45 protein-coding genes and 1 tRNA gene (1 of these 46 cut by a window edge) are annotated in these 52,477 nt (G+C 66.6%); 13 read left to right on the top strand and 33 right to left on the bottom strand.

Annotation, left to right across the window (positions count from 1 at the left end; all coding sequences use genetic code 11):
• Positions 1-85: 85 nt before the first annotated feature.
• Positions 86-919 carry a LysR substrate-binding domain-containing protein gene (locus ACX80M_RS01910; RefSeq protein WP_459308527.1) on the bottom strand — a complete coding sequence of 278 codons (834 nt, stop codon included), beginning with the start codon at positions 917-919 and terminating at the stop codon, positions 86-88.
• 91 nt (positions 920-1,010) lie between these two features.
• Here ACX80M_RS01910 and ACX80M_RS01905 point away from each other — a divergent pair, with 91 nt between their 5' ends.
• Both ACX80M_RS01905 and ACX80M_RS01900 read left to right on the top strand, forming a co-directional pair.
• Positions 1,011-2,297, top strand: coding sequence for an MFS transporter (locus ACX80M_RS01905; RefSeq protein WP_252598327.1), 1,287 nt, complete (start codon positions 1,011-1,013; stop codon positions 2,295-2,297).
• A 121-nt stretch (positions 2,298-2,418) separates the two neighbouring features.
• Positions 2,419-2,922, top strand: coding sequence for an Lrp/AsnC family transcriptional regulator (locus ACX80M_RS01900; RefSeq protein ID WP_252598328.1), 504 nt, complete (start codon positions 2,419-2,421; stop codon positions 2,920-2,922).
• Here the strand turns inward: ACX80M_RS01900 and ACX80M_RS01895 are convergent.
• Positions 2,919-4,160 (bottom strand): MFS transporter, encoded by a 1,242-nt coding sequence (locus tag ACX80M_RS01895; protein ID WP_459308524.1) that lies wholly within the window; start codon positions 4,158-4,160, stop codon positions 2,919-2,921. The two genes, ACX80M_RS01900 and ACX80M_RS01895, sit on opposite strands and share 4 nt — an antisense overlap.
• Positions 4,161-4,328: 168 nt before the next feature.
• On the opposite strand from ACX80M_RS01895, the gene ACX80M_RS01890 reads away from it, so the two are divergent.
• The 3 genes from ACX80M_RS01890 to corA are packed head-to-tail and all read left to right on the top strand — an operon-like array spanning position 4,329 to position 6,297.
• Positions 4,329-4,865, top strand: coding sequence for an Lrp/AsnC family transcriptional regulator (locus ACX80M_RS01890; protein WP_252608971.1), 537 nt, complete (start codon positions 4,329-4,331; stop codon positions 4,863-4,865).
• A gap of 9 nt (positions 4,866-4,874) precedes the next feature.
• On the top strand, positions 4,875-5,300 hold the full coding sequence (locus ACX80M_RS01885) for a DUF1761 domain-containing protein (protein ID WP_459308521.1): 426 nt from the start codon (positions 4,875-4,877) through the stop codon (positions 5,298-5,300).
• 1 nt (position 5,301) lies between these two features.
• Complete coding sequence (gene corA / locus ACX80M_RS01880; RefSeq protein ID WP_252608967.1) at positions 5,302-6,297, top strand: magnesium/cobalt transporter CorA; 996 nt, start codon at positions 5,302-5,304, stop codon at positions 6,295-6,297.
• A 37-nt stretch (positions 6,298-6,334) separates the two neighbouring features.
• On the opposite strand, the gene ACX80M_RS01875 is transcribed toward corA, so the two are convergent.
• The 5 genes from ACX80M_RS01875 to galU form a co-directional block, all read right to left on the bottom strand.
• Positions 6,335-7,930 carry an ABC-F family ATP-binding cassette domain-containing protein gene (locus tag ACX80M_RS01875; protein ID WP_459308519.1) on the bottom strand — a complete coding sequence of 532 codons (1,596 nt, stop codon included), beginning with the start codon at positions 7,928-7,930 and terminating at the stop codon, positions 6,335-6,337.
• A 71-nt stretch (positions 7,931-8,001) separates the two neighbouring features.
• Positions 8,002-8,074 (bottom strand) — tRNA-Ala (locus ACX80M_RS01870).
• Between the two features lie 139 nt (positions 8,075-8,213).
• Positions 8,214-9,119: a hypothetical protein gene (locus ACX80M_RS01865; protein WP_252598653.1), complete on the bottom strand. Its 906-nt coding sequence runs from the start codon at positions 9,117-9,119 to the stop codon at positions 8,214-8,216.
• A gap of 148 nt (positions 9,120-9,267) precedes the next feature.
• Positions 9,268-9,885, bottom strand: a complete 618-nt coding sequence (locus ACX80M_RS01860) for a GNAT family N-acetyltransferase (RefSeq protein ID WP_252567513.1) — start codon at positions 9,883-9,885, stop codon at positions 9,268-9,270.
• 5 nt (positions 9,886-9,890) lie between these two features.
• Positions 9,891-10,796, bottom strand: coding sequence for a UTP--glucose-1-phosphate uridylyltransferase GalU (gene galU, locus ACX80M_RS01855; RefSeq protein ID WP_058931809.1), 906 nt, complete (start codon positions 10,794-10,796; stop codon positions 9,891-9,893).
• A gap of 107 nt (positions 10,797-10,903) precedes the next feature.
• Here galU and ACX80M_RS01850 point away from each other — a divergent pair, with 107 nt between their 5' ends.
• The 3 genes from ACX80M_RS01850 (at position 10,904) to cpaB (ending at position 12,748) form a co-directional block, all read left to right on the top strand.
• Positions 10,904-11,524, top strand: a complete 621-nt coding sequence (locus ACX80M_RS01850; RefSeq protein WP_252598334.1) for a 5-formyltetrahydrofolate cyclo-ligase — start codon at positions 10,904-10,906, stop codon at positions 11,522-11,524.
• 115 nt (positions 11,525-11,639) lie between these two features.
• The gene (locus ACX80M_RS01845; protein ID WP_111908424.1) at positions 11,640-11,903 is read left to right on the top strand and encodes an FmdB family zinc ribbon protein; all 264 of its coding nucleotides are present in this window, start codon (positions 11,640-11,642) and stop codon (positions 11,901-11,903) included.
• Between the two features lie 98 nt (positions 11,904-12,001).
• On the top strand, positions 12,002-12,748 hold the full coding sequence (cpaB, locus tag ACX80M_RS01840; protein WP_252598335.1) for a Flp pilus assembly protein CpaB: 747 nt from the start codon (positions 12,002-12,004) through the stop codon (positions 12,746-12,748).
• A 19-nt stretch (positions 12,749-12,767) separates the two neighbouring features.
• Here cpaB and ACX80M_RS01835 read toward each other — a convergent pair whose 3' ends face one another.
• From ACX80M_RS01835 to ACX80M_RS01805, 7 genes are all read right to left on the bottom strand, one after another.
• Positions 12,768-16,874 (bottom strand): AAA family ATPase, encoded by a 4,107-nt coding sequence (locus ACX80M_RS01835; RefSeq protein WP_459308515.1) that lies wholly within the window; start codon positions 16,872-16,874, stop codon positions 12,768-12,770.
• Positions 16,875-17,003: 129 nt separating this feature from the next.
• On the bottom strand, positions 17,004-18,593 hold the full coding sequence (gene guaA, locus ACX80M_RS01830; RefSeq protein ID WP_252598337.1) for a glutamine-hydrolyzing GMP synthase: 1,590 nt from the start codon (positions 18,591-18,593) through the stop codon (positions 17,004-17,006).
• Positions 18,594-18,693: 100 nt separating this feature from the next.
• Complete coding sequence (locus tag ACX80M_RS01825) at positions 18,694-19,194, bottom strand: DUF3817 domain-containing protein (RefSeq protein ID WP_252598338.1); 501 nt, start codon at positions 19,192-19,194, stop codon at positions 18,694-18,696.
• Positions 19,191-20,042, bottom strand: a complete 852-nt coding sequence (locus ACX80M_RS01820) for an SURF1 family protein (RefSeq protein WP_252598339.1) — start codon at positions 20,040-20,042, stop codon at positions 19,191-19,193. Before ACX80M_RS01820 ends, ACX80M_RS01825 begins: the two co-directional genes overlap by 4 nt.
• Positions 20,043-20,162: 120 nt before the next feature.
• Positions 20,163-20,651, bottom strand: coding sequence for a PTS sugar transporter subunit IIA (locus ACX80M_RS01815; protein ID WP_141141159.1), 489 nt, complete (start codon positions 20,649-20,651; stop codon positions 20,163-20,165).
• 45 nt (positions 20,652-20,696) lie between these two features.
• Complete coding sequence (locus ACX80M_RS01810) at positions 20,697-22,436, bottom strand: glycerol-3-phosphate dehydrogenase/oxidase (RefSeq protein WP_252598340.1); 1,740 nt, start codon at positions 22,434-22,436, stop codon at positions 20,697-20,699.
• Positions 22,437-22,572: 136 nt separating this feature from the next.
• Entirely contained in the window at positions 22,573-23,709 is a 1,137-nt protein-coding gene (locus ACX80M_RS01805) for a GuaB3 family IMP dehydrogenase-related protein (protein WP_252598341.1), read from the bottom strand.
• A 222-nt stretch (positions 23,710-23,931) separates the two neighbouring features.
• Here ACX80M_RS01805 and ACX80M_RS01800 point away from each other — a divergent pair, with 222 nt between their 5' ends.
• Entirely contained in the window at positions 23,932-25,851 is a 1,920-nt protein-coding gene (locus ACX80M_RS01800; protein WP_459308511.1) for a S8 family peptidase, read from the top strand.
• A gap of 94 nt (positions 25,852-25,945) precedes the next feature.
• Here ACX80M_RS01800 and ACX80M_RS01795 read toward each other — a convergent pair whose 3' ends face one another.
• From ACX80M_RS01795 to ACX80M_RS01785, 3 genes are all read right to left on the bottom strand, one after another.
• On the bottom strand, positions 25,946-27,805 hold the full coding sequence (locus ACX80M_RS01795; protein WP_459308509.1) for an ABC transporter ATP-binding protein: 1,860 nt from the start codon (positions 27,803-27,805) through the stop codon (positions 25,946-25,948).
• An 18-nt stretch (positions 27,806-27,823) separates the two neighbouring features.
• Positions 27,824-29,335 carry an IMP dehydrogenase gene (guaB, locus tag ACX80M_RS01790; RefSeq protein ID WP_104062565.1) on the bottom strand — a complete coding sequence of 504 codons (1,512 nt, stop codon included), beginning with the start codon at positions 29,333-29,335 and terminating at the stop codon, positions 27,824-27,826.
• 222 nt (positions 29,336-29,557) lie between these two features.
• Complete coding sequence (locus ACX80M_RS01785; protein WP_459308544.1) at positions 29,558-31,600, bottom strand: acyltransferase family protein; 2,043 nt, start codon at positions 31,598-31,600, stop codon at positions 29,558-29,560.
• Between the two features lie 176 nt (positions 31,601-31,776).
• Here ACX80M_RS01785 and ACX80M_RS01780 point away from each other — a divergent pair, with 176 nt between their 5' ends.
• Positions 31,777-32,745 (top strand): DUF389 domain-containing protein, encoded by a 969-nt coding sequence (locus ACX80M_RS01780; protein ID WP_459308507.1) that lies wholly within the window; start codon positions 31,777-31,779, stop codon positions 32,743-32,745.
• Here the strand turns inward: ACX80M_RS01780 and ACX80M_RS01775 are convergent.
• The 7 genes from ACX80M_RS01775 to ACX80M_RS01745 all read right to left on the bottom strand — a co-directional run bounded on the left by ACX80M_RS01775 (position 32,714) and on the right by ACX80M_RS01745 (position 40,275).
• The gene (locus ACX80M_RS01775; protein WP_459308505.1) at positions 32,714-33,820 is read right to left on the bottom strand and encodes a flavin-containing monooxygenase; all 1,107 of its coding nucleotides are present in this window, start codon (positions 33,818-33,820) and stop codon (positions 32,714-32,716) included. The two genes, ACX80M_RS01780 and ACX80M_RS01775, sit on opposite strands and share 32 nt — an antisense overlap.
• Positions 33,817-34,155, bottom strand: coding sequence for a hypothetical protein (locus ACX80M_RS01770; protein WP_252608945.1), 339 nt, complete (start codon positions 34,153-34,155; stop codon positions 33,817-33,819). Before ACX80M_RS01770 ends, ACX80M_RS01775 begins: the two co-directional genes overlap by 4 nt.
• A gap of 80 nt (positions 34,156-34,235) precedes the next feature.
• On the bottom strand, positions 34,236-35,888 hold the full coding sequence (locus tag ACX80M_RS01765) for a LuxR C-terminal-related transcriptional regulator (RefSeq protein WP_459308503.1): 1,653 nt from the start codon (positions 35,886-35,888) through the stop codon (positions 34,236-34,238).
• A gap of 101 nt (positions 35,889-35,989) precedes the next feature.
• Entirely contained in the window at positions 35,990-37,513 is a 1,524-nt protein-coding gene (locus ACX80M_RS01760) for an ATP-dependent DNA ligase (RefSeq protein WP_252614188.1), read from the bottom strand.
• Between the two features lie 184 nt (positions 37,514-37,697).
• Complete coding sequence (gene groL, locus ACX80M_RS01755) at positions 37,698-39,308, bottom strand: chaperonin GroEL (protein WP_058931792.1); 1,611 nt, start codon at positions 39,306-39,308, stop codon at positions 37,698-37,700.
• Positions 39,309-39,385: 77 nt separating this feature from the next.
• Complete coding sequence (groES, locus tag ACX80M_RS01750; protein ID WP_018773735.1) at positions 39,386-39,682, bottom strand: co-chaperone GroES; 297 nt, start codon at positions 39,680-39,682, stop codon at positions 39,386-39,388.
• 209 nt (positions 39,683-39,891) lie between these two features.
• Positions 39,892-40,275, bottom strand: coding sequence for a hypothetical protein (locus tag ACX80M_RS01745; RefSeq protein WP_459308500.1), 384 nt, complete (start codon positions 40,273-40,275; stop codon positions 39,892-39,894).
• A 55-nt stretch (positions 40,276-40,330) separates the two neighbouring features.
• Between ACX80M_RS01745 and ACX80M_RS01740 the strand changes: the two genes are divergently transcribed.
• Positions 40,331-41,572, top strand: coding sequence for a class I SAM-dependent methyltransferase (locus ACX80M_RS01740; protein WP_252614184.1), 1,242 nt, complete (start codon positions 40,331-40,333; stop codon positions 41,570-41,572).
• A 10-nt stretch (positions 41,573-41,582) separates the two neighbouring features.
• Here the strand turns inward: ACX80M_RS01740 and ACX80M_RS01735 are convergent, their stop codons facing one another.
• Entirely contained in the window at positions 41,583-42,401 is an 819-nt protein-coding gene (locus tag ACX80M_RS01735; protein ID WP_459308498.1) for a shikimate 5-dehydrogenase, read from the bottom strand.
• A gap of 101 nt (positions 42,402-42,502) precedes the next feature.
• Positions 42,503-43,954 (bottom strand): glycoside hydrolase family 3 N-terminal domain-containing protein, encoded by a 1,452-nt coding sequence (locus ACX80M_RS01730; protein ID WP_459308542.1) that lies wholly within the window; start codon positions 43,952-43,954, stop codon positions 42,503-42,505.
• A gap of 341 nt (positions 43,955-44,295) precedes the next feature.
• On the opposite strand from ACX80M_RS01730, the gene ACX80M_RS01725 reads away from it, so the two are divergent.
• Complete coding sequence (locus ACX80M_RS01725; protein WP_252614182.1) at positions 44,296-45,447, top strand: glutamate--cysteine ligase; 1,152 nt, start codon at positions 44,296-44,298, stop codon at positions 45,445-45,447.
• Positions 45,448-45,504: 57 nt separating this feature from the next.
• On the opposite strand, the gene ACX80M_RS01720 is transcribed toward ACX80M_RS01725, so the two are convergent.
• From ACX80M_RS01720 to ACX80M_RS01695, 6 genes are all read right to left on the bottom strand, one after another.
• A complete protein-coding gene (locus ACX80M_RS01720; RefSeq protein WP_252614181.1) occupies positions 45,505-46,665 on the bottom strand; it encodes a tRNA (adenosine(37)-N6)-threonylcarbamoyltransferase complex transferase subunit TsaD in 1,161 nt (386 codons plus the stop codon).
• Complete coding sequence (gene rimI / locus ACX80M_RS01715; RefSeq protein WP_252598657.1) at positions 46,662-47,198, bottom strand: ribosomal protein S18-alanine N-acetyltransferase; 537 nt, start codon at positions 47,196-47,198, stop codon at positions 46,662-46,664. Before rimI ends, ACX80M_RS01720 begins: the two co-directional genes overlap by 4 nt.
• A gap of 2 nt (positions 47,199-47,200) precedes the next feature.
• Positions 47,201-47,872: a tRNA (adenosine(37)-N6)-threonylcarbamoyltransferase complex dimerization subunit type 1 TsaB gene (gene tsaB / locus ACX80M_RS01710; RefSeq protein WP_459308495.1), complete on the bottom strand. Its 672-nt coding sequence runs from the start codon at positions 47,870-47,872 to the stop codon at positions 47,201-47,203.
• Entirely contained in the window at positions 47,872-48,450 is a 579-nt protein-coding gene (tsaE, locus tag ACX80M_RS01705; protein WP_459308540.1) for a tRNA (adenosine(37)-N6)-threonylcarbamoyltransferase complex ATPase subunit type 1 TsaE, read from the bottom strand. Before tsaE ends, tsaB begins: the two co-directional genes overlap by 1 nt.
• 17 nt (positions 48,451-48,467) lie before the next feature.
• Positions 48,468-49,748, bottom strand: a complete 1,281-nt coding sequence (gene alr, locus ACX80M_RS01700; RefSeq protein ID WP_252598353.1) for an alanine racemase — start codon at positions 49,746-49,748, stop codon at positions 48,468-48,470.
• A 78-nt stretch (positions 49,749-49,826) separates the two neighbouring features.
• On the bottom strand, positions 49,827-50,918 hold the full coding sequence (locus ACX80M_RS01695; protein WP_252608936.1) for a carbohydrate kinase family protein: 1,092 nt from the start codon (positions 50,916-50,918) through the stop codon (positions 49,827-49,829).
• A 70-nt stretch (positions 50,919-50,988) separates the two neighbouring features.
• Here ACX80M_RS01695 and ACX80M_RS01690 point away from each other — a divergent pair, with 70 nt between their 5' ends.
• Entirely contained in the window at positions 50,989-52,431 is a 1,443-nt protein-coding gene (locus tag ACX80M_RS01690) for a family 4 glycosyl hydrolase (protein ID WP_459308492.1), read from the top strand.
• On the opposite strand, the gene ACX80M_RS01685 is transcribed toward ACX80M_RS01690, so the two are convergent.
• Positions 52,428-52,477 carry the final stretch of a GNAT family N-acetyltransferase gene (locus ACX80M_RS01685; protein ID WP_459308490.1) on the bottom strand. The gene runs 475 nt beyond the window's last position, so the window shows 50 of its 525 coding nt (coding positions 476-525); the start codon falls outside the window, past its right edge; the stop codon is at positions 52,428-52,430. The two genes, ACX80M_RS01690 and ACX80M_RS01685, sit on opposite strands and share 4 nt — an antisense overlap.

Genomic DNA, 52,477 nt, shown 5'->3' with positions numbered 1-52,477 from the left:
GAACTTTCCCTGCAAAGCCGTCTCAACCTCTGCACCAATGGCCATAGCACCACCATAGAGCCAAAACGACGAAACGCTGGCTTATTTACTGACGCGTCCTAAGTTCAACCCAGCCCAGGTTGCCCGTTTCCGGACTGAGGTGGCGCCCCGGCGCACTGCCCCCGGGCGGCAGGATGCTGACGCCGAGTCCCGCGGCGACCAAACCACGGGCGGTGTGGGTGTCCTGGCTTTCGAAGGCGATCCGCGGCCGGAAGCCTGCCTCGCGGAACAAGGCATCCGTCAGTGACCGCATGCCGTACCCCGGCTCCAGCGCGATGAAGGGGTCCCTGCGGATGTCCTGCATCCTGACGGCGTCCCGTCCGGCCAGCGGGTGGCCGTGGTGAACCACCAGCCGGAGGGGCTCACGGTAGAGCGACGCCGAAGAGATGGTGCTGCTTGCCGCCGGAACAGGGGCGGTCAGTGCCAGGTCCGCCTGACCCGAGGCCAGCCCCGCCAGGCAGGTGTCCCGCGCCCCCTGGCTGAGGATGAAGCCGGCCTCCGGGTGGCGGCTGCGGAAGGCACTGATGAGCAGGGGCAAGGTGGCCTCCCCGAACGTGTGCTGAAAGGACAGCGACACCTTCCCCCGCACCACGTCCGACTCGTGCCGGACCAGGTCCAGTCCGGCCTGGAACTCGGTCAGGGCCGACTCGATGTACGGCAGCAGCGTCCGGGCGGCCGCTGTCAGGCGGATGCCCCGTCCGTCCCGGATCAGCAGTTCTGTTCCGACGACGGCGCTGGCCCGGGACAGCGCCCGGCTCACCGTTGACTGGGGTACTCCCAGGAGCTCGGCCGTTTCAGTGACGTGCTGGGTCCGGCCCAGTTCAGCCAGGATGGGGAGCAGCGGCAGGAGCTTCACCAGCTGTTTGTGGTCCGAGTGCATCGGCTCCACCTTTCAAACGTTCCACTCTGGATATGAAATGTGCCTAAAAGATGCATTGGAAGCATACATTGCCGAAGCCTACCCTTGAGCTATGCCACTGAATACCGCAGCCCCAGGAACTTTCAGTCCAGCGCAGGATCCCTGGGCGGGACATCCCAAAGGCTCCGCTGCCTACAACAAGATTCTGGCCGGCCTGGCCTTCGCGGGCGTGGCAACGTTCGCCCAGCTCTACTCCACCCAGGCGGTCTTGCCGCTCCTGGCGGCAGACCTGAAGGTGACCGCGGCAGAGGCCGCGCTGACCATTTCGCTGGCCACGGTGGGCCTGGCTATCACCGTCATTCCGTGGTCCTTCCTCGCGGACAGGATCGGCAGGGTCAAGGCCATGGCATGGGGCATCTCCGCCGCCACTATCCTGGGCTTGCTGGTACCGCTCGCCCCCACTTTCGGCGCCCTGCTTGCCTTGCGGCTGCTGGAAGGCATGGCGCTGGGCGGGATCCCGGCCATCGCCATCGCCTACCTGAACGAGGAAGTGAACAGGGCCCATGCGGCCATGGCCGCAGGCAGCTACGTTGCCGGCACAACGCTGGGCGGGCTGGCCGGCCGGCTCGTGGCAGGCCCGGTAGGTGAGCTCTGGGGCTGGCGCACTGCCGCCCTGGCTGTGTCCCTGCTGGCAACAGTGGCCGCGGTGCTCTTCCTGGGTCTGGTACCGCAGGCGAAGGGATTCACCGCCGCCAAGGCCGCCGGGCTGCGCGGTGCCATGGCGACGCTCGGCGGGCATGTGCGCAATCCCCGGCTGCTGGCGCTCTACACGCAGGCCTTCCTGATGATGGGCGGGTTTGTGGCCGTCTACAACTACCTCGGCTTCCGGCTGACCGCTGAGCCTTTCACGCTGCCTGCCACCCTGATCAGCCTGATCTTCCTTGCGTACCTTTCCGGAACGTTCTCTTCCCGCTGGGCCGGCGGGTTGACGGCCAGGTTTGGCCGCAGGAATGTACTGCTGGCTGGCATCGTCCTGATGGTGGCCGGGCTGGCGCTGACGCTTACGCAGCTGCTCGCCCTGATCCTTGCTGGCCTGGTGATCTTCACGGGCGGCTTCTTCGCGGCGCACAGCATCGGCGCAGGCTGGACCGGAAACATCGCCACCACCGGCCGCGCCCAGGCATCGTCGCTCTACAACCTGGCCTATTACCTGGGCTCGAGCGTCATCGGCTGGGCGGGCGGACTGGTGTTCCAGTCCCTGGGCTGGACGGCGCTTGCCGTGGCAATCATGGCCCTGGCATGCATCACAGCGGTGACAGTCGCCGTCGTACATCCCCGGGGGAACGACGAAACCGCACGGGCCGCCACACAAGGGCAGGCGGACGCCGCGCGGCCGTAGAACTATCCGCCATTAAATGGCATGTGTGTCTGGCGGTTGTTCGGCAGGGATGGTTGCGTTCCGGGGTGATCAACAGGAATCCGGCGTCTAGGATGAACTGACGGACATTCAAGGAGATTCCATGAGCAGCAACCCAAAAAGCATCCGGCCGGCCAGCCACGTTGAGCCGCTGGATGCCATCGATGAACGGCTTCTGGCCGCCCTGGTGGACGATGCCCGGATCTCCAACAAGCAGTTGGCAGAACTGGTGGGCATTGCACCGTCCACCGCGCTCATGCGGACCCGCGCATTGTCCGAACGTGGCATTGTCCAGGGATTTGAGGCGAAGCTCAGACTCTCGGCCATCGGCAGGTCCGTCCAGGCGCTTGTGGCCGTCCGGCTGCGGGCCCACGACAGGGACCAGATCGACCGCTTTACAGCCCGCGTTCCGCACCTGCCCGCGGTCCTCTCCACCTTCCACACGTCAGGCTCCGTGGATTACCTGCTGCACATCGCCGTTGCCAGCACCGAGGACCTACGGGACTGGGTCCTGGACAATCTCGCCACCGACCCCGTGGTGGGCCACACCGAGACCACCCTCGTCTTTGAGCACATCCAGGGGAACCACGGCCCGCTGCCGGACTAGCCTGTCCGCTGCAGCGCCGTCCGAAGCGTGACGGCGGACAGCGCCAGTGCGGCGGCGCTGCACAGCACCACGAAGCCCGCGACCGCCGTCGGCAGCCCGAACACCGCGGTTGCCCAGCCCAGCCCGATGACCGGTACGGCGCTGCCCAGGTACGTGATGACATAAACCGTGCTGATGACCTGGGCGTGCTGTGACGGTTCCACCTTGGCGGCCACATCATTGAAGACCGTCCGGAAGGCGACCCCCTGGCCCAGCCCCGCGCAGACGCTGGCAACGGCCATCAGCAGCGGACTGCTCCAGGCGGCCGCTGCAGCCAGGAGCAGCACCGAGGCTCCCAGGACCGCCAGCCCCACGGGCACTACAAAGCGGCCCCGCACGGACAGCACCTGGCTCAGGGCGGAGGCGGCCAGCGTCAACCCGGCCAAGGCGCCGATCAACGGCCGTGAATCGATCTGAATGATCGGGGCGAAATAGGCCGGTGCCAGCGAGAGGCAAAATCCAAAGACGGAGAAGCTGAGGAAGCCGACGGCGGCCGCAAGCCAGAAAGCGCCCCTCGCCTCGGTGGATACCGAAGGCCGGCGGGGAGCCAGGACCAGGACCGGCCGACGGCCGACCGGAGGCTTGATGGCCGGCCGGGCCTGAAGCAGGTACAGCGGCACCAGCATTGCCGCCAGGACGAGCGAGTGAACATAGTACGGGGCCGTGGTGGGCCCGGGCAGCAGCGACAGCAGGCCGCCGATGACCGGACCGGCCGCCACGCCTCCCGCCGTCGCCAGCAGTGTGAAACGGGTGGCCCACTCCGGCCGGGTCGGGAGCAGTTCCCGCAGTGCGGCTGCGCTGGCACCCGTGGCCAGGGCAACGGCCACACCCTGAAGGGCCCGTCCGGCAGAGAGCGCCACCAGGTTTTCGGCCTGCGAGAAGACCCAACTGCCCGCCAGTCCGGCGAGTACAGCCAGGATGAGCGCCGCCCGCCGGCCGATGTGGTCCGACCAGTGCCCGGCCAGCATCAGCGTTGCCACCAGGGCCAGGACATAGCTGGCAAAGGCCGCCGTGACGCCGAGTGCCGAGAGGCCAAGGTTTGCCTGGAGCAGCGGATACAGGGGCGTGGCCAGGTTCGCACCGACCAGCAAGGTGAAGATGACGGCGCAGGCCATCGCCAGCCGTGCGGTGGTGGATGCATCCCAGCCCTGACGCCCGGCGGTAGCCGGACGCATGCGGAGTTCATTAAAGACTGTCATTGGCGCTGCCTTGGCGTCGACCGGGGAGGGAGGTCCTTGTGGGAGGCCGCCCCCGGGGGAAATTGATATCTATAGAATGCTTCAGAGGTGACGGTTTGGGCGCTTGTCCGTGGAACAATTGAGCAAAATACGCAATTCTTTACGGCGCCAATAACTGAAAGTGACAGTTTGCCTACCCTTGATCCCACTGACCTGAAGATCCTCCTGGAACTCATCCACGATCCCCGCATCCAGATCGGCGAGTTAGCCGAGGCGCTGGGGATTGCGCGCAACACAGCGCAGTCGCGGGTCCGGCGCCTGCTCCGGGCCGGAGTGCTGCACGACGGCGGCCGCGAGATCGACCTCGAGGCCGTGGGGTACGACGTCGTCGCCTTCGTTACGATCGAAGTGACGCACCGGGAACTGGACGGAGTCGTGGGCGCCCTCCGGCTGCTCCCCCAGGTCCTGGAGGTCCATGAGATCTCGGGGCGGGGTGACGTGTGGTGCCGTGTGGTGGCCACCGATACGCACAACTTGCAGTCCGCCCTCCGCCAGATCCTCCGCATCAAGGGCGTCATCCGGACCGAAACTGTCCTGGCTCTCCACACCCATATTCCTTACCGGACCGAACCCCTGATCAGGCGCCTCGCACAGGCCGTGCCCGGCACCCCAACACGGCCCAAGCAATTGTCCGGGCGCGGCGGCGGGCCCGCCGAAGGCAGTTAGGATTCCAGCATGGATTGGCTTTCGCATATTTCACAGATCAACTGGCTCGCCGTGGCGCTGGCCTTCATCTCGAGCATGGCCATCGGCTTTTTCTGGTACATGCCGGCCGTGCTGGGCAAGCGGTGGATGGCCGCCATCGGAAAGACTGAAGAGGACCTCAAGAACATCAGCGGCGGCGCGGGGATCTGGGTTCCCATGATGGTCACCGCCGCCCTGACCGCCGTCCTGCTGGCTGTCCTGATCAGCAAGCTGGGCCTGGACAACGCTGTGGCGGGCGGCGGGTTCGCCCTGGTGCTCGCGCTGGTGTTCCGCGCCGGCGGGCACGTCATCCATAACGGGTTCGCCGGCCGCCGGACAACGGTCACCCTGATCGATTCCGGACACGACCTGCTCGCCATGACGGTGGCCGGCGCGATCATCGGGGCAATGTCCTGACGTGACCATCATCGACAATGCCGTCTACGTGGACGGCGTCCGCAGCGCGGAACCGGAGAGCCTGGAACAGACCTTCGAAACGCTCGCCGAGCACGGGGGCATGGCCTGGATCGGGCTATACCGGCCCACGGCGGCGGAAATGACGTCCGTTGCCACCGAATTCGGGCTGCACGCCCTGGCTGTGGAGGACGCCATCTCGGCGCACCAGCGGCCCAAGCTTGAGCGCTACGAGGACAACCTCTTTACGGTGCTCCGCCCGGCGCGGTACCTGGACGCCACCGAGACCGTGGAGTTCGGCGAGCTGCACATCTTCACGGGCCGGAATTTCGTGGTCACCATCCGCCACGCCGAAATGGCCGGCGTCGCCCGGGTGAGGCGCCGCTTGGAGGGCCGACCCGACCTGCTCCGACACGGCCCGGAAGCCGTCCTCTACGCGCTGCTGGACCTGGTGGTGGACGACTACGCACCGGTGGTGGCCGGGCTGGAAAACGACATTGACGAGATCGAGGACCAGCTCTTCAGCGGGGACACCACCGTCTCCCGCCGCATCTATGAACTGGCCCGCGAAGTGATCCAGTTCCAGCGCGCCATCCATCCCCTGCCGGACATGATGCAGCAGCTCAAGCGTGGCTTTGAAAAGTACGGCGTGGACTCTGAACTGCAGCACAGCCTGCGGGACGTCGAGGACCATGTGGAGAGAGTCATCTCGCGCGCCGATTCATTCCGTGATCTGTTGCAGAACGCCCTCACGCTGGACGGAACGCTGACCGCCAACCGGCAGAACCAGGCCAGCGCCGAACAGAACGAACAGGTGAAGAAGATCTCCTCCTGGGCGGCGATCTTCTTTGCACCGTCCTTCGTGGCCGGCGTCTACGGAATGAACTTCGACCACATGCCCGAACTCCACTGGGCCATTGGCTACCCGATGGCCATCGCGCTGATGGCCGGCACCGCAGGCCTGATGTACGCCATTTTCAAGAGGAAAGGCTGGCTGTAGGGCTGGCGGCTCCGGGGCCCCCGGGCTCCGCCGAACCTCAGGCGACGTGGAGTTCCACACTCCCGTGGCCTGAGTCTGCAGCGCTGAATACCAGCCGGCGGTTGGCAATCTTGTCGGTGAAGAAGCGGTCGTGGCTGACCACAACCACTGCTCCCGGGAAATGCAGCAGGGCGCGTTCCATAACTTGGGTACTGGAGAGGTCCAGGTGGTTGGTCGGCTCATCCAGCAGCAGCACCGAAGCACCCGAGAGCAGGCATTGGGCCATGGCCACACGGGCGCGCTGGCCGCCTGAGAGGTTGCCGATCTTTTGCTTGAGATCAGCTTCGGAGAACTGGAACATGGCAAGGAACCTGTTCACCGACTTCTTCGTCGCAGTCAGGGCCAGGCTGTCAGGCATCGCGTTGACCGCATGGGTGACCGTGTCGTCGTCGTCCAGTTCTTCCAGGACCTGGTTGTAGGAGACCATTCCGGCGCCCTTGGCCCAGGCCACGCTGCCTGAATCGGCTGGCTCTTCGCCGGTGAGTGCCCGGAGCAGCGTGGTCTTGCCGCTGCCGTTGGATCCGATGACGGCGATGCGGTTGCCGCGCCCGATCTCGAAACTGAGGCCGCTGAACAGCGTACGGCCGCCGTAGGCCTTGCTCAGGGATTCCACCCGGCACAGGACATCCTTGACGTACAGGCCGCCGTAAATCTCCGTGATGATCTGGTCCACGGGCCGTGGCGCCCGGGACTTCTTGATCCTGGCCAGCTGGTTTGCCCGTCCCTTGCCGGCCGCCTTGGCCGCTTCCCGCCGGTCGGAGATGCCTTCGGCCTCGAAGGCCAGCAGCTCGGACTCGTGAACGAACTGGCTCTCCAGGCTCTTGAGCTTGAACTGCTTCGCCACCACGTATTCGGCGAAGTTTCCCGGGTATTCGTGGAGGTGGAAGTTCTCCACTTCGATGATCCGGGTGACAACGGAGTCCAGGAACTTCCGGTCGTGCGAGACGATGATCGCAGCGCCTTTGAAGGTCCGGAACCAGCCTTCGAGCCATTCGACGCCGGCCACGTCAAGGTAGTTGGTGGGTTCATCAAGCAGGAGGACGTCCGGGGCTTCCAGCAGGATCTTTGCCAGCGCTGCCCGGTTCCGCCAGCCGCCGGAGAGTTCATCGATGGCGCAGGTGCGGTGGTGGTCGCTGAAGCCGAGGGTGGTGAGCACTTTATCGATGCTGCGCTGATAGTCCCAGCCATCCAAACGGTCCATCGCCTCAAAGAGTTCCGACTGGCGGTGGATCAGCTCATCCAGCCGCGCTGCGTCGGAGGAGTCGGCGGCGATGGCCGCGTCGATGCCGGCAAGTTCGGCTTCGATCTCCTTGACGTGGGCGAACAGGCCGTCCAGGACCTCCGCTATAGTGGATTCGCCGTTCAGCTCCGAGAACTGGGAGAAGTAGGCGGCCTTGGTTCCGAGCTCGACGGCTACGGTCCCGGAATCGGGAGCCACCTGGCCTTGGATCAGCTTCAGGATGGTGGACTTGCCCGAACCGTTCTTGCCGATCAGGCCAACCCTGTCCCCGGCTTCAAGCTTGAAAAATGCTTCGCGGAGAACCTGGGTTTTGTCAAAGCTCACGTTGACGTCGTTCAGCCGGATCAAACTCATTGATGGTGTCCAATCCAGTGCTAGCTAACTGCGGGCCTGGGAAACACGGTTCTGGCCAGACAGATGATGTGTGGAGCTAAGGAGATTCGAACTCCTGACCTCTTCGATGCGAACGAAGCGCTCTACCAACTGAGCTATAGCCCCGGAACAGTCCGTGTCCCCGGGAAGGAACGGCGGTACCGGTGACCTTAGGCTACAAATTTTCGTCCCGCATTGCGAATTGACACTCCGCGCCCGCACTGACGACCGGGGCTCGTGCTGCTTGGGCGAACCTCGCGAGGTATCAGGCGCGGCGGCGCTGCAGGACGTCGTCGAGGTTGCTCAGGGCGCTCTGCGCCTTGGTGAGGGGCTTGGCGGCAGGCGCGGCGGGCGTGGCTGCGGTAACGCCCTGCTTCAGGGACGGCTTACCGACGGCTTTGGGCGCCTCGGGAAGGTCAAGCGGCTGGGGCGCCGGACGTTCGGCTTTGGCGGCCTCAACGTACACCGGCTTTGGCACGTCCACCGGTTCCCAGGTTGTGTCGGCCGGCGCCAGCGAAGCGGCGGCGGCGCTGGCATCTCCGGCGGCAACGGCGACGGCCAGTGCGGCTTCCCGGAGTTCCATCGCTGTCAGCGGCTTTGGCTTCGGCTTGGGCTGGTGGGCCTCTGCGTCAAAGAGCCGGCTTTCCGGCCGGGCTGCCGGACGCGCCGCGGTGTCCGTGGCGATAGATCCCTGACGCCGCACGGGGGCACTCATCGCTGAGCGGAACGCTGCGTTCACTTTGGCTTTGCGGTCACGCACAGCCAGGAAACGCAGCACGAAGACGGCTGCAATGGTGGTGGCAAGGCCGGCGACCGGCAGCAGGGCGCTTCCGATTCCGAACGGCAGAAGAACACCCGAAACAAACGCGGTCAGCAACGCCAGGACACCAATGAGGGCGATCCCCGTCCTGCCATAGCGGATCCGGAACGCGCCGCCCGTCGTAAAACTGCCGGACGTTTCCGTTGCGGTCTCGGGGCTCTTCCTGATCTCCATGGCTTTCTCCTGCTGGGCGGTGATGTTCAGTACCGTCCCGGCTCTCGGGTCCGATGATTCAATGGCTGGTACTTCCGCCAGGAAGTCGCCAGCGGCCTGGGCCTGGTGCCGGCGGTTCCGCAGAACATAGGGCGCAACCCATACGATCCAGAGCACAACGGCAACCACAAGGATCACTGAGCTGCTTAGGGGGAAGTCCACAATCAAAACCGTATGAGCATTAGGGCAGCCGCCCCCGCATTAGCCACGGTGTGTCGCCGGCAACGTGGCAATTCATTGGATTTATGACCTTGGAAGTACCCATGCCGGGTTCAGGTCCGGCGGGTCAGGACCGGGACGCGAGCCACGGGGCGAGCAGCCCCTCCGGGACCTCGTCAGCGGTCAGCGCGAAGGACCGGTGGTCCGCCCACTCGCCGTTGATGTGAAGGAAGCGTGGACGGTAGCCTTCGTCGCGGAAGCCCAGCTTCTCAACCACGCGCAGGCTGGGGCCATTCTCGGGCCGGATGTTGATCTCCATCCGGTGCAGGCCCATTGCTTGGAAACAATGGTCAGTGGCCATGGCCACCGCCGTGGGTGCGATGCCGTGACCGGCGCGCGCCTGGTCAACCCAGTACCCCAGAGTCGCCATCATGGCCGAACCCCACACAATCGAGGAAACAGTCAGCTGGCCAACGATGACCGGGGCGGCCAACCTGGGTGTGCGCTCAGTGATCAGGAACGGCAAGGCCGTCCCCTGGGCGGCCTGGATTTTCAAGGACCGCACCATCTGCCGGTAGTCAGGCAGGGCACCGCCAGGTGCCGGATTGGATGCTTCCCAGGGCGCCAGCCACTCGCTGTTGCGCCCACGGACCTGGGTCCATTCCTTCTTGTCCCGGTACCGGATGGGGCGCAGGATCAGGTCGCCGCATTCGAGTGTCACGGGCCAGATGGGTCCGGGGCGCACGGCAGTTATTTAGCGAGGCCGGCCGTGAAGCCCGGCAGCCACTCCCGCAGACCGGGGCCAAGGTCGTCGCTGTCAATGGCGAGCTGGACGCAGGCCTTGAGGTAGCTGAGCTTGTCACCGGTGTCGTAGCGGCGGCCGCGGAAGACCACGCCGTAAACTCCGTAGCCGTCACCTTCGCCGGCTGCCAGTTCCTGCAGGGCGTCGGTCAGTTGGATTTCCCCGCCCCGGCCGGGGCCAGTGTGCTCGAGTACGTCAAAAACTGCGGGGTGGAGGACGTAGCGGCCAATGACGGCCAGGTTTGAGGGCGCCTCGTCCACGCTGGGCTTTTCGACGAGCTTGTTGATCCTGACGTAGCCTTCACCGTCGATCTCCTGCACGTCGGCACATCCGTAGGCACTGATCTGGGAGGGCTCCACCTCGATGAGGGCCACCACCGATCCGCCGGTCTTGGACTGGACTTCGATCATGGTGCTGAGGAGTTCGTCCCGCGCATCGATCAGGTCGTCGCCCAGGAGGACTGCAAACGGTTCGTTGCCGACGTGCTGCTTTGCACGCAGTACTGCGTGGCCCAGGCCGTTGGGGTCACCCTGGCGGACGTAGTGGATGTCACCGAGGTTGCTGGCTGCCTGGATGGACTCAAGCTTCGCCAGGTCGCCCTTGGCTTCCAGGGTGTCCTCCAACGAAGGAACCCTGTCGAAGTGGTCCTCCAGGGCACGCTTGTTGCGTCCCGTGATCATCAGGATGTCGTTAAGGCCAACATTGACAGCCTCTTCAACCACGTACTGGATGGCCGGCTTGTCCACCACCGGGAGCATTTCCTTGGGCATGGCTTTTGTGGCCGGCAGGAACCTGGTGCCGAGTCCGGCAGCGGGAATAACGGCCTTGCGTACTGTCTGCTGAGTGGTAGTCACTGGACTAATCTAATGGAGGGGCTGACCATTCAGTAATTATTGGTGGCTCCTGAGCCGGCGCGGCGCAGACGCTGCAACGGCCACCCTAACGGCAGAGAAGGAGCGGCATGTCCCAAGGAAGTAGCGAAGCCAAGGCGGACATCCGCGCACGCCATCGTGCGCGCCGCGCCGCGACGGACGCCACCCAGCGCGACGCGGCCGGTGCCGCCCTGGCCGTCCACGGCGCCGCATGGGCCGAACAACTGACCGGTGGGACGCCGTCGACTTTTTGTGCCTACCTGGGCGTGGCCCCAGAGCCGCCCACGCTGCCCCTGATCAGCGAACTCCACCGCCGCGGCCACACCATCCTGCTCCCTGTCTGTGAACCCGGCCGCAGGCTGAGCTGGACGTACTGGACCCCCGGCGTCGAGTTTGTCCGCAGCCGCTATGCACCGGTGCTGGAACCTGCTGGACCTCGCCTTGACCTCGGCATCATGGCGTCCGTTGCTGCCCTCTTCATCCCCGCCACGGCCGTGGACAGGGACGGCAACCGCATCGGCCAGGGCGGCGGCTACTATGACGTGCTGCTGGCCGCCCTGGCCGGGGACGGCCTCGAGATCCCGTTTGCGGCCGTCGTCTTCGAATCCGAGCTGCTTCCGGCCGGAAGCATTCCCGCCGAAGACTTCGACCGGAGGGTTCCGGCCGCGCTCACGCCCTCAGGTTTGATCCGGCTGCCGGACCCGGCCTGAGGCAGGGCTACTTTCCGGGGTGATAGAATTGGCACTCAGGCCCTGCGACTGCTAATGGACAGTTTCCGCTCAACGCAGTACAGGACCTCTCGTTTGCCCCCGAGGAGGATCACCAGTGCCCACTTATGCTTACGCCTGCAAGGATTGCGGCCACGCCTTCGACGTTTTCCAGTCGTTTACCGACAGCACCCTGACTTCATGCCCGGAGTGCCAGGGCGCCTTGCGCAAGAAGTTCAACAGCGTGGGCGTGGTCTTCAAGGGCTCCGGTTTCTACCGGACCGACTCCCGGGATGCAAAGGGAAGCACCGTTTCGGCTGCCCCCTCCGCCCCCGCGGCCGCACCGGCGCCGGCACCTGCCACCGCCGCTGCGGCCAGCTGACCTCCGGTTAAAAAGACGTACGACGCCGGCGGCACAGTTGTCCACATAGGCACCTTCGCTCCTGTCGGACGTGGTTGCCGGTACGTAGCGTGGTTCGCATGCCCGCTACCCTCTTTCGTTCCAGCCGCGGATCCGCCCCGCCGGGACTCCCGGTCCGCCGCCCGCTCCCGTCAGCACGCTCGCGGGGCGCGGGTGGCCACAGGCTGTTGTCCTTGCTGGGCCGGAACCGGCGCCTCGCAATAGCGCTCCTGCTCTGCCTTGCTGCCGGGATAACGGTCCATCAGCTCACTCCCCCGCCCGCCGATACGGTCTCGGTGTTGGCGGCGGCGCGGGATCTCCCCGCAGGCACGGCCTTGACAGCCACGGACCTGACGGCAACGAAGATCCCGCCGGGGATGCTCACTGCCGGGTCTATGTCCGACACCGGTGACGCCGCGGGAAAGCAACTGGCAGCCCCGTTGCGGAAGGGCCAACTGGTGACGGACTCCCTGCTGCTGGGTCCCGGTCTCCTGACCGGAACGCCACCGGGCTCCGCTGCCGTGCCCTTGAGGATGGCCGATGCTTCCTCCATCCAGCTCGTATCGCCCGGGCAACTGGTCAACGTGGTGCTGACCGGGGCGAACGGCTACGACCAGCAATCCCCCTCAGAGGTGCTGGCTTCCTCCGTTCCCGTCCTGTGGACGTCAGGACAAGGCGGCAAGACGGGTCAGTGGTTGGGCACCGGCGAAACCGACGGGCTGATCGTCGTGGCAGCAGCCCCGGAGCAGGCTGCCCGGCTGGCGGGGGCCTCCACACAGGGTAAGCTGTTTTTCGTCCTGGTGGGACCCGAGGGCGGGGCCGGGTGACGCCGCTGCAGACTGGAGGTCAGCCCCAGTGCGGCGGCTTGTTTTCGTTCAGCCATGCGTCGTGATCGTTGTCGGGGCCATCGCCCCAGCGCTTCGGATCATCCTCCGCAGCCTTGTTGGGCAGGATGCCCGCGGCCCCAGGCAGCTGGCGCTCCGGCACAGCCGCGTTCCCGTTTCGTGCGTCGTCCGCCTGGTCGTTACCGTGTGTATCTGCCTGATCGGCGTTCCGTGGGGTCACAACAACCGCCTCCTCACTGGCCAGGCGTCCGGCCTGGTCGTCGTTCCCTTCGTTTCCTTCGCTCGCAAGCGCGAGCGGGTCCATGTCCTCGTCAAAGAACCCGCCCGAGGCCGTGCCCCGTCCGGGCGGCAGAACATTCTCAAGGCCCAGGTAACCCGCGATCCGGTCCGCGCAGGCGGACGGGTCCGTGAAGACTTCGATGGTCCACAGCGGCATGTACCGCCAGCCCATCCGTTCCAGCAGCTGCGGACGGAGCCGGCTCCGCTCACGGACACTCATGGTGCGGTATTGCTCCGTGCCGTCCGATTCGATGGCCACCGGCCGCGGAATCTCGGCGTCGTCCTGACCCATGGTGCTGAGCGGGTCTGCTGCGGCCACCACGTCAATCACGCCGTCGTACTGGTGCCAGACGCGGGCGCCGCGGGCACGCAGCCGGTCACCAAGATCGGCGACGAGGGGATCGGCCCCAAGCGCCTGCTCACTGGCGGCGGCACGCGAGGCCGGAGTTCCGAGATCAGTCTTTCCCGCAATCTCACGGTTGAGGAGCTCGTAGAAGTCCACCGCGCCGTAGGACAGCCGCGTGTGATCGAGGTCTTCGGGCTGGAAACACGTCAGGACGTGGAGTGAACGCCGTGCACGCGTCATCGCCAAAGCGAATTTTTCCCGCCCGCCCTCAGCGGACAGGGGTCCGAAGTTGTGCAGCGCCCGGCCGTGCGGAGTGCGGCCAAAACCGGGTGAGAAGATCACGTGGTCACGGACCAGGCCCTGCGCCCGCTCAAGGTCAACCACCCGGAACGACTCGGATCCTGCGCTGAAGAAGCTGGCCAGGCCCGGGTGGTTCGGGAGCTGAAGACGAATGGACTCACCGATCCGGGCAGCATGGCGAAGGCTGGCGGTGACCACTGCCAGCGATGTGCGCGGCCGTGTCCGGGCGTGCTCAAAGACCAGCTGCACCACCCGGTTGACCTCGGCCACCACGGATTCGACGCCTTCGTGGTCGGCACTGGGCAGTCCGGTGCCGTCGGGAAGGTACTCCACCAGGAGCGCCCTATCCAAGCCCGTGGCGGACTGTCCCTCGGGGAGCCTGCGGAGGGCGCCGTCGTAAGAGTTCTTGCTCAGCTGCAGGACCAGGTCCTCGTCAACCGCGCGGTAGACAAAATTCAACCGCCAGACAGGCAGGATGGCAGACAGCGCCGAGAACGCGCTTTCGACGCGCTGGTGGGCCGCTTCACCGGCGGCCAGCCGCTCAACACCCACAGTGAACGTCCGGGGGCTGGCAATCTTGTCATCACCGAAAGCAATGACCTGCCTGGCGCGGGCGATGGCGGGCAGGACGGCCTGCAGCGACGTCGCTTCGGCGTCCAGGATGACCACGGCGTCGAAGCGATGTTCGGCCGGCAGGAGCCCGGTCATGAGGTACGGGCTGACCGACCAGACCGGCACCAGCATGGGGACCAGCTCGGCGGCCTGGGCCGTCAGCGCGGCGAGGGTAACCCGGCCGTCCTTAAGCAGGCTCCTGAGGAGTTGGGCCTGGCGCGGGTGTTCCGCAAGCGCGGCCCGCCACCGGTCGGACAGGTCCCAGCGCAGGCGCGCCGCGCCGCTGGCAATATGGGCGTTGTCCGCGAGCCGGTATTCGGCCTCAAGCTGCCGGAGTGCGTCCCCGTCAGACATGGCCAGGTAATCGTCGCCGCTGATCATCGCTTCCAGCGCGGACTGCCACCAGGCCAGCTCAAGCTCGGCTGCGACGGACTCTGCGGGAACCTCCCGCTCCGCAAGATCGGCGAGGAGCTCCCCCAGGCCGTGCTCGCGCATGTTTTCCACAAGCAGCGTGCGCTCGGGCAGCGTTTTCAGCGTGTGGGTGTCGGCCACGAGCCGCTCCAGCCGCTCCATGAGTTCCTCATAGCGGGCCGTTGCCAGCGACCCGCCGGCCTGGGTGTGCCGGAGGGCTTCACCCAGCTGGGTCAGCTCCCGGTCCAGCGACCGGTACATCACGTTCATTTCGGCAAGGCCCGAGGGGACGGCCGGATGGCGCTGCGAGGTGGCGTAGCCGGACCAGAGGGCACGCTGGTCCTGCACCAGCACCAGCGAGCTGTGGAGATCGGTGATGTGGACGCCCGGACGGACGTACTCCTTCGCGACGCGGCGAAGGCGGGAACGCTGCATGGAGGCCATGTCGACATTCCGCTCCCGGCGCCAGGCGGAGGACGCCGTGGCGGAGATGAGATCGTTGACCGGCCTGTCGAAGATGTCCGGTGTGAACTTGTCGAGGCTTTCGCGGACAGCCACGAGGAGTTCGAGCTGCTCCCCCCACTCCGAGAAGGACGTGCCAAGCCGGATTTCGGCATGTTCGGCCACGCTGTTCATCCGGTCGCGCAGGACAGGCAGGTTCCTGGCCACTGACCGGGCGAGTTCCTGGGCCTCCTCGGTCTCCTTGCGGGTGAGCAGCCGGGCGCCGTGCCACGGGCTGGTAGTGGAGGCGCGGCTGAAGCTGCCAAGCTCGGCAGCGCGGCGAAGCCTGCCGGCGAGCTCGTTGCGGTCGCGGATGCTGTCCAGCACACTGCGCTTGAGCCGCACCGTGGTGGCGGGGGCGGGGTGGATGGAGGTCAGCTCGGCCAGTGACTGCATGGCCTGATACGGCGAGCAGCCCCAGCGCTGGCGCACGTTATGCAGGGACGCCACGTGGTCCATCAGGGCGTGCCGGTGCTCGGTGAGGGTCCGGTGGAGGTTCCCCAGCTGCGGTTCGAGTGACTTTTCGTTCCGTACGATGGCCCGCACCAGCTGGGCCTTGAGCTGCTGTGGTGTGGCTGTGCCGGAGAGCTGGAACAGGATGGATTCGAGTCCCAGCGATTCCAGTTGTGCCGATACTTCATTCAGGCTGGCCCGGCGGTCACCCACCACCAGGACTGACCGCCCAGCGTCCACCAGTGCACCGATGGTGTTGATGGCCGTCTGGGTCTGTCCCGTGCCCGGCGGGCTGCTGACCACCAGCGAGTCTCCTGCGCGGGCGGCATCAATGACGTACTGCTGGTCCGGATCGGCATCGAGAAGGAGGAGTTCGTCGTCCGGGTGGCGCGCGTCCACGCTCGGGAAGCGGGAGGGGTCCGGCGCGGGTACATCAATGACTTCACCGCTGGCCGCCTTGGCCAGGGCGGCGACCAGCGGGTTGCCCTCATTGATCCAGGGGTCGTCCAGGTTGCCGGAGAGGTCCGCAAAAGTGGACACCAGCAGATTGTGCTGGGCCTCGGCGCCATGGATGGGCCGGATGAGGGTTGCAAGCTTATCCAGGACAGGCTGGGGATCGAAGCGTGCGGTGCTGTACGCGAGGCGAGTCACGGCGTTGACGTCAAAAACAATGCCATGGATGGTCTTCAGGTGCCGGACAAGGGCCGGGTTGATGTTGGCCTGCTCGGTGAGCTGCAGTTCGTAGTCGTCCTCACCCGGGCGGACCGTGAGCGAGATTGCGGTGAGCATCACCGGCGCGGAAACCCGCTGGGGTTTGCCGCCAACAGCGGAGGTCCACACAACGGTGCCTGCGGAAAGGTAACCGGCATCTATGCCACGGTCATTACCGAGTTCGAAGATTTTCGAGCGGATGTTCCGCGATGCCCGGGCCGCGACGACGTACTGCTGGTGGTCGCGGATGAGTGTGGACAACCGTGTGCGGCGGCCGGCCATGAGCTGGGCCAGACCTGACGGGTGCGCATGGGTCAGGTCAATGGAACCTTCGGGGGTCTTGGTGAAACGCAGCATGGTGTCTGCCCCGGTGACGGGTTTAAGCCCGGACAGCCATTTTCCGAGCTCCTCAGAACCCTCCGCGTGGCCTTGACCAACTGACACTACTGCCTTCTTTTCTGCGTTTGCACGTGACGCCCTGGACCATACCGGCATACTTTCGAGCGTAGCCGCAAAGGAGCCGGGATGAGAGACCGCAACACTGGATCAGGCCAAATTGCGGCGGATTTCAACGGATGACAGCAATGGCCGGCCTCCGCTGACGGAGACCGGCCACTCACACTGTTATTCCCACTCGATGGTTCCCGGCGGCTTGCTGGTCACGTCCAGCACCACGCGGTTGACGCCTTCCACCTCGTTGGTGATCCGGTTCGAAATCCGGGCCAGGAGATCGTACGGCAGGCGGGACCAGTCCGCCGTCATGGCGTCCTCGGACGAAACGGGGCGGAGCACAATCGGGTGGCCGTAGGTGCGGCCGTCACCCATGACGCCCACACTGCGGACGTCGGCCAGCAGGACCACAGGCATCTGCCACACCTCGTTGTCCAGCCCGGCGGCGGTCAGCTCGGCACGCGCGATGGCGTCCGCCTTGCGGAGCAGATCCAGTCGCTCCTGCGTGATGTCGCCGACGATGCGGATTCCCAGGCCGGGGCCGGGGAACGGCTGGCGGCCGACGATTTCCTGCGGCAGGCCCAGCTGGGCGCCGACGGCGCGGACCTCGTCCTTGAACAGTGCCCGGAGCGGTTCCACCAGTTCGAACTGCAGGTCCTCGGGAAGGCCACCGACATTGTGGTGGCTCTTGATGTTCGCAGCACCTTCCCCGCCGCCGGATTCGACGACGTCCGGGTACAGCGTGCCCTGGACCAGGAACTTGATCTTCTCGCCATGGGCCGCGGCCTCGGCGATGATGGCCAGCTCGGCCTCTTCGAACGCGCGGATGAACTCGCGGCCGATGATCTTGCGCTTGGTTTCCGGATCGCTGACGCCGGCCAGGGCGGACAGGAAGCGCTCCTGCTCGTTGGCTACATACAGCTTGACGCCCGTGGCGGCAACGAAGTCGCGTTCCACCTGCTCGGCTTCGCCTTCGCGCAGCAGGCCGTGGTCCACGAACACACAGGTCAGCTGGTCGCCGACGGCCCGCTGGACGAGTGCCGCTGCAACGGCGGAGTCAACGCCGCCGGAGAGCCCGCAGATAACCCGGGCGTCGCCGATCTGCTTACGGATCCGGTCCACCTGCTCCTCGAGGATGTTCCCCGTGGTCCAGTTGGGCTCCAGCTTTGCGCCCTTGAACAGGAAGTTTTCCAGCACCTGCTGGCCATAGGCCGAGTGCTTGACCTCGGGGTGCCACTGCACGCCGTAGAGGGCCTTCTCTTCGTTGGCGAAGGCAGCCACTTCAGCGCCGGCCGTCGTCGCCAGCACTTCGAAGCCTTCGGGCGCCTCGTGCACGGAGTCGCCGTGGCTCATCCAGGTGTTCTGGTGCTGCGGCATCCCCTCGAGGACGGAGCGGCCCTCGCCGAGGATGGTGGTCTGGGTGGAGCCGTACTCGCGCAGGCCCGTCTTGTCGACCTTCCCGCCCAGGGCGTTGGCCATGGCCTGGAAGCCATAGCAGATGCCGAAGACCGGGATTCCGGCCTCAAAGAGGTCGGCGCCGACGGAGGGTGCCCCGTCCGCGTAAACGCTGGAGGGGCCACCGGAAAGGATGATGGCGGCGGGGTCCTTGGCCAGGAGCTGCTCGGTGGTGAAGGTATGCGGAACCACTTCCGAATACACATTCGCTTCCCGGACGCGGCGGGCAATCAGCTGCGCGTACTGGGCACCGTAGTCAACAACCAGCACCGGCTTCTGGGAAGTCTGGGATGCAGTGGGAGTAGTCACCGTACTAGCCTACTTTGCGCGGTTGCCCCGCCGCACATTCAGGACCGTGGGTGTGACGCAGTGAACGTCCGACGGCGGGACTCCCCCACCGCTGCAGCGTTCAGTACCGCTGTGCGGCCTGCGGGTTCGCGGCCAGTTCGGCTTCCACCTCGGCGTGCAACTTCTTCTCCACCACGAAGGACAGGAACGGCACCACGCCGCCCAGGGCCAGAAGGACGAGCTTCGTGAACGGCCACCGCATCAGAGTCCAGAGGCGGAAGTTGGAGATCAGGTACACCACGTACATCCAGCCGTGGACGATCAGCACGGCGACGGAGATGTTCGCACCGCCCACCACGCCCTTGGGCTCGGCGTCGGCGAAACCCAAGCCGAACGGTTGGCCCGTGACGGCGTTGGTGCCACCGGCAAACAGGTACTGGCCAAAGGCGTAACGTGCGATGAGTTCGGCGCAGAGCAGCAGCAGCATGGCGCCGGTGAGGTACGCCAGCACCTTGTAGAACTTCAGGGCGGAACGGATCTGCCGCTCGGTACCGCCGAAGCGGCGCTTCTTGCCCTTGCCCTGCGGAGAATCCTGCTGGACGGCCGGTTTCGGTTCGATCATGGCTTTACCTTTTGTTGGAGCTGTTCAGAAGTTGCTGGGGTGGGCGCTGTACCCAGGTGAGGATCGTCGTCGTGTTCCTCTTCGAGGTCCCGCCGATAGTCGTCCTTGACCAGGCGCCACCAGATAAACAGGGCGAAGCCGGCGAACACCACCCATTCGAGCGAGTAGAAGAGATTGAGCCAGTTGACCTGCTGCGCGGGCGGCTGGGGGCCGATTTCCAAGGGCTTCAGGGCACCATCAACCGCCGCGGCGGACAGGTCGGACCCGGACGCCAGTTCGGAAGCTGCGGCCACGAATCCCGGGTACATGCTGACGTCCCAGTAGTTGATGAGTTCGGCAACAGACACGGCGGAGGCGCGGCCGGCTTCCGGTGCGGTGGCCGGCAGCGGTGATTCTGACGGCAGCAGCCGTCCGGTCAGGTTCACAACGCCCGACGGCGGTGCGCCGGCGTCGTCGGGATCCGCCACCCAGCCGCGGGCTACTGGAATCCAGGTCTGGGGTGAAGCAGCGACGCCGGTGAGCGCGGGCGCTCCGGTCACGGCGAAGGCGGAAACCACCCAGTAGCCGTTCGCACCATTCTTCAGGCGGCCTGGCACCAGGACCTGTTTTGCGGGGTCGTAGGTTCCCTCGGCGGAGACCATCTGGTCTGACACTGAACCGGGGAAGAAGACTCCGGGCTCAAGCGTCTCCGTCAGCATCCTGACGTCCTCGGTGGCGGGACTGACCACAACTTCGGGCTGCGTGGACCGACCGAACTGCCACTGGCTGAGCAGGACAAACACCCCTGAGACCGCGATCGCGAAGACCAGGCCTGCGATCCATCGGGGCTTAAGGGCTGTTTTCCACACGTGTTAACCGTACTTCGTTCCTCTGTAGAACAACTAAACGACCAGGTACGTCCCGGCCTTGGAGTGGGGCAGCAGGGTCCCTACGTGGCGACGGAGTCGACACGAAAGGGCCTGCCCCACTCAATGGTCGAAGAACACCAGGCTGGAGTTGATGAGCTCGGCGATGACTTCGGCATCGTAGGCCCGCCGCAGCGACTCCCGGAAGGACTCCTTGGACAGGGAGCGAGCCAGGGTGGCCAGGACTTCCAGATGATCGGAAAACGAGCTTGCAGGGGTGGCGATCAGCAGAATAACCGTGGCCGGACCGTCGGCGGCACCGAAGTCCAGGGAGTGGCCGTACTTGGTGATGCCCACGGCGATGGACGTCCGCGAGACGAACTCGCTGCGGGCGTGCGGGAGCCCGATCCCGCCCGGCAGGCCGGTGGCGAGCTGGTGTTCGCGGGCGTTGACGTGCTCCAGGAACCGCGGCAAGTCCGTGACCCGCCCGGCGGCGAAGAGGCGTTCTGCCAGTTGCGCCGCGGCGTCCGACTTGTCCGTTGCCTCCAACTCCAGAATCACCAAATCGGAGGTGGTGAGATCGGCATCGTACCGGTCAAGTGGTTCCGCCAAGGCGTGTCCCTTCAGTCAGGAGAATTGCTGGTGTGCGGTGCCGCCTCAGCGCAAAGGGACGATGTCCTCCACGCCCAGCCGTGCGGCGTCGGCGGATTCGTCATCCGGCTGCTGCTGGCTCAGCCGTTCAGCTTCAACGCGTGCTATGTAGTGCTTTATTTCGCTTTCGCGCTGCACATCGCTCCAGCCAAGGACTTCGCCCATCAGTTTAGCGACAACCGGCACCGCCGACACGCCACGGTCCCAGGCCTCGATGGAGATGCGGGTCCGCCGGGTCAGGACGTCATGGACGTGCCGGGCGCCCTCGTGGGTTGCGGCGTAGACGGCTTCGGCCTGCAGGTAGTCGTCAGCACCGGGCAACGGCTCCGCCAATTCAGGATTCCGGGCGATGATGTCCAGCACCTCCGGAGTCATGGACCCGTAACGGTTGAGCAGGTGCTCTACCCGGGCCACGTGCACGCCGGACTCTTCAGCGGTCCTGCTCCTGCGGTTCCATGCAGCCTTGAAGCCGCTGGCACCGAGCAGCGGGATGGTTTCGGTACAGCTCGCCGGGACCCGCTCATCCATGGTGCGGGTGGCCTCGTCCACGGCGTCCTTGGCCATAACCCGGTAGGTGGTCCATTTGCCGCCGGCCACCACTACCAGGCCCGGTACGGGGTGGGCCACGATGTGTTCACGGGACAGTTTCGCCGTGGAATCGTTCTCCCCCGCCAGGAGCGGGCGCAGTCCGGCGTAGACGCCTTCAACATCCTCCCTGGTCAGCGGGCGTTTCAGGACCCGGTTGACGTGCTCGAGGATGTAGTCGATGTCCTTGCTGGAGGCCGCCGGGTGGGCCTTGTCGAGGTTCCAGTCGGTGTCCGTGGTGCCGATGATCCAGTGCCGGCCCCACGGAATAACGAACAGCACGGACTTTTCGGTGCGGAGAATCAGCCCCACCGTGGACTGGAACCGGTCGCGGGGCACTACGAGGTGGATGCCCTTGGACGCCCGGACCTTCAGCTGCCCGCGGTCGGTGACCATGGCCTGGGTTTCATCGGTCCACACCCCGGTGGCGTTGATGACCTGCTTGGCTTTGATGTTGAATTTCGAACCGTCTTCGTGGTTGACCACTTTGGCCCCCACCACGCGCTCACCTTCACGCAGGAAGTCCACCACCGCCATCTGGTTCACCGCATGGGCGCCGTAGTGCACCGCCGTCCGGACGAGGTTTGCCACGTACTTGGCGTCATCCACCTGGCCGTCGTAGTAGCGGATGGAGCCCACAAAGGCGTCTTTTTTCAGGCTGGGGGCGGCCCTCAGCGTGCCCCGCCTGCTGAGGTGTTTGTGGAACGGCACGCCGCGGCTGTGCCCGCCCGTAATGGACATGGCGTCATACAGGGCGATCCCGGCCCCCACATAGGGCCGTTCGAAGAACGGTTTGGTCAGCGGATACAGGAACGGCACCGGCCGGGCCAGGTGCGGGGCCAGGACCGAAAGAATCAGGCCACGTTCGTGCAGCGCTTCCTTAACCAGCCCAAAATCCAGCATCTCCAAGTAGCGCAGGCCGCCGTGGATCAGCTTGGATGACCGTGACGACGTGCCGGCGGCCCAGTCGCTGGCCTCCACGATCCCCACGGTGAGGCCGCGGGTCACGGCATCCAGCGCCGCACCGGCGCCCACGATGCCGCCGCCGACGATCAGGATGTCCAGTTCGTTGCCGGGTTCCGAGGTGGCCCTGAGCCTGGCGATCGATGCTTCCCTGGCCGCAGGCCCCAGGACCCCGCCTTCGTTTGGAACAGTGTTCACGGAACGCCTCCCTTGCCGCTGCTGCCGGTGGTAAAACCACAGTACTTCCTTGCCGCACAGTTGGGCAGGGCAGGTTCCACGAGGGAGGCGCTCCGGACGACGTCAGCGGCGTCGGCCGCCCGTCAGTTAGAGGCCGTCAGTTACCCGTGTACGGAGAAACTACGACGTCGACGCGCTGGAATTCCTTCAGGTCCGAATAGCCGGTGGTCGCCATCGAACGGCGGAGTGCGCCGATCAGGTTGGATGTGCCGTTGGTGTGGTGGCCGGGCCCGAAGAGCACCTCTTCGAGAGGTCCGACGGTGCCGACGTTGGCGCGGTCTCCGCGGGGCAGTTCGAGGTGGTGGGCCTCCTGGCCCCAGTGCCAGCCCTTGCCGGGTGCCTCTTCGGCCCGGGCGAGGGCGCTGCCCAGCATCACGGCGTCGGCGCCCATGGCAATTGCCTTGACGATGTCACCCGAGGTGCCCATGCCGCCGTCGGCAATTACGTGGACGTACCGTCCGCCGGATTCATCCATGTAGTCACGGCGGGCGGCCGCGACGTCGGAGATGGCGGAGGCCATGGGCGAGTGGATCCCCAGGGCGCGCCGCGTGGTGGCGGTGGCTCCGCCGCCGAAGCCGACCAGGACGCCGGCGGCTCCGGTGCGCATCAGGTGCAGGGCGGGCGTGTAGCCGGCCGCGCCGCCCACAATCACGGGGACGTCCAGTTCGTAGATGAACTGCTTGAGGTTCAGGGGTTCATGGTCTTTCGAGACGTGCTCGGCTGACACGGTGGTCCCGCGGATCACAAAGATGTCGACGCCGGCAGCCACCACGGTCTTGTAGTGTTCCTGCGTGCGTTGCGGGGTCAGCGAGCCGGCCACCGTCACGCCGGCGGCGCGGATCTCCGCCAGGCGGGACGTGATCAGTTCCGGCTGGATGGGAGCGCGGTAGAGCTCCTGCATACGGCCGGTCACGGCGGGGCTGTTGACCTCGTCTTCGAGGGCGCCGATCTCGTCAAGGATGGGCTGCGGGTCCTCGTAGCGGGTCCAGAGGCCCTCAAGGTCCAGCACGCCGAGCCCGCCGAGCCGGCCCAAGGAGATGGCCGTCTCCGGGGACATGGCCGAATCCATCGGGGCTGCAATCACGGGCATGTCGAACTTGTAGGCATCGATCTGCCAGGAGACCGACACGTCCTTGGGGTCGCGGGTACGACGGTTAGGGACAATCGCAATGTCATCCAGGGAGTAGGCACGACGCCCACGCTTGCCACGGCCAATCTCGATCTCGTAAGTCACGTGACCACTTTACTTGACCACGTGGGATGCGGTGTGGCGCCTGCTCTTAGGTTCATCCTGAAACTGATAGTCCACACTTTATTGACATGTTTTGTCAACCATTTACAAGTTTTGAAAATACCTTTATGTTTACTCTCGGTTACCACCTGATCCACCACGTGACCACCCATCACTCCCCTTCATACGGGCCACACCTGTGCCCGTTCCGAGAAAGAAGCTCCTATGGGACGTTCATCAATCAGGCGCCACCGCATCCTGGCCCTGTCGCTCGCCGCAGCAGTCGGCACCCTGGCCTTCGCCGGTTCGCCGGTCTTCGCCACCCCCGAAGACGGTGACCGCACTGCAGCCGGGCCGGCCGCCGTCCAAGGCACTTCGGTGCACGACGTGGCCGCCGGAGAGGCCTACACGAAGTTCATCGTCGAATTCAAGGAGACCACGGCAAACGCCACCCCGAACGGCCGCGCCAATGCCTGGGGCAAAGCAGCCAAGTCACAGGGCGTGAAGGTGCAGGAACTCCGCACCCTGGCCACCGGCGGAACGCTGATCGAGGCGGACAGGGCCCTGTCCGGGCAGGCTGCCGAAGACTTCATGGCCGAGATTGCGGCGTCCGGATCGGTCGACTACGTCGAACCTGACGCCCGCATGACGGTGGCTCTCACGCCCAACGACCCACGCTATGGCGAGCAATGGGATTTCACTGGCACCAACGGCATGCGGGTCCCCGGAGCTTGGGACGTTGCTACCGGCACCGGCGTGACGGTGGCCGTGATCGACACCGGAATCACGGCCCATCCGGACCTCGACGTGAATGTGCTGCCGGGCTACGACTTCGTCTCCGACGCCACGGCAGCGCGTGACGGCAACGGACGGGACGCGAATGCGCAGGACCAGGGCGACTGGTACGCCGCCGGCGAGTGCGGCCAGTCGACAGCCGGCAACAGCTCTTGGCACGGCACGCACGTCGCCGGCACCGTTGCAGCCGTGACCGGCAATGCCGCCGGCGTGGCGGGCGTCGCACCCAACGCCAAAGTGGTGCCGGTACGCGTCCTGGCCAAGTGCGGCGGGTCACTGTCCGACATTGCCGATGCGATTATCTGGTCAGCCGGCGGCACCGTCCCGGGCATCCCGGCCAACGCCAATCCCGCCACGGTCATCAACATGAGCCTGGGCGGGTCCGGTGCCTGCGGCAGCACGTACCAGGCAGCCATCAACTCCGCAGTTTCGCGGGGAGCCACCGTGGTGGTGGCGGCCGGCAACAGCAACCAGGATGCTTCCGGATTCCGCCCGGCCAACTGCAACAGCGTTGTGAGCGTGGCCGCCAGCAACCCGAGCGGCAGCCTCTCCTACTACTCCAACTACGGCTCCACGGTTGACCTGACCGCACCCGGCGGCGACGTCCGTGTAGCGGGCGGCGGAATCCTCTCCACTATCAATACCGGTACCTCCACACCGGGCTCCGCCGGCTACGCCAGCTACCAGGGAACGTCCATGGCAGCTCCGCACGTGGCCGGGCTGGCCGCACTCATGAAGTCCAAATCGTCCACGCTTACCCCGGCCCAGGTGGAGTCCACGCTCAAGCAGGGAACCCGGGCAATGCCGGGCGGCTGCACCACGGGCTGCGGCACAGGGCTTTCGGACGCCACCAAGACCATGGGCCTGCTGGGCGGGGTCACTCCCCCGCCGTCCGGCAACCTGCTGCTGAACCCGGGCTTCGAATCGGGCGCAGCCTCCTGGACCTCTGACCACGCCGACACGTTCGAGACCGGAACGAATGCCAGGACCGGTTCCGGCTTCGCCGGCCTCAACGGCTGGGGCCAGGCAACGTCCTACATCCTCGACCAGGCGTTTGCCGTCCCGTCCACGGTGGCCACCGCGTCACTGTCCTTCTACCTGAAGGTGCAGTCGGACGAGACCACATCCAGCGCGGCCTATGACACCCTGAGGGTTCAGGCGGTCAGCAACGGTGTGACCACCACGCTGGCCACTTACTCCAATCTCAACGAGTCCGCCGGCTATCTGCAGAAGCAGCTGGACCTCTCCGCCTACAAGGGCAAGAGCGTGACCCTGCGCTTCCTGGGTGTTGAGGACTCGTCGCTGGGGACGTACTTCTACCTCGACGACACAGCGGTGACCACCTCTTAGCCTCGGGGCCGCACGAATCCGGGACCGCCGGCCACGCCTTGCAGCGCGGCCGGCGGTTCCTGCGTGGAGTGCGTGACCCTAGGCCCTGCCGTCGTCAGACGCCCTCGGCCTCCTCCACCGTCAGCTGGGATTCGAACATCCTGAAGTAGCGGCCCCGCAGCGCCACCAGTTCCTTGTGGGTGCCCTGTTCCACAATCCGCCCGTCCTCGAGCATGTAGACAATGTCGGCCTTCTCAATGGTGGCAAGCCGGTGGCTGATGGCAATGATGGTGCTGCTGCGGTCCGCGAAAAGCCGGGTGAAGATCCGGTGCTCGGCCAGTGCGTCGATAGCGGACGTCGGCTCGTCCATGACCATGAAGGTGGCGTTGCGGTAGAAATTCCGGGCCATCGCGAGCCGCTGCCACTGGCCGCCGGAGAGCCCGCTCCCCTTCCGGCCGCGCGGATCCTCCATCCAGTTGCTGACATAGTTGTCCAGGCCGTTGGGCAGCTTGTTGATGAACTCCAACGCTTCGGCGTCGCTGGCTGCCTGGCGGATCCGTTCGTCGTCACGGGGCGGGTCCACGTCGCCAAAGCGGATGTTGTCGGCAGCCGTGGCGAATTCGTACTTGAGGAATTCCTGGCTCAGGACGGCCAGGTGGCGGTGCCAGGACTTAACGTCGACGGCGGCGAGGTCGACGCCGTCGAGCATTACCTGCCCGGAATCCGGGCGGTAGAGGCCGGCGAGGATCCGGATCAGTGTGGACTTTCCCGCCCCGTTCTCACCCACGACGGCGATGTGCTGGCCTTCGCGGATGGTCATGCTGATGCCGCGGATCACCTCGGTGTCGCCGCCCGTGTAGGTGAAGCGGATGTCCCGCAGTTCCACAGTTTTGGGCGCCTGGAGCAGCGGCGGTGAATGGTCCGAATGAACCGGCATTGCCATGAACAGCTCGTAGTCCTTGAGGTTGGCGAGATCCTCGTCGATCGAACTGAGGGAGGACACCAGGCTGTTGGCTGTGGACAGTGCGCGGCTGACGATCTGCTGGACATAGAGGAACTGGCCAACGGGCTGGGCACGGGCGATGATCTGGCCCACCACCCAGATCAGGGAGATCACCTCGGCGCCGTACTGCAGGGCATCGGCGGCGAGCTGCTTGGGGATGTAGCGCTTCTGGAAGTCCAGGCGGCGCCGCTCGTCAGCATCGCGCAGCTGGGAACGGAGGTCCATCAGGTAGCCCACGATCCCGTAGAGCCGCATTTCGGCGATGTGCTGGGGGCGGAGCAGGTTGGTTTCGATCATCCGGCGTTGCCGGCGGGAGTCCACCTGGGTGTTCCAGTGGGCGATCTGTTCGCGCGAGAGCTTGAACTGCAGGTAGACGCTGGGCACAATCGCCACCAGGACAATCACGGCGATCCACCAGCTGACCAGCAGCAGGGCGCCCACGGCCAGGATCACGGAGACCAACTGGGTGAAGATAGCCGCGATCCTGTCCAGCACGCGGGCATAGGAATCGGAAAACCGTTTGGCCCGGTCGTAGAGGTCCACGGTTTGCTTATCGTCATAGCGCCAGAACTCCAGCGCCAGGAAGCGCTCGTACATCTGGTCGCCCACGACGGCGCCCACCTTGAAGCTCATGAGCTGCTGGATGTAGCGGTCCACGCTGCTGAAGCCGCCCCACAAGAGCCCCAGGGCAGCCGTGATGATGACGTAAACAATGGCCTGTTGGCCTGCTGCGGAATCACCGGCGTAGGCGGCCGCCAGGGCCGTGGTGGTCAGCGCTGCGAAGTACGTGGTCACCAAAGGCAGCGTCGCCGAAATGAGCGAACCGACTACTTTCATTACGACGGCGGCTGGCGAAGCCTGGAAGCTGACCCGCAGCACCTGCGCCACGGCCCGGGCGTAAGGCCGCAGCGCCAACCGCCGCTGAGGGTCCTTTTTTGGGTTCAGTTCGGCGGGATGGCGTGGTCGGGACATGGCTCCAACCGCCGGGGATTAGCGCGAACCGTAGTTCGGCGCCTCCACGGTCATCTGGATGTCGTGCGGGTGCGATTCCTTGAGGCCGGCCGGGGTGATGCGGACGAACTTGCCGCGGACCTTGAGCTCCGGGATGGTGGGCGCACCGGTGTAGAACATGGTCTGGCGGAGGCCGCCCACCAGCTGGTACGCCACCGAGGCGAGCGGGCCGCGGTAGGCGACGCGGCCTTCGATGCCCTCGGGGATGAGCTTGTCATCACCGGAGACATCTGCCTGGAAGTAACGGTCCTTTGAGTAGGAGGTGTTCTTGCCGCGGGACTGCATGGCGCCCAGCGAGCCCATGCCGCGGTAGCTCTTGAACTGCTTGCCGTTCACGAAGATGAGCTCGCCCGGGGACTCGTCGCAACCGGCCAGGAGGGAACCCAGCATGACGGTGTCGGCGCCGGCAACCAGCGCCTTGCCGATGTCGCCCGAGTACTGCAGGCCGCCGTCGGCGATCAACGGAACGCCGGCCGGGATGGCTGCCTTGGCGGACTCGTAAATGGCGGTGATCTGCGGGACGCCCACGCCGGCCACCACGCGGGTGGTGCAGATGGAGCCGGGGCCCACGCCCACCTTGATGCCGTCGGCACCGGCGTCGATCAGGGCCTGGGCACCTTCGCGGGTGGCAGCCTGGCCGCCGATGATGTCCACGTGCGCTGCTACGGGATCGGACTTCAGGCGGCGGATCATGTCCAGCACACCCTGGGAGTGGCCGTTGGCCGTGTCAACGAACAGTGCATCGACTCCGGCGTCGACCAGTGCCATGGCGCGTTCCCAGCCGTCACCGAAGAAGCCGATGGCGGCACCGACGCGGAGCCGGCCCTCATCGTCCTTGGTGGCCAGCGGGTACTGCTCGGCCTTGGTGAAGTCCTTGGTGGTGATGAGGCCCTTGAGCCGGCCCTGCTCGTCAACGAGCGGAAGCTTTTCGATCTTGTTCGTGGCCAGCTTGTGGGAGGCTTCCTCACGGCTGATGCCTACGTGCCCGGTGATCAGCGGCATCTTGGTCATCACGTCGCTGACCAGCCGCAGCGGGAAGTCGGCTTCGGGCACAAAGCGGGTGTCGCGGTTGGTGACAATACCGAGGAGCCGCATGCCCTCGTCCACCACGGGGAGGCCGGAGACCCGGTACTGCGAGCAGATCTCGTCCAGTTCGGCCAGCGTGGCCTCGGGGCCGATGGTCAGCGGGTTGGTGATCATCCCGGATTCGCTGCGCTTCACGCGGTCCACCTGGTCGGCCTGGTCCTGGATGGACAGGTTGCGGTGGATGACGCCCAGGCCGCCCTGGCGAGCCATGGCAATGGCCATCCGGGATTCGGTAACCGTGTCCATGGCGGCGGACAGCAGCGGTGTGTGAACGGTGATCCGCTTGGAAATCCGCGAAGACGTGTCAGCCTCGGACGGGATGACGTCCGTGTGGCCCGGGAGGAGCAGGACGTCGTCGTAGGTCAGGCCGATGAAGCCGAAAGGATTGTGCTCGGGCTGGGTCATGAGTGCGCCTCTTACCTTGGTTACGGGTTCACGGGTAGGGGTTGCAGCTAATGACCAGCCCGTCATTACGGGACTGGTCCGTGCAGGGCCTTAGTACATTCGAGTGCCTCATGCACGGGAACCATGCAGAAAGCTTTGAGTAAATATTAGAACCTCGACGCGGATCCCCCTATTCCGGGAGCACATTGTGAGCAACGGCACCCAATAACCGAAGGCCGCGTGTCAGTTCCAGCCCGTCGCCGCCAGCAGCCGCTCCTCAAACATGGGAATCATGCTTTCCACATACGTCCGGCTCAGGTGGTTGTCGTCCTTGTACACGTAGACGTTGCCTACCACGGCCGGGCAGATGCCGCCGGCGCAGATGAAATCGCTCAGGTCCATCAGGTGCAGCCCGTCCACCTTCCCGCGGTAGCTCTCCAGCGGTGACGGCTCCACCAGGGATTCGTTCAGCGGCGGGTTGCACGCCGGGGCGTCCGCACTGTGGCGCTGGACGCACTCGGGCATGTTGATGGTGAAGCGCGGGTTGTCCCGGATGCCGACGATCTCGATGCCGGCATCCGCGATAGGCTGGATGCCTTCGAGGTACGCCGGCACCTCGGTCTCGAACGGGGCTTCCTCATGGGTCAGGGTGGCCACGGTAAAGACGGCATCCGGCCGGTGCTCCAGCACGTACGCTGCGCTGGCCCGGTTGTAGGCGTTGCACTCGGCGTTCCGGGTCTCGGATTCGGCCCCGAAACGGCATGCCGGCATCAGCAGGGTGACCAGCTCCCAGCCGCGGGCTTCCGCGATGGGAGCCAGTGCGGCCAGATACTGCTGGGCATGGGAGTCACCCAGGACAACGATCCGTTTGGTGGGTTCGCCTTCGGGGAGCGCCTGCCGGCAGCCTTCAAGAACAGGGTCCCCCGTGGCATTCGCTCCCGTACAGGCCTGGTGGATTCCGGCCCAGTCGTTGTCCAGGGCGGTGGGCCCAGGAATGATCCTGCCCTGCGGTGCCGGTGCTCCGGCGTTACCGGGGGTCAGCAGGGCCGCTCCCGGCGTCAGCTCGCGGGGCTGGGCGGCGGTGGCGGCTTCCTCCGCGGTGAGGCTCGTCTGCCAGACCGCCACGGGTCCGGCCAGCAGGACACAGCAGGAAACCACGACGACGGCGGTGCGCCAGGTGCGCACCTGCGGCCAGCGCCACTCCCGGAGGGGTTTTTCCACAAAGCGGGTGGTGAGGACGGCCAGGACCACCGAGGCGGCGATGATCGCGGCGCCCTGGATGAGGTTGGGGGCCTCAACGCCGGTAGCGGCCAGCGCAAGCACTAGGACGGGCCAGTGCCACAAATAGAGGGCGTAGGAGTTGTCACCCAGGGAAACCAGCGGCTTCCAGCCCAGGAGGCGGTCCACACCAAACCGGCTCCCGCTCTGCCCGGCCACAATGATCGCGGCTGCGGCCAGCGTGGGCCACAGTGCCACGAATCCGGGGAACGCCCGGTCCACGGTCAGCAGCAAACCACAGGAGACCATGGCCACCAGGCCGGCCCAGCCGAGCACGACACGCAGGAGTTTTCCGGGTTTCAGGTACGGCAGGGCAAGGGCCAGCAGCGAGCCCAGCGCAAATTCCCAGAGCCGCGTCCGGGTGTCGAAGTAGGCGTAGGCCTGGTTTGTGGCCGTCTGGTCAATCGAGAACGCGAGCGAGGCAACGAGGACGCCGGCGAACGCGGCTGCCACCACGGCGCGGTAGCTGGCGTTGTACCGGTGCCGGAGGAGCCGCCACACAACAGCGGAAGCGGCGAAGACGAGAGGCCACAGGATAAAGACCTGTCCTTGGATGGACAGGGACCAGAAGTGCTGCAGGGGGCTGGCCGCGGCATGCTGCTGGGCGTAGTAATCCACGGCGGTATCCGCCAGCAGCCAGTTCTGCCGGTACAGCAATGCCGCCCAGGCCTGGTCCAGGATGACGGGCCAGCGGCCTTGCGGGAGGACCAGCCAGGTGCCTGCCAGGACCCCGAGGATCACCACGACGGCGGCCGGCAGCAGCCGCTTGAAGAGGTGCAGCCAGTGCCGGAGGAGATTGAGGGAGGTGCCGGCCTCCACGTTCCGGACGAAGGACAGCGTCAGCAGGAAGGCCGAGATCAGGAGGAAGATATCCACCCCGCCGGACACCCGGCCAAGCCACACATGGTAGGTCACCACCATCAGGACGGCGAGCGCGCGGAGGCCTTGGACTTCGGGACGGAAGGTCGGTTTCCGGGCAGGCTTCCGCTCGCCGGTTTTTGCGTCCAGCGCAGTGCGCGGAGCAGCCTCGGCTGGTGCACTGGACACAGAGGACCTCTCCAAGCGGGTAAGCAAAGCATCAAGCCTACGGAGCCGCGCGGCCGATGGCCAATCAACGGCCGCCTTCGAGCCCCTCGGAGAGCGCCACAAACTATGCTGGCCACAGGCCAGCGAAGGGAGACCAAGTGATTGTGCAGCTGCGGATCTGTGTGCCCAGTGAACTGTCGGCAGTGACGCTGGACGCTTGCAAGGAGCACACGGGAACCGCCGAGGTAGCGCTCTTTCCGGGAGCATCCGTGTCGCCGCAGGGCGATGTCATCGACGTCCAGGTTGCCAGGGAAGCGGTGGAGGAACTGCTTGAAAAACTCCACGTCCTGAAGGCGCAGGAGGTGGGATCCATTGCCATCTCCATGCCGGAACTCGTCCTGTCCCGGCGCGCGGACAAAGCGGAGGCGTCTGCCCCCGGAGACGGCGCAGACGCCTTGATCTGGGACGAGGTCACCCGCCAGACGGGCGAGGACTCCCGGCTCACGTGGAGCTACCTTGCCTTCCTGATACTGGCCACGCAGCTCGCCGCCATCGGCATCGTGACGAATTCCACCATTGCCATCGTGGGGGCGATGGCCGTGGGGCCGGAGTTCGGCCCCCTGGCGGCGCTGGCAGTGGCCTTGGCCCGGCGCCAGTGGGCACTCGGCCGGCGTGCTGCCCTGGCGCTTGGTGTGGGATTCCCGCTGGCCATGCTGCTGGCGGCCTTGACCACGTGGGTCTCCGCGGCACTGGGCCTCTTCGCGGACAACACCCTGGACACAGGGTCTGCGGTGGAGTTCATTTACCACCCGGGACCCTATTCCCTGATCGTGGCCGTTCTGGCCGGCACGGCGGGCATGCTGTCCGTCATCAGCCGGCGGTCAGCGGCACTCATCGGTGTCTTCATCTCCGTGACCACAGTTCCTGCTGCCGGGTTTGTGGCCGTAGCACTCGTGCTGGGCGAGTTTGAGAAAGCAACGGGGTCGGCCCTGCAGCTGGCGCTCAACCTGATGGGCATCGTGGCGGCGGCAGTTCTGGTGCTGTTCTTCTACCGGCTGGTTTCCCGGCGCTTGCCCGAAGCCGCCGCCCGGCGCCTCAGATGGCAGCTGACGCGGACTCGCGGGTGACCGGAACCGGGATCCGGCCCGCCAGATAGCGCGCATCACGGCATGCCCCGGGCAGCGTTGCCGACGCCGCCGCGTACATAAATTCCTGGCCCAGGAAGAACAGCCCAGGGGTATCCAGTGCCACGCCGCGCCGCTGCCTGGGCAGCGCGCCGCCGTCGAGCATTACCGGATCCATCCAGCCGAAGTCATCCCGGAACCCGGTGCACCAGATTACGTTTGAAACCTCCAGCCGGGTCCCGTCCGCGAGCACCGGCAGCCCATTCTCCACCCCGGCAATCCGCGGCACGCGCCTGACGCCAGCGGCGGCCAGGTCTTTGGACTTTGTCCTGATCAGGGGCGCCGCGTGGGCCGTGAAGGCCGGTGCAGCTTTGCGGCCGATCGGGTTGTTGAGGGTGAGGACGTGGAGTCCGACGAACCGCACCACGGGCAGGAAGTACCGTGCCGCCGTCGGGCCGTGCTTGACGGGAATCTCACCGCCGGGCTTGCCGGCCACGATGGTGGGATGCGTCCGGGACACTTCAAGGCCAATCTCCGCTCCCGAGTTCCCCAGCCCTACTACCAGGACGGGGCCCTCCTGCAGCTGCCCCAGGTTGCGGTATTCACTGGAATGAAACTGGACGACGGCGGCGTTCAGTTCCGCAGCGAAGTCCGGTAGCTTCGGCGCTTGGCTGCAGCCGGTGGCCACCACCACGTTGTGCGCCTCCCAGCGCCGGCCGTTGGAAGCGGCGACAAACCGGTTCCCGTCCCGCCACAGGTGTTCGATCGGCACACTGTTGAGGACGGGCAGGCCGAACTTTTCGGCGTAGCCCTCAAGGTATCCGGCAACGTCATCCTTGCTGGGGAAGGACAGCGGGTCCGCCGGGAACGGCATTCCCGGCAGTCCGTCGTATTTTGCGGGCGTAAAAACCCGCAGCGAATCCCACCGCTGGCGCCAGGCGTCGCCGGTTCTTGGATGTGCGTCCAGGATGAGGAACGTGCGGTTTTGCTGTTTCAGGTAGTGGCCAAGGGCTAGGCCTGCTTGCCCGCCACCGATGATCAGGGTGTCCAGCGTGCCGGTCACGCCGTTGTTGTTCATGGCTGCTCTCCTTTGGTATCCGAGGTGATGGTGATGGCTGAACCTTCCGGGGGCTGGTCCGCCCGGCTGTCCTGTCCGTCGTCCCGGTACCGGAGCCACCATGCCAGCATCAGCGCGGATGCCAGGAGGTAGGCCAGGTGCAGGGCCCAGATGGGTCCGGCAGGGAGGTTGAAAACGTACACGGTGTGGACCGCGTTGGCCACGTTGGTTAGCATCAGGTTGCTGAGGCTGTAGGAAGCCAGGTCCTTGGTCCGTGCCGCTTTGACCAGCATCGGCAGCATTCCCACGGCGAACAGCACGGTGGAAAGTGTGCCGGCAAGTACTGGAAGGTTCATGCTTTGAGGCTATGGCCGTGCCCTTGCCGGCCGCGTCCGCCAAAATATGCAACTTTCATGCACGATGGGGCTGGGTATTTCTATGTAGTCAGTCCGTGTTCATAGGCATAGCTGGTGGCGGCTGCCCGGGACGTCAGGCCCAGTTTCAGGAAGATGTTGCTGATATGCCGCGCCACGGTCTTTTCGCTCAGGTACAGCTCGCCGGCGATGGCCCGGTTGCCCTTTCCGGTTGCCACCAGCTGAAGGACTTCAAGCTCGCGGCGGGTGAGGAGACCAGCCGTGCCTGGCGTGGCCCCGCTACCCAACATGCCTTCGTGCAGCAGGGATGCCGCCCACGTTGCCGCCGGCGCCGCGCCCAGGTCCAGGAGCGAAGCCTGGGCCGCCTCCAGGTACATCAGCGCCGAGGCTTCATCGCCAAGTGCGCGGCAGGCGCTGCCGGCCAACGCCTCGCAGCGCGCCGCTTCGTACGGGACACCGAGCTCCTGCCACAGTCTCCACGCCTCCCGGAGCGGTTTCAGGGCAGCGGAGGGATCGCCGTCGGCCAGTCGGACCGCGCCGTCCGCTTGGCCGGCAACGGCCCGGATCATGGGCATAGGGTATTCGTGGGCCAGGGCTTCCAGCTCCTGAAAACCTCGCCGCGCCGCTGCCACGTCGGAGGCGGCCAGCTCGATCTCCACCAGTGCCGGCAACATGTTCCGGCGGGTAGCGAGGTCTGCCGCGCCAGCTGCCCTCCGGATCATCGCTTGTGCCTGCTGCGCATCACCGCGGGCCAGCCAGACCAGAGCGAGGCCAGGCTGTGGCTCATAGCCAGATCGGGCCGCCTGCCGGTAGGAAGCTTCGGCGTCGTCCAGTTTTCCACCCAGCCGTTCCACCTCCCCCTGCTGGTAGTAGCCTCCGTAAAGCGCCTGGGGATCACCCCTTACGGCAAGTCCCTGGGCAGCCGCAGCCGCCATCAGTGCCTCGGCCCAGGCCCCATGGAGCATGAAGAGTTCGGCGCGGTGCGACTGGCACTGGCCGCTGAAGGACACCATGTCAGGGCGTGCACGGCACCAGCGATCCAGGGCAGCCGTCCATTCCAAGGCCCTCTCCAGATCGTAGACCAGGTGGCAGTTGCCGATGACTGCGCAGTAGATAATCCCCGACGGGATCGGGGAGAGTTCACCTGCCGTGACGGCCACCATGACCTCGTCGAACATCTTGAGTCCCTTCTCAGGGTGACCAAGCATCAGCGTGGCCTGGCCTGTGCCGAGGAGGCCCAGCGCGGACAGGTCCTTGTCGTGGAACCGCTGGCCGAATTCGGCAACGCGGGAGAAAACCTGCAAGGCGCCCGCCGGATCACCGCCGTAAAGTTTGCCCAGGCCCATCGGCACAAGCAGCAGGCCCTGGACTGCGCTGGGCTCGGCCAGTTCATCCACGAGCCGCTGGCCGCGGGCAAACCACCCTCCGGCCCGAGCCTGCTCCCCAAGGAACATCAGTTGCATGCCCATCCAGCCCGCGCACCGTGCGGCACTCTCGGCGTCGCCCATCCCAAGGTACTCCTCGTGAGAACGGGTGAGGGTCTCCAGTCCTGTGGTGCTTTCCCCGGTCAGGATCTCGGCCGTAGCCAGCCGTTCGAGGTCGGCAGCCGGCAACCCGCCACGCTTATCGGCTTCACGGAAAGTCTGATATGCCTCGGTCCAGCGATGTTTCTGGAAGGCTGACCTGCCCTGGTCAATGCCTGTTTCAGCTGACATCTGGCCCCTTTCGGACACCAACCGCCCAACCTGTTGGCCCGCGCACGCTGGGTGCGGCGGTACTTAAGCGCCACGGTACGCCCGGTGGAGAAGCGGCACAACTACGAACGCAGCAGCGCGCGCAGCGTCTGAATGGTGTCGGCCTCCGCCGCCGTCTTATCGTCGCGGTAGCGCTTGACGCGTGCGAATCGCAGCGCGATTCCGCCCGGATAGCGCGAGGAACGCTGCACGCCATCGATCGCGACCTCGACCACGGTGACTGGCTCGATCCAGACTGTGCCCGCCGTGCGCCGCACCTCGAGCTCCTGGAAGATCTCGGTCTGCCAGCGCAGCATCGCGTCGGTTAGGCCCTTGAATGTCTTGCCCACCATCACGTAGCCGCCGGGTTCGCCGAACTCGCCGGCCGGGTCGAGGGCTCCGAGGTGCAGGTTCGACAGCAGCCCTGTCCGCCGGCCTGACCCCCACTCGCAGGCGAGCACCACCAGGTCGTACGTGAGCACCGGCTTCACCTTGATCCAGTTGGAGCCACGCCGCCCGGCCGCGTAGGCCGATCCGACCGCCTTCACCACCACGCCCTCGTGGCCCGCGGCGAGCGCATCACGCGACACTCTCTCGGCAACGGCCGCGTCCGCCGTGATCTCCCCCGGGATCCGGTGCTCAGGGGCGATGCGCTCCAGCACGCCGAGGCGCGTCGCCAGCGGTTCGTCGAGCAGGTCGCGCCCGTCGATGTGCAACACGTCGAAGAACCAGGGATGCAGCACCGTGGCGCGCGCCGCATCCGCCCCGAACCGCGACATGGTCTCCTGGAACGGTCGCGGGCCGCCGGCCTCGTCGAGGGCGAGGGTCTCGCCGTCGAGGATCACATCGCGCACCGGCAGCCCTCGCACCACCTCCACCACCTCGGGCAGCCGGTGGGTCACGTCGGCCAGGGTGCGGGTGTAGATGCGAACTTCGTCGCCGACGCGATGCACCTGGATGCGCGCTCCGTCGAGCTTGTATTCCACGGATGCTTCCCCCGTCACCTCCAGCGCCACGCTGGCACTGGCCGCGGTTGCGGCGAGCATGGGCTGCACGGGACGGCCGACGACGAGGCCGACGGCGTCGAGCTCGGCCGCCGTTCCCGTGATCGCAAGCAGGGCGGTCCCGCCGAGATCGCCGGAGAGCATCGCCGCGCGGCGTACGGCGTCGACGGGCCGGTCGGCGGCGCGGGCAACGGCATCCGTCAGCACCCCCTCGAGCGCGCCGGTTCGCAGTTCGCCGAGCAGCACGCCGGCGATGAAGGCCTGCTCGCGCTCGGTGGCTGCCGCTGTGAGCATCCGGAGGGTCGCGGCGCGCTCCGCGGCTGATCCAGCGCCTGCGGTGACAAGCAGCCGGTCCAGCGCAGCGTCGAGGTCGGCGACGGTCAGGCTCGGTTCGGCGGCCGGCTCCCCCATGGCTGCTGTCATACCGCGCCAGCCGATCCCAACACGGCCCTGCCGCGGCTTGGCGATGAGCAAGCCGACGGCGGCCGCGATGTCCACGGGCTCGAGCCGGCGCAGCAGGTCGGCCAGTGCGTCGATCTTCGCGAGTCGGGAGCGGGTCGACGCGACGGCATCCGTGGTTTTCACGAGCTCGTCTAGCAGCATGGCATCAGTCTGCCACGCCCGCCGACGCCGGGCGCGTAGGCGGGAAAAGCGGGCCGCGAGTGGTTTGTGGCACAAAAAACCGGCCCAGCCGAAGCTGGACCGGTTCTTGTGCGGAGACGGTGAGTGGGCCCACGCCGTCAGGGTTCCCTGACCGAGCGAAGCGAGGTGAGGGAGACTGTGGGGATTAGTGGCTGTGGCCTGCGTGCTCGTCTTCGTTAGCGGGCTTCTCCACTACGAGGGTCTCGGTGGTGAGAACCAGCGCAGCGATGGATGCCGCGTTGCGCAGGGCTGCACGGGTGACCTTGACCGGGTCGATGACACCGGCGGCGATCAAGTCCTCGTACTCGCCCGTCTTGGCGTTGAAGCCGTTGTTGGTTTCGAGCTCGGCAACCTTGGCGGTGACAACGTAGCCGTCGAAACCGGCGTTCTGGGCGATCCAGCGAAGCGGCTGGACCAGCGCGCGGCGGACGATGCCCACAGCAGCGGCGGCGTCGCCTTCGAGTGCCTTGACTGCAGGGTCCTCGTCGAGGGCCTTCAGTGCGTGGATCAGCGCGGAACCGCCACCGGCCACGATGCCCTCTTCGAGGGCGGCGCGGGTGGAGGACACTGCATCTTCGATGCGGTGCTTCTTTTCCTTCAGCTCAACTTCGGTGGCTGCGCCGACCTTGATGACACCGATGCCGCCGGCCAGCTTGGCCAGGCGCTCCTGGAGCTTTTCGCGGTCCCAGTCGGAGTCGGTGCGGGTCAGCTCGGCGCGCAGCTGGGAAACCCGGGCTGCGACGTCTTCTGCGGAACCGGCGCCGTCAACGATGGTGGTGTTGTCCTTGGTGACCGTGATGCGGCGGGCAGTACCCAGCACCTCAAGGCCAACCGAATCCAGGCTGAGGCCCAGTTCCGCGGAGATGACCTGCGCACCGGTGAGGGTGGCGATGTCCTGCAGCATGGCCTTGCGGCGGTCGCCGAAGCCCGGAGCCTTGACGGCAACAACGTTCAGCGTGCCGCGGATGCGGTTGACGATCAGCGTGGACAGGGCCTCGCCCTCAACGTCTTCCGCAATGATGAAGAGCGGCTTGGAGCTCTGCAGCGCCTTCTCCAGCAGCGGCAGGAAGTCCTGCACGGAGGAGATCTTGCCCTGGTTGATCAGGATAAGGGCGTCTTCGAGGACGGCTTCCTGGCGTTCGGAGTCGGTCACGAAGTACGGGGACAGGTAGCCCTTGTCGAACTGCATGCCCTCGGTGAGGACCAGCTCGGTCTGCGTGGTGGAGGACTCCTCGATGGTGATCACACCATCCTTGCCGACCTTGCCGAATGCCTCGGCGAGGAGCTCGCCGATTTCGTCGCTCTGGGCCGAGATTGCTGCCACGCTGGCAACCTGCGTGCCTTCAACCGGGCGTGCGTTCTCGAGCAGGCGGGCTGCAATGGCTTCTACGGAAACCTCGATGCCACGCTTAATCTGGCCCGGAGCGGCGCCCGCCGCAACGTTGCGCAGGCCTTCCTTGACCAGGGCCTGGGCGAGCACGGTGGCCGTGGTGGTGCCGTCGCCGGCAACATCGTTGGTCTTCGTGGCTACTTCCTTGGCCAGCTGCGCGCCAAGGTTTTCATACGGGTCATCAAGCTCAATTTCGCGGGCGATGGTGACGCCGTCATTGGTGATGGTGGGTGCCCCCCACTTTTTGTCGAGGACAACGTTGCGGCCGCGGGGGCCGAGCGTCACCTTGACAGTGTTGGCGAGCTTATCGATGCCGGCTTCAAGCGACCGGCGTGCAGCGTCGTTAAACGCAAGCTGCTTTGCCATGGTTTTGTCCTTTCAAAGACAGAACCCCGCACTGTTGTTCGGTCAGGGACGGAACAGCAGTACGGGGATCCAAAGAGTTACTTTACGACGATCGCCAGAACGTCGCGGGCGGAGAGCACGAGGTACTCGGTGCCACCGGTCTTGACTTCAGTTCCGCCGTACTTGGAGTAGATAACAACGTCGCCAACGGCAACATCGATCGGAACGCGGTTGCCGTTGTCGTCAAAGCGGCCGGGGCCTACTGCAACAACTTCGCCTTCCTGCGGCTTCTCCTGTGCGGAGTCCGGGATAACCAGGCCGGAAGCCGTGGTCTGCTCGGCTTCGAGCGGGCGGACAACAATACGATCCTCAAGAGGCTTAATAGAGACCGACACTCGGACCTCTCCTTCTACGTCAGCAAATTCATGGACAGTTGAGCTGCTTCGCCGTGGCTGGCAAACCGTCGTCGCGGTGCCGGCAGCAGCCTGGCTGGCAGCTCTTCATGTGTTAGCACCCTCCTAGGGAGAGTGCTAATGATGACTCTATGTATTGGTTAGCACTCGGTCAAGGCGAGTGCCAGAATTATGTCGCTGGCGAACAGCTGTTACCGGCCGGTGAGGTCTTCGAGATCGACGTCCTCGTCGCCGTCGTCCCCTTCCTCAACGGCGCCCCGCCGCAGGTACATCACCACGGCGCCGCCCACGGCAGCCAGCAGCGAGACCACCAGCAGGATGATGCCGCCTATGCGCGCCCCGGCGTAGAGGCCGCGGATCTCCTGTGCCTCGTCCGTGGCATCCTGGATGTTCTTGCCGCCCACGGAGTAGACGGTGGCGTTGAACGTGTCCAGGAGGAGGATGATTACCAGCAGCGCGACGCAGACCACGGCCACTGCGGATCCTGCAATCAGCGCGGGGCGGGCAAACTTCACCAGGTCCGGCTCTCTTTCTTGGGGTAGTCCGGACGGCTGGGTGCCTGCGCTGTCTTCCATGCCTTTAACCCTAGCGGGAACTGGCCGCCGGGCTACCTCCACTAGGCTTGAACCCATGGCTCAAGCACCGCAGGACCAGATCGCCCCACTGCTCACGAGCGAAGGCTGGGAGCTCCTGGCGTCCCTGGGCCCGTACCGCGAGGACAAGTCCTTGGAGCTCAACGCGGCCCTCCGCAAGGCCGGGCACTCCCCTGCACTGGTCTCCGCCGTCCTCACCCAGTCCCGGCTGCGCACCAAGGCGGAGCTGAAGTTCGGCGAGTTCGCCCGGAGCATGCTCTTCACGCAGGCCGGGCTGGAACAGGCCACGCGTCTCACGGTGGCCGCCAGGCATGCCGAGCGGTTTGCGCAGGCCGGTGTCCGCCACGTGGCCGATCTCGGCTGCGGCCTTGCCGCAGACTCCCTGGCCCTGGCTTCGATGGACATCACGGTCACGGCCGTGGAAATGGACGAAACCACGGCCGCCTGCGCCACGGTCAACCTGATCCCCTTCCCCAACGCCACCGTGGTGCACTCCGACGCCACCACCGTCCCGTTGGACGGGGTCGACGGCGTCTGGCTGGATCCCGCACGCCGTGTCACTTCCACCTCGGGTACCAAACGGATATGGGATCCTGAGGCGTTTTCACCGCCGCTGTCCTTTGTGGAATCGCTCGCCGCCACCGGGCGCGCCGTTGGCGTCAAAATGGGCCCCGGCATGCCGCACGAGTCAGTTCCCGCCGGCTGCGAAGCGCAGTGGGTATCGGTGGGCGGCGACGTCACCGAAGTGGCCCTGTGGTTCAACTCCGTGCGCCGGCCCGGAATCCGCCGTGCGGCGCTGCTGCTCGGCCCGCAGGGTGCCGCCGAGCTGACCAGCGCCGAAGACTTCGACGGCGGTCCCGCCGCGCCGGTGGGTCCGGCAGCGGGCTACCTGTATGAGCCCGATGGCGCGGTGATCCGCGCCGGCCTGGTGGCCGACGTCGCGCTTCAACTGGGCGGGCACCTGCTGGACGAGCACATCGCCTACATCTGCGCTCCGGAGCTGGTGGACACGCCGTTCGCCCGCGCCTACAAGGTCCTGGAAGTGATGCCGTACAACGTCAAGGCGCTCAAGGCCTGGGTGAAGGAGAACGGCATCACGGTGCTGGACATCAAAAAGCGCGGCACCTCGGTAACCCCGGAGGAACTGCGCAAGCAGCTGTTCGCCGGAAGCAAGGTGGCCGGGAAAAAGGCCGGACAAAAAACAGCCACCCTGGTCCTGACCCGCATTGGGGAGGACCGGGTGGCCATCTCGGTGGAACCTGTCCAAACGTTGTCCTAGTGGGCGCGTCCTACTGGGCGCGCATGAAATCCTCTGCCGCCCGGACCTGCTCATCGGTGGGCCGGACACCGGTGTAGAGCACAAACTGCTCGAGCGCCTGGATGGTGGCCACTTCGGCGCCGGTGATGACCTGTTTCCCGGCGCCGCGGGCCGCCTTGATCAGCGGCGTCTCCGCGGGCAGCGCCACGACGTCGAACACCACTTTGGCTGCGGCGATCGCATCTTCCGGGTAGGACAGCGAGTCCAGTTCCGGGCCCCCTGCCATACCGATGGGGGTGACGTTGATGATCAGGTCTGCCGTGCCGCCGTCGAGCGTTGCCCGCCACTGGAACCCGTACTGCTCTGCGAGCGCCCTGCCGGTGTCTTTGTTCCGGGCGATGACGGTGACGTCCGTGAAGCCGGCGTCCCGCAGGGCAGCGACGGTGGCCTTGGCCATGCCGCCGGCGCCCTGGACCAGCACCGAGTAGTCCGTGGGCACGGCGTTGCTTGCGAGGAGCTGCTCGATGGCGGTGTAGTCGGTGTTGTAGGCCTTCAGATGCCCATCAGTGTTCACGATTGTGTTGACCGAATCGATGGCTTTAGCGGAAGGATCCAGCTCATCCACGAGGGCCATCACGTCCTCCTTGTACGGCATGGACACCGCGCAGCCGCGGATTCCCAGGCCCCTGACGCCGGCGATCGCCTGGGCCAGGTCGGTGGGGGCGAAGGCCTTGTAGATCCAGTTCAGGTCCAGCTGGTCGTAGAGGTGGTTGTGGAACCGCGTCCCGTTGTTGCTGGGCCGGGCCGACAGCGAAATACACAGGGTCATGTCTTTATTCAGAATGGGCACCTGTCCATTAAACCCGTCTCGCCCAACTAGGTAGCGCTATCTGTCGTTTTGAGGTCTCAAAACGACAGATAGCGCTACCTAGTTGGGGTGGGTACTTTTCGTTACGGGCAGCCTGTCCCGGCCGGATAGCTTCCGACGGCGGCGGGCAGCTTTCCCGGGGCAGTCGCCTTGCCTGCCAACACGGCAACAAGGGCGTCAAAGGCGCCAGGCGTGCGGCCGTACAGCGCAATCTTCACCGGGGCAGTGGAATCCTGCAGCGGCCACGGCGCATCCAGTGCCACAGCGATATCGCCCCCAACCGGCCGACCGGCGTAACCGATGAGGCTGACCAGGGGGCCCGCCCCGGTGCCGAGCCCGGCCTTCGCTGCGGCAGCCTCAAACCGCGCCCGGTCCTGCGCTGATCCTCCGGCAATCCGGATGCTTCCCTCGACGATTGGCACGCCGCAGTGTCCGGACAGCACCGTGACGGCGGCCGCGGAGACCCGCGCCGAGGTGTCGGCGCCGCTGCCGGGGGCTGCGCTGGCGGGGGCCGACCGCGCAGGCGGCGACGTGACGCGGCCGCGCCAGGTCATCATGGTGGCCACGCGGACAGCTGCTTCGTCCAGGCGGGCCGCCGGCAGTGTTCCGGCCGCGACAGCGCTAACGACGGCTGCGTGGGCCTGCCCCACGTCCGTGGGCATCAGGAGCAGGTCCGCGCCCGCGGCGAGCGCCGCCGTTGCTGCGGAGCCTCCCGGGTATTGCTGCTGGACTGCGCCCATGTTGAGGGCATCGGTCACCGCCACACCCTTGAAGCCCATGCCGCGCAGCGCAGCATAGGTGGGGCCGGACAACGACGCCGGGACGCCGGGTTCCAGGGCCGGTACGGCGATGTGCCCGGTCATGACCATGGGCATACCGGCGGCGATGGCCGCCCGGAACGGCTTCCAGTCCCGGGCTTCGAGTTCTGCGATGCTCGCGGGCTGCACCGGGAGGTCCTGGTGCGAGTCAACGGTGACGGAGCCGTGGCCGGGGAAATGCTTGACGGCGGGCAGGACGCCGGCCTCCTGCATGCCCTGGGAAAACGCCACCGCCAGTGCTCCCGCCGCGTCCGGGTTGCCGGACATTGACCGGGCACCGATGGTGGGATCTGCTGGGCCGATGGTCACGTCCGCATCGGGGGCGAAGTCCACCGTGAAGCCCAGCGACGCGATCTCCGCGGCCAGAGCGCGGCCGGCGTCCTTGGCGAGTGGCGCATTGCCGGCAGCCCCGTAGCTCAGGGCCGTTGGCCATTCGGTCAGGGGCGCACCCAGCCGCGCCACAATCCCGCCCTCCTGGTCCACGCCGATGAGCCCGGGCCAGGGCCTGCCGTCGGCCTTGGCGGCCTGGGCCAGCCGGGCGTTGACAACACCCATGGCAGCCGGATCCGCCTGACCGCGCGCGTCGAGCGGAATGTTGTCGCCCATAATGATGGACCCGGCCAGATGGAGGCGTTCAATGGTGCCGGCCTGGGCTTCGGCGTCGGTACCGGCGTATACCGGCATCAGCACCTGGCCGGCCTTCTCCTCGACCGACATCGCCGCCACTGCGGCCGCGGCGGCATCCTGGTCCCGCTGTTCGGGGCCCCAGCCCAGCGGCAGCAGCCCGGAGTCAGGTGAGGGAGAAGCGGACGGAGGTGCCGTCGTCGGCCGCTCTGATTCCGGGGTTGAGGCCGGTGCAGGGCCAGAGGCCGCCGGGGCGGTGGCGGGAACCGCCGTGCAGGCAGTCAGGGCGGCCACGGCAGCGGACGCAATAAGGAGAGTGGTTTTGTGAATACTGTCACGGGTCCAAAGGAACAAGGCCATCAAGACGATGCTACCCCTGCATTAGACTTGAAGGCGGCGCGTGCCCAGGGATATCTGAACAGTTAGGGGAACGCATGAAGATTGATTTCGCTTCATCGAAGCAATCAACTCTTGGTGTGGAATGGGAGCTTGCCCTGGTGGACGGCCAGACCGGCGAACTGGCATCAGTGGCCAACGAAGTACTCAGCGGCGTCGTCGCCAAGCACCCCGAACTCAACGAAGACGACGAACACCCGCACATCAAGCAGGAACTCCTGCTCAACACCGTGGAACTGGTCACCGGCATCTGCGAGACCGCCGCCGAAGCCAAAGAAGACCTCAGCCGGTCCCTGGCCGCGGTGCGCGAAATCACCGACCCCATGGGCGTGGAGGTTTTCTGCGCCGGCAGCCACCCGTTCAGCCCGCCGCAGTTGCAGCCCGTGACGGACAAGGCCCGGTATGCCAAGCTGATCGACCGCACCCAGTGGTGGGGCCGGCAGATGGTCATCTACGGCGTGCACGTCCACGTAGGCCTCGACCGGCGCGAAAAGGCACTCCCCGTGCTGGACGGCCTGGTCAATTACTTCCCGCATTTCCAGGCGCTCTCGGCGTCGAGCCCGTTCTGGGGCGGCGAGGACACCGGCTACGCGTCGCACCGGGCCCTGATGTTCCAGCAGCTGCCGACGGCGGGCCTGCCCTTCCAGTTCCCGTCCTGGGACGAATACGAGTCCTACGTCCAGGACATGTTCACCACCGGCGTGATCGACGCCCTGTCCGAGATCCGCTGGGACATCCGGCCCGTTCCGAACCTCGGCACCATCGAAATGCGCATCTGCGACGGCCTGGCCACCCTGGAGGAGGTGGGCGCGATTGCGGCGCTCACCCAGTGCCTGGTGGATGAATTTTCCACGACCCTGGACAACGGCGGCACCATCCCCACCATGCCGCCGTGGCACATCCAGGAGAACAAGTGGCGTGCCGCCCGCTACGGCATGGAGGCCATCATCATCCTCGACGCCGCCGGCAACGAACAGCTGGTCACCGACCACCTCCTGGAGACCCTGAACCGGCTTGAGCCGGTGGCAGCGAAGCTCGGCTGCCCCGACGAACTGGCCGACGTCGAGAAGATCATCCGCCGCGGCGCCGGGTACCAGCGGCAGCGACGCGTCGCTGCAGAGCACGGCGGCGACCTGCAGGCCGTGGTGCTGGACCTGGTCAAGCAGATGCGGAACGGCCCGACGGGGTAACGCAGTCCCTGCGGGGTTTCGACAGGCTCAACCGGCGGAAGCTTCGCGGCAGTCGGGTCAGGCCAGGAGTGAGACCGCGGTGACGGGCATCGAGGAATCCGGGGCGAAGCGGATGCCGCTGGGCCCGATCCCGGCCATCACCAGCTGCGCACCGAGGGCCGCCACCATGGCGCCGTTGTCCGTGCACAGGTCAAGCGGTGGCACGTGGAGTCTGATTCCGGCGGACGCACAACGCTGGCCGGTGAGTTCGCGCAGCCTGGAGTTGGCCGCCACGCCCCCGCCCAGCAGCACGTCCTTGATGCCATGCTCCCGGCAGGCCAGGACGGCCTTGGACGTGATCACATCCACCACTGCTTCCTGGAAAGCTGCGGCGATGTCGGCCACCGGCACGTCTTCGCCGCGGGCCTCGAATTGCTCGACACACCGCGCCACCGCCGTCTTCAAGCCGCTGAAGGACCAGTCGTAGCGGTGTTTTCCAGGCTCCTCGGCGGTGCCCATGTACTTGGGCTGGCTGAGGCCGCGCGGGAAGCGGATGGCTTTGGCGTTGCCGGTGCGGGCCAGCCTGTCGATGACCGGGCCGCCCGGGTAGCCGAGGCCCAGGATGCGGGCCACCTTGTCGTATGCCTCGCCGGCGGCGTCGTCGATGGTGGAGCCGAGGAGCTGGACGTCGCTGGTGATGCTGTGGATCTTCAGGATTTCGGTATGCCCACCGGAGACCAGCAGGGCGCCCAGGTTTTCCGGGAGACGGCCTTCGTGGCCGAGCCCAACCGCAAGGCTGGCGGGACGGCCGGCGGTGCCGCTGGCCCCACGGCCGGCGGCAGCTCCGCCGTCGGACTTCCCATCCAGCAGCCCGACGCCGACGTGCGCCACCAGGTGGTTGATGGCATACAGCGGTTTTCCGGTGGCCACGGCGAGGGCCTTCGCGGCGCAGACCCCCACCATCAGTGCTCCTGCGAGCCCCGGCCCGGAGGTGACGGCAAGGGCGTCCACGTCCTCCAGCGACACGTCGGCGTCGGCCAGGGCCTGGCGCAGGGTAGGCACAAAGGCGTCAAGGTGCGCGCGCGAGGCGATCTCGGGGATCACGCCGCCGAAGCGTACGTGCTCGTCCATCGAGGAGGACACCGTGTTGGTGAGCAGCGTGGTGCCTCGGACGATGCCGACGCCGGTTTCGTCGCAGGAGGATTCGATGCCCAGCACCAGGGGCTGCGAGCGGTTCATGGCTGGCCTGCTTCTGTTGTGTGATCCTGGGCTGGTGCGGGGTCAGCTGACGCTGGGTCGGCAGTGGCTTCGGGGACCAGCTGCAGCCGCATGATGAGGGCGTCAACGCCGTCGCGGTAGTACCCGCGGCGGACGTGGATCTGTTCGAAGCCGAACCGCACGTACAGCTGCTGCGCCCGGGGGTTGTCCGCGCGGACCTCCAGGAGGACGTCCGCCGCCCCGCGGAGACCGGCTTCCGTGATCAGCCTGTTCAGGAGCGTAGAGCCTATGCCCCGGCCTTCGCATTCAGGCACGACGGCGATGGTCTGGACATCCGCGATGGGCTCGATGCACATCAGGCCGGCGTAGCCCACTATCTCGCCGCCGCTTTCCGCCACCAGGTAACGGCGCGTTTCCGGCTGGGACAGTTCGGACAGGAACATGTGCAGCGGCCACGCGTCCGCAGGGAACAGCCGCTGTTCGAGGGCGTCCACGGCGGGCACGTCCTTCAGGGTCATGTCCCGGAAAACCACTCCGTCAGCGCTGGTCGGCATGCTCACAGGGCCCGCTTCCGTGGGCCGGGGACCTGGGCGTCCGATTCCCGGAGGTACAGGGGTGTGGAGTCGAGCAGCTGCCCGCCGGCTGCCAGCCGGGCCAAGGCGAACTGTCCGAGGTAGAGGGCGTCCGGTTGTTCGTTGCTGAATCCCGGGTCTGCGCGCAGCACGTCACTGTAGAGTCCGGCGCCGGCGCCGTAGGCCGGGAGGTCCGGCAGGTCGGCCGCGAAGCTGACGTGCGGGCCGTCCTCGAGCTGCGGCAACTGGCCGTCGGCGAGGCTGTACCGCGCCCAGTAGACCTCTTTGCGCCGGGCATCCGTGACCACCAGGAATTCGGCCGCGGCATCGGTGGACTCAGCCACTTGCAGTGCCACGGCGTCCAGGCTCATCAGCCCGTACAGCGGTTTGTCCCAGACGAAGGCGAGCGTCCGGGCGGTTGCGATCCCCGAGCGCAGGCCGGTAAACGGGCCGGGGCCCACGCCTGTCACGATCGCGTCAATGTCCCCGCCGGTGACGCCCGCAGAGGCCAGCAGGTCCTCGATGCCGGGTGCAAGCACTTCGGCGTGGCTGCGCGTGTCCTCGGTGGAGAAGCTGGCCACCACGCCTTCGAGGGCGTCGTCCGAGACGAGTGCGGCACTGGCCACGGCGGACGTGTCGATGGCGAGAATGAGCATCAGGGTGTCCCTTCGATGGCGCCGCCCAGAGCAGGCTTGGTGCTCCAGCGGGGACCAAACCCGCGCAGCACGATAGTGCGGGGTTCGTCGAAGTCCTCGGTGTCAAAGTCGAGGATTTCGGTGTGGCCGGGCATTGGTTCCGCGGCGCCTATGGCGTCCAGCCCGATCGCCCGGTGCAGGTCCACTTCCAGCCGGCTCTCGCTCAGGTGCTCCACCCGGCCGTGCCCCCATTCCACCACGGTCACGGACGAGTCCAGCGTGTTTTCCAGGTCAATATCGTCAATTTCCGACGCCGATCCCAGCCGGTACGCGTCCACGTGCACCAGGTCCGGGCCACCGGGCCGCGGGCCGTCGGGCAGGTTGGGATGGATGCGGACCAGGACAAACGTGGGCGAGATGATTCCCGCGCGCACGCCCAGGCCTTCGCCGAGCCCCTGCGTGAAGGTGGTTTTGCCGGCCCCCAGCTCGCCGGTCAGCACCAACAGATCCCCGGCCTGCAGCTCCGCCCCTAAAGCGGCACCGAGCGCGTGCGTCTCATGCGCCGTCGTGACTCTCCGCGTCTGTTCCCAGGTGGGCATCTCTGCCGGGAGCACGCTCACGGTGTTGCCTGCCCGGCGTCGGGATTGCCGATGGCAGAACGCCCGGCGCCAGGAACGTCGCCGGCTGGGCGGCTGCCGGAAGGCTCGACGGCGGGACTTTCGTTGATGACCCGGCGCGGCACCCGCGGGCTGATCCGGGTCACGATCTCGTAGTTGTTGGTGCCGGCGGCGACCGCCCAGTCGTCCGCCGTGGGCCCGCCGTCGTCCCCGTTGCCGAACAGCACCGCCTCGGCGCCGAAGAGGTCTGCGCCGGCGGGGCCGATGTTGCCGAGGTCGATGACCATCTGATCCATGGCGATGCGCCCCACCACGGGGTAGGTCCGGCCAGCCACCCGGACGGGACCGCCGGTGGCAATGCGGGGCACACCGTCGGCGTAGCCCAGCGGGATCAGCGCCAGGGTGCTGGGGCCGCTGGTGCGGTAGCGCAGGCCGTAGGAGACGCCCTGCCCGTCGGGGACCTGCTTGCATTGCGACACCAGGGTGCGCAGCGTCATCGCGGGCCGGAGGCCCAGTTCGGCGGACGTCTGGCCTTCGAAGGGCGAGAGGCCGTAGATGCCCAGGCCCACGCGGACCAGGTCAAAGTGAGTATCGGGGCGGGACAGCGTGGCGGGGGTGTTGGCCAGGTGACGGACTTCAGCGTCCACGCCGGCGTCCTCGGCCACAGCCAGCACCTCGCGGAAGGCCGCCAATTGTTCATCGGTTTCCGGCCGTTCGGGTTCATCTGCCACGGACAGGTGGGAGAAGATGCCCACCACGCGCAGGAGGCCCTGGTCCTGGTACTCCATGGCTTCGCCCAGCAGCTGGTCCCAGGCATCGAGCGCTACGCCGTTCCGGCCCAGGCCCGTGTCCACTTTCAGGTGGATCCGCGCGGGACGTTCCTGGTCACGCGCGGCGGCCACAATCCGGTCCAGTTCCCAGCCCGAGCAGCCGATGTCGACGCCGGCAGCCACCGCTGCGGCGAAGTTGCTTTCCGCCGTGTGCAGCCAGGCCAGCAGGGGGGCGTCGATGCCCGCGGCCCGCAGCGCCAGCGCCTCGGAGATGTGCGCGACCCCCAGCCAGGACGCGCCGGCTTCGAGGGCGGCCCGGGCCACCGGAACCGCGCCGTGTCCGTAGGCGTCGGCCTTCACCACGGCCATGACCCTCGCGGGTGAGGCCGCGTCTGCCAGCCGCCGCACGTTGTGGCGGATGGCGTCCAGGTCAATGACGGCGGACCGCTCGTACTGAGGATCAGGTCCTGAGGCCGCGCGGAAGTCACCGGTCGTTACGGGATAAGTCACCCTAGTGATTCTAGTGCGGGGGCCCGGGCCGGGATAATCGCGCCGCGTTCCCGGCGCACGGTTCAGGGCGCCACGGCGTCAGGCGTCGGACAGGTGCGCGATGGTGGCGGTGGCGCGGCGCTGCGCTGCCAGCGGGACGTCGCTGATAATGTCCGCCAGGAAACCGAAGCGGCGGAGCCACTGGCTGCTCTGGCGTTCGGGCCGGGAGTTGGCCCGCTTCCACCAGTCCGCGATGTCTCCCCAGCCGGGCGCTGCCAGCGAACCGCCCACCTCCTGCACGGCCAGGGAGGCGCAGAGGTTGGCGAAACGGAGCCGGTTGCCCAGCGGCCATCCGGCCAGGCTGCCCACGATGAAGGCTGCATCAAAGCAGTCGCCGGCTCCGGTGGGATCAAAGGCAGTCACCGGCAACGACGGCACCCACTCCTCCTCACCGGTTTCCGAGTCAACCGCCATGGCACCCTGCGCCCCGAGCGTCACCACTGCAACGGGCACACGGTCCGCCAAGGCATAGAGTGCGGACCACGGGTTGTCCTTCCCCGTGAAGGCCATGGCCTCCCGCTGGTTGGGCAGGAAAGCGTGGAAGTACTGCAGGTTTTCCAGCCGGACCGGTGACCACTCGCCGCTGGGGTCCCAGCCCACATCCCCGAACAGTTTGACGCCGGCCTGGTGGGCGGCGACAGCCCAGGGTTCAATCTCGACGTCGAGCTCGGCAATGCCCGCGAGCGCCGGCGGGGGCGGACCGATCAGTTCCGACGACGTCACGGGCGCCGGGTGGCCATGCGTCACCAGGGAACGGTCGTTGTGGACGCTGAGCGAGACGGTCACCGGGGAATGCCACCCCGGGATGCGGCGCGACAGGCTCAGGTCCACGTGTTCCTGCCCGGCCAGGATTTTCCAGTTGTAGTCTCCGTAGCCGTCGTCGCCGAAGGCGGCTGCCAGTCCCGTGCGCAGTCCCAGCCTCGCCGCGGCAATTGCCTGGTTCGCGACGCCGCCGGGGCAGCTGCCCATGCCCTCGCTCCAGATTTCCGTGCCCGGCTCGGGCGCGTGGGGCAGTCCCGTGAAGATGATGTCCTGGAAGACAGTGCCGGCCAGGAGGAGGTCGAACCCGCCGTCGGACGGTTTCCGGAGGGCAGAGAGCGGGTCGAAGCGGCGGTCCGGGATGGCGTCCATGTCCGGCACACTACGCCCTGCCGCGGCCCCACGGTAGGGGCGCGCCCGGCGCCCGCCTAGACTGCTGACTATGCGGCTTATGATTGCCGGCGGCGGCGGATTCCGCGTGCCGCTTGTGTACCGGGCGCTGGCGTCCGGCGCGTTTGCGGGGCTGGTCAGCGAACTGGTGCTGTTCGACGTCGATCCCGACCGCCTCCGCGCCATCACCGCGGTGCTGCGCGCCATGCCCGAGTCCGACTGCGGCGCTGCCGGAGGCCCCACCTCCGGCCCGAACGCAGGTGCCAAGGCCCCCGCCGTCCACACCACGACGTCCCTGCCGGAGGCCCTGGCGGGTACAGACCTGGTGTTCGCCGCCATCCGCCCCGGCGGCACGGCCGGCCGGATCAGGGACGAACGCGTGGCCCAGGACCTTGGCCTGCTCGGCCAGGAAACCACCGGCGCGGGCGGCATTTCCTACGCCCTGCGCACCATCCCGGAAATGCTGCACCTGGCGCGGCAGATGCGGGAGTTCTGCCCGGACGCCTGGCTGATCAACTTCACCAACCCGGCCGGCATGGTCACCGAAGCCCTGCTGCCGGTCCTTGGCCGGCAGGTCATCGGGATCTGCGATTCCGCGGGTGGGCTGGTGCACCGGGCGGCCCGCGCCGCCGGCCTGACGCTGCCCGACGGAACGCTCGACGGCGTGGACTACTACGGGTTGAACCACCTGGGCTGGCTCCACCGGCTGGAGTCCGGCGGCCAGGATCTGCTGCCCGCACTGCTGTCAGATGCCGCTGCCCTCAGCACCTTCGAGGAAGGCCGGCTCTTCCCGCAGCCGTTCCTCCAGGACCTGGGCGCCCTGCCCAACGAATACCTCTATTACTACTACCAGCGGGACAGCGCCGCGGCGGCCATGCGCGCCATGGCCCAGACCCGCGGCGAGTCCATCCACCACCAGCAGGCCGAACTCTATCCGCGGCTCGCCTCAGCCGGGGCGGAGGCGTACACGCTGTGGGACGCCGCCCGCCGCTCGCGGGAGGAAGGCTACCTCGCGGAGGCGCGGACCCACGGCGAGCAGCGCGACGAGGACGACCTCGCCGGCGGCGGCTACGAACGCGTCGCCCTGGCGGTGATGCGCGCGTTGGCGGGAGCCGGGGACGCCCAGCTCATCCTCAACACGCCCAACACGCTTCCGTCCGGTCCTGGCGGGGCGACCGCCCCCGGCGGCACCACCCCGGAACCGGCCATTCCGGGACTGCCGGCGGACGCCGTCGTCGAGGTCCCCTGCACGGTAACGCCCGACGGCGCGGTGCCGCTTACGCAGTCAGCCCCGGGACCGGAGCAACTCACCCTCCTCCAGCGCGTCAAGGAGGTGGAGCGGCTCACCGTCCGGGCAGCGACGCACGGAGACCGGGCGGCCGCCGTCGACGCTTTCGGTCGGCATCCCCTGGTGGATTCCCCCGCCCTGGGGGCACAGCTCATGGCCGGCTACGAGCACGCGTTCCCTGCGCTGCGCGGGCTTTGGCGCGGCTAGAGCTTCCGGTACATCACGTGCAGGCCCACGTATCCGAGCGTGGGGT

It is taken from the genome of Pseudarthrobacter sp. MDT1-22, from assembly GCF_054511035.1.
The sequence above is the reverse complement of the archived record's forward strand: the minus strand, read 5'-3'. Positions and strand labels throughout refer to the sequence as shown.

Excerpts from the sequence above, each read along its gene's own strand:
- guaB (WP_104062565.1), bottom strand. The coding sequence starts at position 29,335 with ATGACCCAGCCCGAGCACAATCCTTTCGGCTTCATCGGCCTGACCTAC.
- ACX80M_RS01765 (WP_459308503.1), bottom strand. The coding sequence starts at position 35,888 with ATGTCAGCTGAAACAGGCATTGACCAGGGCAGGTCAGCCTTCCAGAAA.
- ACX80M_RS01905 (WP_252598327.1), top strand. The coding sequence starts at position 1,011 with ATGCCACTGAATACCGCAGCCCCAGGAACTTTCAGTCCAGCGCAGGAT.
- ACX80M_RS01695 (WP_252608936.1), bottom strand. The coding sequence starts at position 50,918 with ATGGACGCCATCCCGGACCGCCGCTTCGACCCGCTCTCTGCCCTCCGG.
- ACX80M_RS01900 (WP_252598328.1), top strand. The coding sequence starts at position 2,419 with ATGAGCAGCAACCCAAAAAGCATCCGGCCGGCCAGCCACGTTGAGCCG.
- ACX80M_RS01770 (WP_252608945.1), bottom strand. The coding sequence starts at position 34,155 with ATGAACCTTCCAGTACTTGCCGGCACACTTTCCACCGTGCTGTTCGCC.
- tsaE (WP_459308540.1), bottom strand. The coding sequence starts at position 48,450 with ATGCCCACCTGGGAACAGACGCGGAGAGTCACGACGGCGCATGAGACG.
- ACX80M_RS01850 (WP_252598334.1), top strand. The coding sequence starts at position 10,904 with ATGTCCCAAGGAAGTAGCGAAGCCAAGGCGGACATCCGCGCACGCCAT.
- cpaB (WP_252598335.1), top strand. The coding sequence starts at position 12,002 with ATGCCCGCTACCCTCTTTCGTTCCAGCCGCGGATCCGCCCCGCCGGGA.
- ACX80M_RS01825 (WP_252598338.1), bottom strand. The coding sequence starts at position 19,194 with ATGATCGAACCGAAACCGGCCGTCCAGCAGGATTCTCCGCAGGGCAAG.
- groL (WP_058931792.1), bottom strand. The coding sequence starts at position 39,308 with ATGGCAAAGCAGCTTGCGTTTAACGACGCTGCACGCCGGTCGCTTGAA.
- ACX80M_RS01720 (WP_252614181.1), bottom strand. The coding sequence starts at position 46,665 with ATGAACCGCTCGCAGCCCCTGGTGCTGGGCATCGAATCCTCCTGCGAC.
- ACX80M_RS01795 (WP_459308509.1), bottom strand. The coding sequence starts at position 27,805 with ATGTCCCGACCACGCCATCCCGCCGAACTGAACCCAAAAAAGGACCCT.
- tsaB (WP_459308495.1), bottom strand. The coding sequence starts at position 47,872 with ATGCTCATTCTCGCCATCGACACGTCCGCCGTGGCCAGTGCCGCACTC.
- ACX80M_RS01740 (WP_252614184.1), top strand. The coding sequence starts at position 40,331 with ATGGCTCAAGCACCGCAGGACCAGATCGCCCCACTGCTCACGAGCGAA.
- ACX80M_RS01800 (WP_459308511.1), top strand. The coding sequence starts at position 23,932 with ATGGGACGTTCATCAATCAGGCGCCACCGCATCCTGGCCCTGTCGCTC.
- ACX80M_RS01835 (WP_459308515.1), bottom strand. The coding sequence starts at position 16,874 with ATGCCGGTATGGTCCAGGGCGTCACGTGCAAACGCAGAAAAGAAGGCA.
- ACX80M_RS01875 (WP_459308519.1), bottom strand. The coding sequence starts at position 7,930 with ATGAGTTTGATCCGGCTGAACGACGTCAACGTGAGCTTTGACAAAACC.
- ACX80M_RS01775 (WP_459308505.1), bottom strand. The coding sequence starts at position 33,820 with ATGAACAACAACGGCGTGACCGGCACGCTGGACACCCTGATCATCGGT.
- ACX80M_RS01760 (WP_252614188.1), bottom strand. The coding sequence starts at position 37,513 with ATGCTGCTAGACGAGCTCGTGAAAACCACGGATGCCGTCGCGTCGACC.
- rimI (WP_252598657.1), bottom strand. The coding sequence starts at position 47,198 with ATGCCGACCAGCGCTGACGGAGTGGTTTTCCGGGACATGACCCTGAAG.
- ACX80M_RS01725 (WP_252614182.1), top strand. The coding sequence starts at position 44,296 with ATGAAGATTGATTTCGCTTCATCGAAGCAATCAACTCTTGGTGTGGAA.
- ACX80M_RS01895 (WP_459308524.1), bottom strand. The coding sequence starts at position 4,160 with ATGACAGTCTTTAATGAACTCCGCATGCGTCCGGCTACCGCCGGGCGT.
- ACX80M_RS01745 (WP_459308500.1), bottom strand. The coding sequence starts at position 40,275 with ATGGAAGACAGCGCAGGCACCCAGCCGTCCGGACTACCCCAAGAAAGA.
- ACX80M_RS01690 (WP_459308492.1), top strand. The coding sequence starts at position 50,989 with ATGCGGCTTATGATTGCCGGCGGCGGCGGATTCCGCGTGCCGCTTGTG.
- ACX80M_RS01910 (WP_459308527.1), bottom strand. The coding sequence starts at position 919 with ATGCACTCGGACCACAAACAGCTGGTGAAGCTCCTGCCGCTGCTCCCC.
- ACX80M_RS01730 (WP_459308542.1), bottom strand. The coding sequence starts at position 43,954 with ATGTCGGTCGAGGAGAAGGCCGGCCAGGTGCTGATGCCGGTATACGCC.
- ACX80M_RS01885 (WP_459308521.1), top strand. The coding sequence starts at position 4,875 with ATGGATTGGCTTTCGCATATTTCACAGATCAACTGGCTCGCCGTGGCG.